Here is a 57,671-nt window from a genome sequence, read left to right as displayed (position 1 = left end):
AACATGAAAATCAGAAGTATTCTGAACTTCTTGATATGCATAAATAGGCCCAAACCCTTTACCTCCAGGATTATACGGAAAACGTTGTGGAATAAACACAGATGGCGGAGTATTGTCTTGTTCTGGGGCGTCTCCAATTTCTGCTTTCGCATGTTCTATTGCAATATTACCCGCTAGCGTCTGCTTAACCTCCATATCAATTGCTTTTCCATAATACATATAACCACTAGTTAAAGATGGTAAGAAAAAATGCCAAGCTTTTTCCGCATTGGAAGCCCCGAAAGAAGGGTCAATAACTTTTGCAAGATCAACACCTCCACTATTGTCCTCTGCAGTTAAAACATAGTTTTCTGCAGCAGTTATTACCGCCCAATTTCTAGCATCCTCAGTCCATCCATCCGGATTAAACGTATAATCTGTGGTATCATACAAAGGCCATAACCAATTAATAAATTGAGGGTGTCCCCAATCATTAGCAGCATTTACCCAAGATCCATCTTCTACTCTCACAATATCACTTTCTGGAACTGGGTAAGAGTTTAAGAATTGTTGTATTGTAGTGGGATCATATCCTTTAGAAGCAGCTTCATTAGCAAATCCAGGAACAGACTCTTGGTAATAACTATCTCCACCACCCCAAGCATTATCTCCATCATGAGCAAGCAATACAATCGATGGCTGACTTGCGTTACTAAAAGGAGCAATATTAGCATCTATTTCCCCTGTTCCCATAGAACTAAATCCGTTCTGATAACTCAATAAATCTGCCATCGGTACAACATCCATTTTATATGCTTGACCAGTTTCTGGATCAATATATTGCGCTTTGTGTGCTTGATAACAATATGGAGCGGCAAAAGTTCCTCCTCTCCCGTCTATTTGACCTTTCCACCAATTCTGTCCATTGGTAGCTACTTTATCCGCAGCATTAGGTGGGTCAATATTAACCCCAGAAGTTCCATAATCCAATGGGTAATCGTTTAAAGTACGTGATAAATGGCTATTAGCTACAACAGACCATTGAAAACCCTCTTCTACCAAAACCTTTATGATCCTTTCGGAAAAAGAACATTCTGCTGGCCAAAAACCTTTAGAATACTCTCCTCCAAAAGTTTCAGTCATTATTAATTTATGCGTTTTCAATTCCATTCTTAAAGCACGTTCACTTATTAATGGTGCTAATGCATGATGAAACGTAAATCCCGTTAGATCCATCCTAGGCTGTCCACCAGATGTTTTCCAGTTTTTAGCTTCTATAAAATTATTTTCCCAGCCCTGGCTATAACCCCAAACTCCAGCATTTCCTAGGCTATTTACATTTTCTATCAAGCAACCAGAATAATTAACCTGCGCACCACCATTTGGTAATCCCAACAATGTTTGAACAGAGTTCTTTGGTCCATACTGATATGCTTTTACACGATCATATTTCCCAAAAATTTCCTCCAAATTATTTAATGGATGACTTATTCCATCATCATAAATATTCCAGGAGTCACCAGAAGTTTTTAGATTATGAGACTCTAGAACAGTCTGATAGCGGTTAGGATTTTCTTTACTTTTCTCAGGCCAATAATTGGGCTGTTGCATATGCCACAAATAAGAAGTGTGGACTTGTTGTGCTACTATCCCCGAATAGACAAATAGCAATACCAAAAATAAGTTAGTGTTTTTCATGAATCTTGTGTGTTAAATATATAATAGTGTTATGTTGTAAAACAACATTTATATATTCCAACGACAACTAACCCCTGCAAAGAAAATTTTCCCAGATCTTTTATTTGCAAACTACTTATAGCTACTTCAGCGTCATTATATGTTCAAAAAAATGAACAACTAAAACTTTCGATTATGTATAACTACATAATACTAAAAAGTGGATAGCTGCTATTTTTACATCACACTCTTAAACTATCAATAAGTCAAAAAATTAACTATTTAATAGTGATATTTTCAAATGTAGGTAATTAAAAAAAATAATTTCTTACTCCATTATTACGCAAACGATATAGTGTTAACAAAAAGACAAAGATCCATAAAACAGTAACCTATCATTAGGGAAAATTCAAACAAAAAAAGAGTTGCATCCAACAAAGGACACAACTCTTTTTTTTCAAAATTTATAGAAAACTTACTCTTCAGTCTTCTTCTTTTCTTTTAAACCTACTTTCTTCACCGTATCATACATTACAGGAGTTGCAATGAATAATGAAGAATACGTACCTACTAATACACCAATAATTAATGAGAACATAAACCCTCTTAATGGTTCAGCAAAAATAAAGATTGCTATCAATACTAATAAAGTAGTTAACGAAGTATTTAATGTACGACTTAATGTACTATTTAATGCTCCATTAATATTCTTGTCTAATGACCAACCTGTGTGTTCCGCAAAATATTCACGGATTCTATCAAACACAACCACCGTATCATTCAGAGAGTATCCTACAACCGTTAATATGGCTGCAATAAAGGCTTGATCAATTTCCATATTAAATGGCATAAATTTCCAAGTAATTGAGAATACACCTAATACAACTAAAACATCATGAAATACTGCTGCTACTGCACCTAAACTAAACTGCCATCTTCTAAATCTAAATAAGATATACAAGAATACTACAATTAAAGATCCGATAACCGAAACAAATGCTGCTTGCTGAATATCATCTGCAATAGTTGGTCCTACCTTTCTAGAAGACATAATACCCACTTGCTTATCTTCATCTCCATTAGAGAATTCCGCATAAGTCATACCATCTGTCAAATAAGGTTTTAAAGCAGTAAATAAAGAATTAGAGATTTCAGAATCTACTTCTTCACCTGTTTCATCTACCTTATATTTTGTTGTAATCTTTAACTGATTATTAGCACCTAAGGTTTTTGCTTGCGCACTACCAAAAACAGCTACCAAATCCTTTTCTACATCTGTAGGCACTACATCCTGAGCAAAACGAACAGTATAGGTTCTTCCTCCAACAAAATCTACACCTTCATCTAATCCTTGTCCTGGAGTAAATAGTGATACAAGACCAGCTACGACGATAATACCCGAAATCAAATATGCAATCTTTCTTTTTGCAAGGAAATTGATATTTATATTCTTAAATAAATTCTTAGTAGCCGCAGTAGAAAATGCTAGTTCTTTACCATTTTTACCATATCCATCAATAAATAATCTTGTAATAAAGATTGCAGTAAATAAAGATGTAAGAATACCAATTAACAAAGTTGTTGCAAATCCCTTAATTGGACCTGTACCAAAGAACAAAAGAATTAAACCTGTTAGACCTGTTGTAATGTTTGCATCTAATATAGATGACAATGCATTATTAAAACCGTCTTTAATTGCATCTACTTGAGATTTCCCTTTTGCAAGTTCTTCTTTAATCCTTTCAAAGATAAGTACGTTCGCATCCACAGACATACCAATCGTTAATACAATACCCGCAATACCAGGTAATGTCAATACAGCTTTTAATCCAGCTAGTACTCCAAAAATAAATAGAATATTTACTACCAAAGCAACATCAGCAAAAGCTCCAGCCTTACCATAGTAAAAAATCATCCAGATTAAAATCAACACCAATGCAATACCAAATGACATCACTCCACTATCAATAGCCTCTTGTCCTAAAGACGGTCCTACTATTGCACTCTCAATAATATCTGCAGAAGCTGGTAATTTACCAGCTCTCAATACATTTGCTAAATCTTGTCCTTCTTCAACAGTAAAGTCTCCAGAAATTTCACTTCTACCTCCAGAAATTGGTCCTTTAGAAACACCCGGTGCAGAATATACTATATTATCTAAAACGATAGCAATCTGACCTCTGGTTTGCGAAGCCCTTCCTGTCATTTCTTCCCATTTCTTAGCTCCTTTACCATCCATCTGCATGGTTACTATTACATTATTAACCTGATCATAAGTTTGTGCAGCATCCGTAATTACTCCTCCACTTAATTCTGGAGTACTATCACGGTTTCCTTTTAATGCATATAAATCTACTCTCTCGCCTTCTTTCTCAGGTTTACTCCAAGCAAATTTTGTGTACCTCAAAGCTTGAGGTAATAAAGCTCTAATGTCTTTTCTATTTAAATACTCATCAAATTGCTCTACATCCTTAATTGCAACTGAGATCAATGCTCCTCCAACTGAAGGAGGACCGATTAAATCGTTTATTGGATTTACCTGTGTTTCTACATCTGTAGAATCTTCTGAATCTGCTAATAATTTTTCTATTTCAGCATCTGCATCCGTTTTAGTTGTATCTGTCTGAACAGTATCTAATACTTTTTCTGATTCCGTAACCTCATCAGTTACTTCTTCTTTAACTTCTACACCATCTTTGGCTTCTAATTCTTTCTTAAGTTTCTCATTCATTCTGCTTAAGAAAATACCAAGCTCTTGAGCATTTTCTACATCCCAAAATTCTAATTGTGCAGTACTCTGTAAAAGCTTTTTTACACGATCTACATCTTTAGCTCCTGGCAACTCTACTAAAATACGCCCTGACTCTCCTAAACGTTGGATATTAGGTTGTGTAACCCCAAACTTATCAATACGCTTACGAAGTACTTCGAATGCTGAAGTTACTGACTCGTCAATTTTTCTTTTTAAAACTGGCTCTACAATGTCGTTAGACATATCAAAAGTGATATCATCACTTAAATTTTTATTCGCAAAAATATCCGGAGAAGCTAACTGAGCATCCGGTATTTTTTCAAACTCTATAAAGAAATCTTCAACATATGTATTCTGACTATTTTTCTGAGTCTGATCGGCAGCATCTAACGCCTGGATAAAAGCAGGATTTTTAGAATTATTAGCCAATCCTTCTAAGATATCTCTAACAGAAATCTGAAGAATTACATTAATTCCTCCTTTAAGGTCAAGACCTTTATTTAGTTCTTTTGACTTAGCATCGTTATAACTAAAATTTGCAAAAATTGGATCCTTACCAATAGAATCTAAATACGTTTTTTCTGCTGTATCTCTTAATGCAGAGGCATCTGCTTCTGGATGTTTAGCTAAGGCATAAGCTTCAGCTTCTTTTTCTTTTGTGTATGTTAAGTACGTAAACGATAATTGGTAAATACATACCAATCCAAATAAAATCGCAAACACTCTAACAAGTCCTTTATTTTGCATTATTATTTATTTTGGTCAAACCCTTTTAAATCAAATAGGATTCAACAATTATTAATTTATTAGAATTTCATTATTGGAAAGCTCTATCAAATCTTAGACATGAGCTATATTAAAAAGTCAAATAGGATTTAGAAAAAAACAACTCAATTACTTTCTTCTTATCTGACTTCCTAAAAATTGGAGATGTAAGGAATATTAAAATTAATATATCCTTAATTAAGAAATTGGTCCTGCTCTTACCTCAGGAATTTTATAAGAAATATTATCTATTGTGATTGCAATAGATTTATTAACTTTTTGAGCTAATTTTGTTAGTCTAGCTAAATGATCAATATCATTTTCGGCTACAAAACTATGTGCATAAAAACCTGAAGCTCTATCCTGTTTTTGTTTAACCTCTAGAACAAAAATTCCATTAAAATCCGTATTGGAGTCTGTACTTTTTTGAATTTTATAAACATCTAGATTATAGTCCGAAGAATTTTTGTTGAACGGAAATTGGTCGTCTGCACTATTCTGATCAAATAAAATATGATTTAATGCAACATTTTGTTCTTTGGCAAGTATCTTTTTTATACTTTCTACATCAGCATCACTGTAGTAAGAAATTTTAAGTTTACCATTATGCAACTCTTTAGAGATTCGAGTGTTTTTCACTCCAATAGACTCCAATTGTTTTTTCACAAGTGCAATTGCGTTTTGCGCTTCTGAAGAAGTAACCTCAACATCAGTAAACTCTAAAACAATTTCTTGGTTAGGCACAACAGTTTGATGCTGCATTACAACCAACAGTGCAAATGCAGTAATTAAAACCTTGAAGTACCATTCTTTCTTCATGTGCGCAAATATAGAAAAAATTAAAACTGCATTTCTAAAGTCTTACAATAAATGTCTTATAAAATAGTAATCAATGTAAAATATCTTTTTTTACAAATAAATCGTTATTTTGATTTTGAAAATTTAAACAACGAAATCTGTGAGATACATTTTTATAATATTGTTATTAGTAAGCGTTCACTGGAGTCAAAAACTTATTGGGCAAGAACAATTCCCGCTTTCAACTTTAATAACTGTAGAGGGAAAGGAAATTAAAATTGAGGATAAATTAACAAAATTAACTGTTATTGATCTTTGGGCTACGTGGTGTAAACCTTGTATTAAAGAAACACCATACCTAGAAGAAATTAAAAAACAATATGGAGATAATATAGATATTATTTACATATCCTTAGACACTAATAAAGATAGATGGTTACAGTACGTTAAAAAGAAAAAGAATACTGAAAATCAATTTTGGGTACCACAAAACAGTCCAATACTAGCATTTATTTCTGAAACTACAGAAATGGGAGGAGTCACTTCAACATCTTGGTCTATTCCAAAATTTTTTCTTGTTGATGCTACTGCTAAAAAAGTGAGTCGCTTTTGTCCATTACCGTCTTCTGGAAGATTACAGGGTTTAATTGACAAAAATTTATAAGAAAGTGATTTTATAATTTATCAAAAAAAGAGCCGCTATTAATATAGCGGCTCTTTTTTTATAGATGAATAAATTATAATTCTAATAATCCATTAGTTTTCTTAACTCCTGCTGCACTCTCTGCAAGTTTAGCTTTTTCAGCATCACTAAGTTTAATTTCTACAATCTTTTCGATTCCGTTTTTACCTAGCACTACAGGCGCTCCTATACAAAGATCATTTAAGCCGTACTCACCTTCCAACAACGTGGAACAAGGGAATATTTTTTTCTGATCGCAAGCAATAGCCTGAACCAATCCGGAAACAGCAGCTCCTGGAGCATACCAAGCAGAAGTTCCTAATAAACCAGTAAGCGTAGCTCCACCAACTTTAGTATCTGCTGCAACCTGCTCTAATCGCTCATCAGAGATATATTCTGAAACTGGCACACTATTTCTAGTTGCTAGTCTTGTTAAAGGAACCATCCCTTTATCACTATGTCCTCCAATCACCATTCCATCAACATCAGAAATTGGAGCTCCTAATGCTTCAGCTAATCTATACTTAAAACGAGCACTATCTAAAGCTCCACCCATACCAATAATTCTATTCTTAGGAAGATCTGTAGTTTTATGTACTAAATATGTCATTGTATCCATTGGATTACTCACTACAATAATAATTGCATTTGGAGAATGTTCAATCAAACTAGAAGAAACTGATTTTACAATCCCTGCGTTAATACCAATCAATTCTTCACGTGTCATTCCAGGTTTACGCGGAATACCAGATGTAATTACAGCAATATCACTTCCTGCAGTTTTAGAATAATCATTTGTAGTTCCTGTTATCTTAGTATCAAACCCGTTTAAAGAAGCTGTTTGCATCAAATCCATTGCTTTACCTTCTGCATATCCTTCTTTAATATCTAACAATACTACCTCTGAAGCAAAATTCTTAATGGCAATATACTCGGCACAACTTGCACCTACTGCACCAGCTCCTACTACTGTAACTTTCATTATCTCTATATAATTTTGATTAATATTATCTTGGTATATTGAATCTCTTCAATATCAGCGCGAAAATACAAATTCTTTAACGATTTTGTTTGTGAATTCTTAGTTAAATTACCAACCAAAATTCAATCCTATAGAGAGATTTTGATAGTTCTGAAGCGTATAATCTAAATTGGCTCTAAAAAAACCTAATTTCACATTAGCTCCAATAGTGGCTTTAAGTCCAGAAGCTTTATTATTTACAGAAATTGGATCCTTAACAGTTTGACTAGCTAGTGGACCTCTTTGAATTTCATAAGTACCCAAAATATCTGCTTTACTATTTCCTGCATAATACCCAAAACCACCGTAAAAATTAAATTTAGGAAGCTTCGTTGAAATAATACCACTAACCAACCATGAATTAGACTTCAATCGTATTTCCTGATCTGCCCCATCAATCTGACTATCCGCGGTAAAATCATAAAACCCTCTAACATTAGTATACCCTATTAATCCAGAAAATCTAAAAGGAAGTCTTTTCCAAGAAAAAATCCAATCCGTCAATTCATGCTGAATTGCCAATCCATAAAGAAAAACTTCTGTGTTCTCTCGCACAGCAATTTTTGGTAAAAATCTTGCTTTAATCTCTGTGCTTCTTGATATCCCCATAGACCCCTGAAGAAATCCTGTGGGTGCAATATTTACTTCTTTTCCACCAATCCCATCTGGAAGTGTAATCTCTACTTGCCCTAATTGTCCTTGATCCAAAACCACCGAAATATCTCCACGATTTCCACCAAAAGCATTAGCCACCAACTGACTCGAAGGACCTTCACTAAATTCTAAACCTTCATATTCTGCTGTATTGAGAATAAATGACTGCTTTTCTTCTCTTACAAAAGAAAGATTTCCGATAAAACCTACCTCAAAACGCCACAACTTTTTTACTTCGGCAGTTTTATACCAACCATTAGACATACTATTTACCAACAATTCTCCTGCCGGAGCAAAATAATCAGTACTAAAACGCTGTGCATTTTCTATACCTAATTCTAATAACTGATCTACATTAGTTTGAGAATATGACACTTTAAACAAAAGCATCGTAAAAAGTAGTATCGTTTTTTTCATCTGTTTCTATCTATGGTTGTTCAATAATCAGATGGAATGCACATAAACTAATATTTGAAAAAGTATTCAAACATTTTAGGTCTGTTCATTTCACAAGATTTGGGTTTAATAGGCGGGACAATATATAAAAAAATCCGCTATACATAGTATAACGGATTTCATTCTAAATTATTTAATAACACTTACATTACGCATCAATGTTTGCGTAAACGGCATTTTTCTCAATAAATTCTCTACGTGGCGGTACCTCATCTCCCATTAACATAGAGAAGATTCTATCCGCCTCTGTTAAATTATCAATTGTTACCTGACGCATCGTTCTAAACTCTGGATTCATAGTAGTATCCCATAATTGTTCAGCATTCATCTCTCCAAGACCTTTATATCGTTGAATTTTAGAATTTTCCCCAAATTCTTTAACAATCATATCTCGTTGATCATCATTCCAAGCATATTGCTTTTTAGCACCTTTCTTAACCAAATATAACGGTGGTGCGGCAATATAAATATGACCTGCCTCGATCAATTCTTTCATATAACGGAAAAAGAATGTAAGAATCAGAGTTGATATATGACTACCATCCACATCGGCATCACACATAATTACAATTTTATGATATCTTAATTTAGAAAGGTTAAGTGCCTTACTATCTTCTTCTGTACCAATAGTAACTCCAAGAGCCGTGAATATATTTTTTATCTCTTCATTCTCAAAGACTTTGTGATGCATTGCTTTTTCTACATTCAAAATCTTACCACGTAGTGGCAAAATAGCTTGAAACATACGATCACGTCCTTGTTTTGCAGTTCCACCTGCAGAATCTCCCTCGACAAGGAACACTTCGCACAAAGCTGGATCTTGTTCTGAACAATCAGATAACTTTCCAGGCAACCCTCCTATACTCATTACCGTTTTACGCTGTACCATTTCACGAGCTTTCTTAGCTGCGTGACGTGCTTGAGCTGCTAAAATTACTTTCTGAACAATCGTTTTAGCATCTGAAGGGTTTTCTTCAAGATAGTTTTCTAACATTTCAGAAACCGCTTGAGAAACTGCAGAAGTAACTTCTCGATTTCCTAGTTTAGTTTTTGTTTGTCCCTCGAATTGCGGCTCAGCCACTTTTACAGAAACGATTGCTGTCAACCCTTCTCTAAAATCATCACCTGCTACTTCGAATTTTAACTTATCAAGCATACCAGAAGCGTCTGCATATTTCTTTAAGGTAGAAGTAAGTCCTCTTCTAAAACCTGAAAGATGCGTACCACCTTCGTGCGTATTAATATTATTAACATATGAATGAAGATTCTCTGCATAAGAGTCATTATAAATCATAGCAACTTCTACTGGAATATCATTCTTCTCTCCTTCCATTGAAATTACATCTCCAATGATCGCATTACGACTGGTATCTAAGAATTTCACAAACTCCTTTAATCCTTCTTCGGAATGGAAAGTTTCAGAAACGTGATTCCCTTCTTCATCAGTATGTCTCTTATCCGTAAGAATAATTGTAATACCTTTATTAAGGTATGCCAACTCACGCATACGACTTGCTAAAGTATCATAATTATACTCTAGAGTTTGCTGAAAAATAGTAGGATCAGGTTTAAAAGTAACAATTGTACCATTAAAATCAGTATCTCCAGTGGATTTTACAGGGTATAAAGGTTTTCCTCTTTCATACTCTTGTTCCCAAACCTTACCATCTTTATGTACAATAGCATGTAAATGATCAGATAGTGCATTTACACAGGAAACTCCTACTCCGTGCAAACCACCAGATACTTTATACGAATCTTTATCGAATTTACCACCAGCTCCAATCTTAGTCATTACAACCTCTAAAGCCGAGACACCTTCTTTTTTATGTATCCCTACAGGAATACCACGACCATTATCTTTAGTAGTAATGGAATTATCTTCATTTATTGTAACATCGATAGCATCACAATGACCAGCCAATGCTTCATCAATTGAGTTATCCACAACTTCATATACCAAATGGTGCAAACCTCTAGTCCCTACATCTCCAATGTACATGGATGGACGCATGCGTACATGCTCCATTCCTTCTAACGCCTGAATACTATCGGCAGAATAATTATTTTTCTTTGCTTCTTCGCTCATAAATCAGCTTTATTTATTACAATTTTTGGTCAACAAACAAAGATAAAAAAACAGCTAAATGTTCAAAGGGTTTTATAAGGTATGATTTAAAGAGTTATCAACAATTAGTTAAGAACAAGACTAGGAAAAGAAAAAAACTCCTTAAAAGTGATTAAAACAGCCTTAAAATCGATTTAAGATTAAATTAATACTTTATATAATTCTCCTAAAACAAATACAATGCTTTGTAAACAAACACTTTAACATCAAAAAGAATCTTTTACAAAAATGCAGATTTATTTTCTTCATCAGAAAATAAATCTAAAAGCGAACAACAATATTAAAATAATGTTCTCCCTTAATATCTTTACGTTTTCTCACCCAACTCTTACGAATAATAAACGCCTCTTAATTAAAGGACGTTATTCACAATAATACAACTTACTTCCGTTAAACCAACCAGACTACAGATGTAGTCGAATTAAAGGAAATACACACAATCAACAAATTTAATTTTTAAAAATGAAGACTAAAAATTTAATGAATTTAGGCAAAATTGCTTTTATCTGTCTAGGACTAACAATAGGTTCTTGTACAAATGAAAATTTTGATGACGAAATTAGCAATGAGGAAAACAATGATATTGAACTTCTAAAAAAGTCCTTTCTAGGAGAAGCTATTTATGTTCAAGACTTAGGCAATGGAGAATATTTATCTGGTGACACTAAGTATTTTGAAAGTCAATTTGATAATGGTAATTTCAATGAAGATCCTGTACCTGGTGAAGAAGTTGAAAGGCTTGGAGTTTTTCCTGGAATCACAAAATGGCCGAATAACACTGTGATTTACGTGTTGGATAACAGCTTAACTTCTAATCAAATTTCAGTCACTATAGCATCTATGGAAGAATGGTCTTCTAAGACCAATATTAGATTTAAAGAAAGAACTAACGAAAATTACTATGTAACTATTCAAAATGATGGTCAAACTTGTAATTGCGGAAGAGCAAATCTTGGTGTAAATGGAAACAGAGGAACAATCACTATAGGCACCAGAACAGGCACCGGAGTCATGATTCATGAAATAGGTCATACCCTTGGGTATATCCACGAACAAAATCGTAGTGATAGAGATCAATTCGTAAACATACTACCTGAAAACATTCAGAACGGAGCTATAAGCCAATTCAGAATAACAAACAATTCTGTTAATCCTGGTGCATTTGATATAAATTCTATCATGATCTATAGCAGTTTTACATTTAGTAAAAATGGGCAACCAGTTATGCTTACGTCTGCAGGAAATCGCATACCTTTTAATGGTCGTTTATCTACTGGGGACATAGAGGGGACTAATATTATTTATCCAGCTGGTGATGGTGACGGAGATGGTGATGGTGATGGTGATGGTGACGGAAATGACATCTGTGATGGAATAGACGAATGGTCTAGAAACATTAGATACAGTGTTGGAGACAAAGTTACTTATCAAGGTTTTTTATATGAAAGAGATTTTAACAGCTGGAATCGTTTAGGAGAATGTGGAGAAACTCAACCAGCGGACATCTGTGATGGTATTGACGCCTATAACGGAAACACAAGTTACTCACCTGGTGATCAAGTTACGTATAACGGATATTTATATTTACTACAAAGCAATAGAAGATGGTCTAATCAAGGTCGTTGCGGAAGTTAATAATCACTTTACTTACCTAACTAAAACAATAGGGCTACATTGCAATGTAGCCCTATTGTTATTCTATAAATTCAATAAATCGTATTTATTAAATTATACAGCAGTAATGAATACTTCTAAAAATTAGGACAAATAGGATCTGTACCATCCAAACAAGTATAATCTCTTTGCACCCTGCACACTTGTCCATTAACAATACACGCACAAGGACCACCGAAAGGTGGTGCTCCAGGAAAAGTACACGCCGATGGAATAAAACCTCCATTAATTGCTTGTTGTTCTTTTTTACTTAATTGTTGAGTCGTATTGAGCTTTAAAATATTTTTTAACATAATAGAAAATTAAAATATGCCGCGAAAATTTCAAAGATGTTCACGACTTACACCCTATTAACAAAATTGATAGTTTGATACTTGACAACTTAAAATGTTTTAGTATTCGATAACTAATACACAAAATAAATTTCTCATAAATCTAATTATAAAAACACGGTATATTCCCCAAAAAATAGTTAAACTTATTATTTTAACAGCCCTAGATAATTAATTCTTTTTATAAGAAAATCACTAACTACAATGCAGTTATCTCTATCTTCAAAAAATATTTATTGATTACAAACATGTAAAAAACCCCAAGAAAATTCTTGGGGTTTTACATCTCAATTAACTCAACTTTCAGCGACTCAAGCTGAAATTTTTAAATTTCTTTTTATTCTATTACTATTGTGCAACTTCATCTAATAAATATGCATCGTCATGAACATTTGCTACTGCTCTTCCGCTAGGATCATTCATGTTTTTAAAAGCTTCATCCCATTCCAATGCTATTTTTGTACTACAGGCGACAGAAGGTTCTTGAGGAACACTCAATGCCGCAACATCACTTGGGAAATGTCCTTCGAAAATTGATCTATAGTAAAATTCTTCTTTATTCTGTGGTGTTTGTATTGGAAACCTAAAATGAGCATTAGCCATTTGTTCATCAGTTACCTCAGCATCTACTACTTCTTTTAAAGTATCTATCCAGCTATACCCAACACCATCAGAAAATTGTTCTTTTTGTCTCCAAGCAACGCTTTCCGGCAAATATGATTCAAAGGCTTTACGAATAACCCACTTCTCCATTCTTTCTCCGTTAATCATTTTATCCTGTGGATTAATACGCATAGCAACATCCATAAATTCTTTATCCAAAAATGGTACTCGTCCTTCAATTCCCCATGCCGCTAAAGATTTATTTGCCCTTAGACAATCATACATATGTAACTTATCCAACTTACGCACTGTCTCTTCATGGAACTCTTTTGAATTTGGTGCTTTGTGAAAATATAAGTATCCTCCAAATATCTCATCCGCACCTTCTCCAGACAACACCATCTTTACTCCCATAGACTTAATAACTCTTGCCATTAAATACATAGGTGTAGACGCTCTGATAGTTGTGATATCATAAGTTTCCAAATTATATATCACATCCTTAATAGCATCCAGTCCTTCTTGAATTGTAAATTTTATTTCGTGATGTATTGTTCCTATATGATCTGCTACTTTTTGTGCAGCCTCCAAGTCTGGCGATCCTTCCAAACCAACTGAAAAAGAATGTAATTGAGGCCACCAAGCTTCTTTAGTATCACCTGACTCAATTCTTTTTTCTGAATATTTTTTAGCTATTGCTGAGGTAACCGAAGAATCCAATCCTCCAGAAAGTAATACTCCATAAGGAACATCTGACATTAATTGCCTATGAACTGCGGCTTCCAAAGCTTCTCTTAACTCATCGATACTAGTTTGGTTATCTTTTACAGCTTCAAAATCAGACCAATCTCTAACATACCATTTAGTTAATTCTCCTTTTTTACTATCTAGATAATGACCAGGTGGAAATAATTCTATTTTAGTACAAACACCTTCTAGTGCTTTTAATTCTGAAGCAACATAAAAAGTACCATTCTGATCCCAACCCATATACAGAGGGATAATCCCCATGTGATCACGAGCTATTAAATATGAGTCTTGCTCAGCATCATAAAGTGCAAAAGCAAAAATACCATTTAGATCATCTAAAAACTGAGAGCCTTTTTCCTTATATAGAGCCAAAATAACTTCACAATCAGATTCTGTCTGAAAATTATAAAAACCATCAAACTTTTTACGAATTTCTCCGTGATTATAAATTTCGCCATTAGCAGCCAAAATCAACTTATTATCTTCACTAAACAAGGGCTGTTTACCAGACACAGGATCAACTATCGCAAGCCTTTCATGAGCCAATATAGCTTTATCATCTGCATAAATACCACTCCAATCCGGACCTCTATGTCTTATCTTTTTTGACATTTCTAATAACTGAGGTCTTAACACATCTGCTTTTTCTTTTAATTCAAAAGCGCAAACTATTCCACACATATTCTTCTTTTTCTATTAATTGAGAAGTCAAAGATGCGTTTTTAGCTACATTATTTAAACATAAAACTTGTTTTTAACTTCAAATTAAAACAAATAAACACTTATTAGTTAAAAAATAAAACTATTACAACGTAAAAAACCTATCAAAACTATCAAGTTGTTATTTAACTCTTTTAACAGAATTTAATGAGAGGATTAACATTTCCCATGTATGTTCCTACATATCTTTACGACAATTAAGAAAATAAAATCACGAATTATGAAAAAATCACTCTTCTTAGCTGTTGTTATGTTTTTAGGAACAATCAGCACCATTAATGCTCAAAAATTCGCAGGACTGCAGAAAAGTCCGACGGATATCTCTTATGCAAAAACAGATAGAAATGCAAAACCAGATATCAAAGTAATTTATAGTAGACCCCAGAAGAAAGGTAGAACTATGCTTGGAGACAAGGTGTCTTTCGGAAAAGTTTGGAGAACAGGAGCTGATGAAGCTACTGAGATAAAACTTTTTAAAGATATGAAATTAGGAGATGGAACAGTAAAAGCTGGCACATATTCTTTATTTACTATTCCTGGAGAAAAAGAATGGACTATCATTCTTAATTCCGATCTAGATGTATGGGGAGCATATTCTTACGATGAAGGTAAGGATGTCGCTAGAATTAAAGTACCTGCGGGAAAAGGTGATGAGTTAGAAGCTTTTTCTATTGCTTTCAAAAAAGTAGACAAAGGATACCATATGGTTATGGGGTGGGAAACTACTAGAGTAGAAGTTCCTTTCTATAATTAGAAATAATACACAAAAACATATTAAATAAAAAAGAGGTTGAAAAATTCAACCTCTTTTTTATTTTTAATAACCTTCTGACTAAAAAGGTTAAATTATTTCACTGAAATAATAACTATCTGTGGATAGCATTACTAGATGCCCCCGGTAATTCTTTAAGAAAGTCCATGACAATCCTAAAAGTTAATCTGAATTTAGTGTAAAATAGCCCCATAATATTTCCAATTTATTTAGTTACAAGATAACATCTAAAAGACTTTAAATCAACCTTTTTAACAAAAAATGTAAGAACTTTTAGATATAAAGTGAAATTTTACCGATTAAAAACATGTTTTTCAATTATACTAGTAAAATTTATTCCTACTTTTTGGTGTTACTATTAAATCTATATCAAATTATATTACCAATAGATTTATAGTTTTATAGAATGATTAGCATTCAATTTTAAATAACCTTGTTTCCCCAACTATATAATACTAACCGATTATCTATGTATAGCATTACTACTAGCAGATGGTAATTCTCTCAAAAAACTCTTCAATGAATTAAAATCTATTTTGAATATAGTGTAAAAGTATCTCATAATTATTTGATTTTTAATTTGTTATGCAAATATAAATCGCAAACTCAAATCAATAAAAAAAATTAACACCTAGAATTCAATATTTTAGACGTACAACTTATTTTACACGACATAACAACAAAAAACCATTTAAAACAACTATTTTAAAAGGAATTAACCTACAACCAAAAGAGTAAAACTAGGGGCTAATCCCCCTAATGTCGATTAGTTATTTTTATTTCTATCTCATCTTTACGTGGACAGGTTAATATTTTTAATTATTTACACCACCATAAACAACTTAAAAACAATTAAATAAATAACTATTAAGATTTTGAAGAGAAAACAAATGTAAACACACATATTGAACATTACATTTACATAAAATGTAGTTCATAAAACTTTTTATAAAAAACAAAAGATTACAAATTGTTGTAATCTTTTACTTATAAATTAATACGGGATGTTGAACTTAAAATTATCTACGCATTGCATAACGGGAAGCACTCGGAAGATCTCTCACAAAATCAATAAACATTCTAAAATCAAGCCCAAAAATAGAGTATAAGTTTTTCATAAAAATCTGTTTTTAAATTACTTACATAAAATTAAAAACATCTTTCTATAAAATCAAAAAAAAAGATAACTATCATTTAACAATTAGTTAAACACTTGTTTATATACGTTAAAAAACGTAAATCAAGGGAGGCTAAAAAATAAAAAAGAAAGTTTTATCTTACAAAATTACATTTCAATAGAAGGGAAAAATCCTACAAAACTACGGTCTAACCATAATCATTAACATACAAAAGAGCACAGACCATCGAAAAACGTCAAAAACCATAAAAAACCTATGTTTTTATATGACCTAATTAAGGAATATTCAAGTACTTATGAGTTTGTAAAGACACCTTCCATTTAGGGTTTTTCATCACATATTCTACAATTAGAGGAATTACCTTGTCCCTAACACTCCATTCCGGCTGTAAATACAATACGCAATCATCCGAAACCTGAGAAGCTTGCTCTTCAGCAAAATCAAAATCACTGTTATTATAAACAATACATTTTAATTCATGAGCTTCACTATATATTTCTTTAGTAGGAAGTTTTACTTTTTTAGGAGAAAGACATATCCAATCCCAATTACCTGTAAGAGGATACGCTCCAGAAGTTTCTATATGGGTTTTAGCACCTTTACTCTTTAAGCCTTTCGTAAGTTCAGACATATCCCAAGTAAGAGGTTCTCCGCCCGTTACTACAATTACATTGCTATATTTTATAGCATTATCTACAATTACAGCAGTAGAAGTTGGTGGATGAAGAGCAGCGTTCCAGCTTTCTTTAACGTCGCACCAATGACATCCAACATCACATCCTCCAATTCTAACAAAATAAGCAGCAGTACCTTTATGATACCCTTCTCCTTGTATGGTATAAAATTCTTCCATAAGAGGAAGCATCTTTCCCTCATTCACCAATGTCTCTGTACTTTCTTGCATAAGGATGCAAAGGTAGATAATGAATTAGTAATCCTAAAGTAAGTTTAGGAATTCTTTCATCCGTATTAAGTATTTCTTTTACTTAGTTTTAGCTGCAACACATTCTATCTCAATCTTTGCTCCCACCGCTAATCCTTTGGCAGCAAACGTAGTTCTTGCTGGTTTATTAGGGAAATACGTTTTATAAACCTTATTAAATGCTGTAAAATCGTTAATATCAGAGAGAATAACTGTACACTTTACTACATCATTCATATTCATATTATGATGTTCTAATACCGCTTTTATATTTTCTAAGGTTTGTTTAGTTTCAGCTTCTATACCGCCGTCTACCAATTTACGTGTTGTATGATTCATCCCTACTTGTCCAGAAAGGAAATACAAATTACCTACTTGAACAGCATCAGAAAATGGAGCATTCACTTTTTTAGGCTCATGTGTGTCATGAAATATAATTTCTGTGTTAGAATTATTTTTTTGATTACAACTATAAAAAATTGAAATTAAAATCGTGAATAAATATATCTTCTTCATTATGTTGAATTATGTGTTTCATCAATAAAAATAAACTATAATTTTCTACACTGACTCTTATTGATTTAAAAATTATAAATTTACCTAAAACAAAATCACAATCATTTCGATAGAATAGACAAGATTGCTATTTTTATCAAAATTTACATTAACTATGAGTAGTAATCAAGAATTCCTTGACCATATAAATAAAGGATATACTACCAAAGGCGATTTCATCACCTTAGGAGCCGCAATGCATAATGGAGAAACTGTGACAGATGCACACGTTAAAATTCCTCTAAAGACATTAAATAGACATGGGTTAATTGCTGGAGCAACAGGAACTGGTAAAACGAAAACATTACAAGTCTTAGCAGAAAACTTGAGCGAACAAGGAATACCTGTGCTTCTTATGGATATCAAAGGAGATCTTAGTGGTTTAGCAGCTGCAAGTCCAGGTCACGCTAAAATTGATGAAAGACATGAAAAAATTGGAATTCCGTTTGAAGCAAAGAATTTTCCAGTAGAAATTCTTTCTTTATCAGAACAAGATGGAGTACGCCTTAAAGCAACTGTAAGCGAATTCGGGCCAGTACTATTTTCAAGAATTTTAGATGTAACAGAAACACAAGCAGGTATCATTTCAATAATTTTTAAATATTGTGATGACAACAAATTGCCATTATTAGATTTAAAAGATTTAAAAAAGGTTTTACAATTTGCGACTCGAGAAGGAAAAGAAGAGCTAGAAAAAGATTATGGAAGAATATCTACTGCATCTACTGGCTCCATATTACGTAAAATTGTTGCTTTAGAACAACAAGGAGCTGATATCTTTTTTGGAGAAAGATCATTTGATGTACAAGATTTATGTAGAGTAGATGACGATGGAAGAGGTTTTATAAATATCTTACGATTAACCGACATACAGGATAGACCAAAACTATTTTCTACATTTATGTTAAGTCTTCTAGCTGAAGTATACAGTACCTTTCCTGAGCAAGGAGATAGCGGAAGACCAGAGTTGATTATTTTTCTTGATGAAGCTCATTTAATATTTAAGCAAGCTTCTAATGCATTAATGGATCAGATCGAAAGTATTGTAAAATTAATAAGATCAAAAGGAGTTGGACTATATTTTGTTACCCAAAACCCTACGGATGTACCAGATGGAGTATTGGGGCAACTGGGGCTAAAAGTGCAGCATGCCCTAAGAGCATTTACCGCTAAAGATCGTAAAGCAATTAAACTTACTGCCGAGAATTATCCTATATCAGAATATTATGACACAAAAGAAGTACTAACAGCTTTAGGAATTGGAGAAGCATTGGTATCAGCTCTTGACGAGAAAGGTCGCCCTACTCCTCTTGCTGCGACGATGTTAAGAGCTCCTATGAGTAGAATGGATATACTATCCAAAAGTGAATTAGATGATTTATTAAAAAAGTCCACGCTTTCTGACAAATACAATGAAGATATAGATCGAGAAAGTGCTTATGAAATTCTTAATGAAAAAATAGAAAAAGCTGAAGCAGAAGAAGCTAAAGCAACAGCAAAAAAAGAAAGAGAGAAACTAAATAAAAGTTCTTCTCGTTCTAAAAGTAGAAAATCTAGTACTACGGAAAAAGCTGTGATTAAAGTTTTAACCAGTGCTACTTTTATAAGAGGAGCATTAGGTGTACTAAATAAATTATTGCGCTAAACTAAACACAAAATCAATCATTGTTTAACCTTGGGAATAATTAACAACCTATTATGATTAAAAAAATCAGCAGTATTTTACTTGTTTGTATAAGTTTACTGAGTTGTCAAAATGACAAAAAACAAGATCCATTCGAAATCTCTTATAACAGAATTGGTCATTTAACTAACACAATCAAAGTGAGTCAATTAGACTCAATCTATGCAAATGATTCTATAGTAAAAATATCCAAAAATGACAATATTATGGATGTTGCAAACACTATTGAAATTTATGAAAAAGGAGGAGCTAAATTATTATTATTGGAACCTAGAGAAGAAAACAATCCTGAATCCTCTATTGAAAGTATACAAGTAATTGATCCAAGATATAAGACTATATCGGGACTATCGGCAAATGGTGTTTTCAAAGATATCAAGGATAACTATTCTATCACTAAGATTACTAATACACTTAGTGCAGCGGTTATATTTGTAGATAGTATCCAAGCATCGATAACTATTGATAAGAAAGAATTATCGAGTGAGTTAAAATTTAATACTGACAAAAAAATTGAAGCTTCTCAAATTCCTGATTCGGCTACAATTAAACACTTTATTATTAATTGGGAGAATAATTAAAATCTGTTATTAGATATTTATGAGTAAAAAATATCAAATTCAAAAATCACCTTTTGTGGTACCAACTACAGATGGAAAATTAATTGAAGAACATTTTGGCAAAGCCACAGATGGGAATTCTCAGGTTAGTATAGCGCATATGGTAGCTCCTCCAGGTTGGAGCGAACCATTTCAAACACCGGAATTTGATGAATACACTTATATTATTCGAGGAAAGAAAAGATTTATTATTGATGATGAAGAAATCACCTTAGAATCTGGACAATCTATTAAGATTAAAAAAAACACCAGAGTACAATATTCTAACCCATTTGAATCAGCATGTGAATATATAGCGATTTGTCTTCCTGCTTTTTCTATAGATTCGGTACATCGAGAAGAATTATGAAAGAAACATTAAAAAAGTACATCCCAATTTTTATTGGCAAACGACTTTTATTGCTCTTCTTTTTTAATAAAAAAAAGGCTTTGCGCAAAGCCTATATCTTATTTAGCACACCGCTTAAAGGAAAGATACTTGCAGATCAAGAATATTTTCTAGAGGAAGCCGAAGATGAAATCATTTCAGTAAAAGATAGGTTTTTACAAACCTATAGATGGCCCAATATGGGAGAAACTGTTTTGATGGTACACGGATGGGATAGTAATAGTCATAGATGGAAAACACTTATCGAAAAACTACATCAACAAAATTATAATGTTATAGCATTTGACGCTCCAGCTCATGGTAACTCTTCTGGTAAAACACTCAGTGTTCCGTTCTATGCAGAATGCCTTCAAAAAATGATAGAATTATACCGACCTAATTACGTTATTGGACATTCTGTTGGCGGTATGACAACTGTGTTTCATCAATTTAAATATCCAAACCTTGAAATAGAAAAACTAATTGTTCTTGCACCTCCTACAGAATTATCTGTAATTATGGAAGGCTATCAAAAAACGCTCAAATTATCTGATAAGTTTATGAAAGCCTTAAGTCATTATTTCAAGGAAAAATTTGGTTTTCATTTCGAAGAATTTTCCATAGCTGAATTTGCAAAGAACTTAACTCACCCAGGCTTACTCATACATGACAAATACGATGAAATTGCCCCGTATACGGGAACTGAAAAAATAAGTAAAAACTGGACTAATGCAAAATTCATTACTACAGAAAACTTTGGGCATTCCTTATTCTTTGATGAAGTGGATGATATGATCATTCATTTTTTGAAAGATTAAATTTTATGAGCACCTTTGCACCGTGGAAAATTCTAAGCTTACAAGACTCAATAAATTCCTTAGTGAAGTTGGTTACTGTTCTCGTCGTGAAGCAGATAAACTAATTGATCAAGGTCGCGTAACCCTAAATAATAAAATTCCAGAAATGGGCACCAAAGTGGCTCCTGGAGACGAAGTAAGGGTCGATGGTGAATTGATAAATAAGCCTAAAGAAAAACACGTATACCTTGCTTTTCATAAACCTGTTGGAATTGTTTGTACAACTGCACAAAACGAAAAAGACAATATTATTGATTATATCAACTATCCAAAACGTATTTTTCCAATCGGCCGACTAGACAAGCCCAGTGAAGGATTAATTCTATTAACCAGTGATGGTGATATCGTAAATAAAATTCTAAGAGCAAGAAACAACCACGAAAAAGAATACATCGTTACGGTAAATAAATTAATTAGCCCACAATTCATTAAAAGAATGGGTAATGGAATTCCTATTCTAGATACTATTACTCGTAAATGTGAGGTAGAACAGATAAATAAATATGATTTTAGAATAGTTCTTACACAAGGCTTAAATAGACAGATACGAAGAATGTGTGAGTATCTTGGATATGAAGTAACAAAACTAAAGCGAATTCGTATTATGAACATTAGTTTAGATACTCCAATAGGCCAATGGCGCTACTTAACAGAAAAAGAACTACAAATTATTAATAAAGATGTAGGAGATTCTAGTAAAACTGAAGAAGCATCTGTAGTCGAAGAAAACAAACCAGTAAGAAGACAAAACAACAATAAACATTTCTCTTCCAAAAATAAAGGTGGGGCAAGTAAAGAAAAACGAAATAGTGCTGCCTCTAAAAAAAGAAAAAGAAGTGATAGAAAACGTTAAAGCATCTATTTTCAAACTCTTAAAATAATCCCTTTCAATCAACGTAAATAACTTATGGAATCATTATCTCCCTTTCATCTTGCAATCCCAGTAGATAATTTAGAAGTTGCGCGCGATTTTTACAACAAAACACTTAATTTAAAAGAAGGGCGAAGCAGTGAACACTGGGTAGATTTTAATTTTTTTGGGCATCAACTGGTTATTCATTACAAACCAAAATCAGAATTAAATAATCATCACAATACCGTAGATGGTAAAGAAGTTCCTGTGCCGCATTTCGGAATAATTTTAGAATGGGATACTTGGCAAAGTTTTGCACAAATGTTATCTGATAAAAAAATAGATTTTGTTATTGAGCCCTATATTAGGTTTCAGGGAGAAGTAGGAGAACAAGCAACCATGTTTTTTTATGATCCTTGCGGAAATGCACTAGAATTCAAGTCTTTTAAAGACCCATCTCAGATTTTCGCGAAATAACATACACCGAATTTCAAAAGAACCGCGTCTTCATTTCAATAAACAATCGTTAAAAACATACTTTTTTTACTTAAAAAAGTAAAATGTTAAACTTTTACTGCAAATTCTTATTATATTCTGCCCCAATTAGAATACAACAAAAAGAAAATGGATTTTATACAGCCCTTAAAATATGGTGTACCTTTATTTCTAGTACTTATTGTAGTAGAATTAACGTATAGCAAAAATCACGACGAACATAAAAACCTTTATAATTGGAAAGATTTATCTGCCAGTTTCACAATGGGACTTGGATCAGCATTTTTAGGTCCTTTTCTTAAAACGGTTTTTTCGGTTGTTTTGTTTACGTATATGTACAATGTATTTAATCCCGAAGTTGATGGTGTACGAACCAATATCATGGGTTGGGAATCTTTTAGCTATGCTTGGTATGTATGGCTATTATGTCAATTAGCTGATGATTTTACATATTACTGGTTTCACAGACAAAATCATATGATAAGAGCTTTATGGGCTGCTCACATAGTTCACCACTCGTCAGATAACTTTAATCTTGGAACAGCAGTTCGTAATGGATGGTTTACTCTTTTATACAAACCACTATTTTACATGTGGATGCCGATTGTAGGATTTCCTCCAGAAATGGTAATTGTTTGTTTGGGAATAGAAGCTTTATGGCAATTCCAACTACACTCCGTTTTCATTCCTAAAATGGGTTTTATAGAAAAAATATTTAACACCCATACAATGCATCAAGTGCATCATGCCAAAAATGTAGAGTATATGGATAAAAACCATGGAGGATTTTTAAATATTTTTGACAAGATATTTGGAACTTGGAAAGAACTTGATGACGAAATTGAAGTACAATATGGAGTTACTCACGCGCCTAATTCTTACAATCCTTGGGTTATTTTAACGCATGAGTATAAAGACATTTGGAACGACACCAAAAAATCTAAAAATTGGTATCATAAGTTCATGTATATTTTTGGTCCTCCTGGATGGAGTCACGATGGAAGTACATTAACCGTAAAACAAATGCAGAAAGAGCTAGAGTTAAAGAAACGTATGAGCACAGGATCATAATTCTTTTATAACCTTGTTATATTTGTCATTATGAACTATCAGGAAATCATAAATACTCAAAAAACTTTTTTTGACACCAATACTACTAAAGATTTATCTTTTAGAGTAAAGGAATTAAAACATCTAAAAAGTGTTTTACAAAAAAATGAAGATCTCTTATACAATGCTATTTATAACGATTTTAAAAAATCAAAATACGAAACTTACACCACAGAACTAGCGATCATTTATCACGAAATTGATCTTGCAATAGTTAATATAAAAAAATGGTCTAAAAGAAAAAAAGTAGGCACTGGATTAGCAAATCTTCCTGGTAAAAGTTACGTCATACCTGAACCTTTAGGAACTGTTTTAGTAATGGGTGCATGGAATTATCCTTTTCAATTATCCTTAGTTCCTGCTATAGCGGCTATCGCTGCGGGATGTACAGTTATTCTTAAGCCTAGTGAAATTCCATCACATTCTTCGTCGATAATGGCTAAAATTATCAATCAAAATTTTAATGAATCATTCTTTAGAGTTATAGAAGGAGGTGTACAAGAAACTACTGAATTATTAAAATTTAAATTTGATAAAATATTTTTTACTGGAAGCATACCGGTGGGCAAAATAGTTTATCAAGCTGCTGCAAAACATTTAACGCCAGTTACCTTAGAACTTGGAGGAAAAAGTCCCGCTATTATCACCAAAGACGTCAATATAGATATGACAGCAAAACGTTTAGTATGGGCTAAATTTCTGAACACTGGTCAAACCTGTATTGCTCCTGATTATATAATGGTAGAATCTACGATACACGATAAGCTTTTATCTGCTATAAAAAAACATATTGAAAAAGCAGATTATAAAGTAGAAAACCAAAATTACACTCAGATAATAAATCAAAAAAACTTCGAGAGATTACAAGCTCTTATCGAAAATGATAAAATATACCTAGGAGGTCAATGCGATGCAGAAAATAGAATTATAGCACCAACCATCCTTACTGAAGTTTCTTTTGCAGATAAAGTAATGCAAGAAGAAATTTTTGGTCCTATACTGCCGGTTTTATCTTTTGACTCTATAGAAAAAGCTATCTCGGATATAAAAACATTATCAAAACCCTTATCCTGCTATATTTTTACAAAAAATAAATCAGTCAAAAACAAAATTCTTAACGAAATTTCTTTTGGTGGAGGAGCGATAAATGATGCTGTTATGCATTTTATGGAACAAAACCTACCTTTTGGTGGTGTTGGTGATAGCGGTATTGGTAATTATCACGGTAAAGCAGGGTTTGTAGCATTTTCTCATTACAAAAGTATTTTACAAAAATCCTTTTTGATTGAGTTAAATCTAAAATATTCTCCCTATACTAGCTCGAAGTTAAAATGGTTGAAAAGACTTATCGGATAACACGACCTTTATTTAATTATCTCATACATATTTAGACCAGCAATTATTCGCTTTTCCACCTCATCACTATCCCAAGTGTTTTCAATATCTTCTATTTGCATGATTTCATCCATAATAGCAGCTTGTTGATCTCCTATTTTCAGTGCTTCTGCATAAGGTCTATGTGTAAAGGTTACTCTCGTATATAGAGGAATCCATTTATCAGGATGTTTTTCAGAAAAATGCTTTTCTATCTTCTTTCTCAAAAGAAAGTTAGCGTCTGCAGTTTTACTACTCATTTCCATAAAATTACGATATGAGAGTTCTGCAATTGCATCAGTACTTGGTTTTCTTGTTTCTTGATATTTCTCAAAAATTTCTTGCCAATCACCACTTCTATCTAATTCAATAATATCATCTAGCACGGAAATATCTTCGAAACCAGCATTTATTCCTTGACCGTAAAACGGCACAATTGCATGAGCAGAATCTCCTACCAACGCTACTTTATCCCAATAGCTCCAAGGATAACATTTCATGGTAACTAATGCACTGGTCGGATTATTCTTAAAATCCTTGAGTAAAGTAGGCATTAAGTCTATAGTATCTGGAAAATTTCGTTCCCAAAATTCTTCTACATCATTCTCATTAGTCAAACTTTCAAAAGAATTTTCACCTTCGTGAGGCATAAATAATGTACAAGTAAAACTTCCATCTAAATTTGGTAATGCAATCAACATAAACTTACCTCTTGGCCAAATATGAAGTGAATTCTTATCTAATTTATGAGTACCATCTTCATTAGCAGGAATACCCAGTTCCTTATATCCAGCATCAAGAAAATCCTGAGAATAATCAAATCTACTTCTCCTTTGCATTTTATGACGCACTCTAGAAAAAGCTCCATCACAACCAAAAATCATATCATACTGATACTCCTTCCACTCACCTTTTTCAGTTTCTCCTGTATATATCTTTGCCTCTGGCAAATTGACATCCCAGACTTTTTCATTAAACCTAAATACAACTCCGGATTCTTCGGCTAGACTAATCATTTTTCGATTCAATACTCCTCTAGAAATAGAATATATAGCTTCTCCTTCTTTTCCATAATATTGATGATATTCTGGTTGACCATTAACGTGCATCGCTCTTTTGTCCATCGGAATAGCTAGCTTCCTAATCTCTTCTCCAATCCCAACTTTATCTAATGCTTTCCAACCTCGAACAGACATCGCAAGATTGATGGAACGACCGCTAAATTCTACTTTTCGAATATCTGGTCTTCTATCGAATACTGTAACCTGATGATTACGTTTCTTTAAATAAATTGCTAACAGTGAACCTGCTAAGCCACTTCCTACGATAGCGATATTTTTTGCTTGCATACTTTTTTAGTAATTCTAGTTTGCCAAAGTATGAAAAGGAACTACATCATTAAGATCCGAGTCCTAATGTCCTTGACAAACTAGCTCCATAAATCCTGAAGCTTATGCAAACATTAAAACCTTCAACAAATGTAAAAAAATTATCAAAGAATTGTTACTTAAAAGCTTTAATCGCAAATAGTAATGGAAATAATTTATCCGAACTCTCAAACATGCCATTTTTATTCTTTATCAAATCCGGAAAAACATTATAAGGAGATTCATCATATTCTCTCAAATATTCTATTGTTAATCCTGCTTCAGATAAGGATGAAATTACTTCGCCCAGCCCATGATTCCAACCATACTCTTTACTTATCATCTTAGAATTATTATCCGCATACGTACCTTCATACTCTTCATAGATAGCTTCTTTTTGATGATATCCATATTTTATTCTTGGTGTTTCTTCTAGATAGTCAAACATCCAAACTATAGGGTGAAACTCTACCATATAAAAAGTACCTCCTAATTTTAGACGTTCTGCTATCATTCTGCCCCAAGGTTTTAAATCCGGTAACCATCCTATAACACCATAACTTGTATAAACAATATCAAACTGTTTCTTTATATAATTAGAAGTATCTAGGACATTACAGCAAACAAAATCAGCATCTAATTTTAATTCACTATTTAATTGTTTTGCTAATTCTATACCTTTTTCTGAAAGATCAACTCCAGTGCACTTAGCTCCTTTCCTACTCCAACTTAATGTATCCTGACCAAAATGACATTGTAAATGCAATAATGATTTTTCGGAAACATCTCCTAAAGCTTCTAATTCATATTTCTTTAAAGAACTCTCTCCTTTTTTAAAAGATTCTAAATCATAAAAATCACTAGATGCATGAACTTCAACTTTTTTATCCCAAGTACTTTTATTTATTTCAAAATACTTTTGCAAATCATTAGACATACCCTTACTATTTAATAATTCCTAAATATAATAAATCTCATTACTACCATTTCTAAACCTAAACTCTTCTTTAAAGAAAATTCAAAGAGACACTTATCTATTAAATGTGATATAAACTTTATAAAAACCTTAAGAGTTGTTCCATCAAAAGGTATTGGAAAGAGGTATTTTATTACCTAAATTTAAACTAATGAAACTTAGTCTAGAAAATCTTCAACAAGTTCAAGAGTTTACCCAAGTTCCAGATAATCAATTACAGTGGTTAATCGATAAATCTTATGTCCAATTTTTAGATAAGGGCTCTTTCTTATTTCAGAGAGGAGATCCAATAGATAAATTATTTATTGTATTAGAGGGGAAAATTGAAATCAAAGTTCAACAAAACGGTAACTATAAACATGTAGCACTATTAAACATAAATCAAATTGGTGGTTTGCTTCCTTTTTCTAGAGCAAGTTCTGCTCTTGGTTTTGGAGAAGTGATTGAAAAAAGTCAGGTCTTAATACTTGAAAAATCTTTTTTTAAAGAAATGATCTCTAATCATTATGAGCTTACAGAATCCTTAGTGCATAAAATGACATCAAGAGTTAGAGAATTTACCAAAGACAATGTCCAAGCAGAAAAAATGATGTCTTTAGGCAAGCTATCCGCAGGATTGGCACACGAGCTTAATAACCCGGCATCTGCAATGGAAAGAAGTGCTAAAGCGCTTAAGGAACATCTTGGTAATGTTCCTGAGAAATTTAAGAGAGTAGTTTCAATCAGAATGGAAGAACAAGAAATTGATAGCATTAACAAAGTGCTTTTTGATAAGTTGCAAAATCGTCCAGAAAATAATATGAAACTAATAGAGCGCAATGAAAAGGAGGATGAATTAGAAGAATGGCTAGAAGATCACGGAGTAGATAACGCATATGAATTGACGGAGACTTTATTAGATTTTTGCATGGATGTAGAAGCTATGGAGGGTATTTATAAAACTACAGGTCAAAAAAACTTTTCTAATGCGATTGAATGGATAGAAAATGTATTAACCACAGAAAAAATGGTCGACGAAATTGATGAAGCTTCTAATAGAATTTCTAGTTTGGTGCATTCTATTAAAAGCTATACACATATGGATCGTGCACCTGAAAAAATAGCTACAAATATTCATATAGGAATTAAAAGTACGCTGGTTATGCTTAATCATAAGCTTAAAAAGAAAAATATATCCTTAGAAAAAGATTTTAACGATGATCTTCCTAAAATCAAAATTTTTGTGAGTGAGATAAATCAAGTATGGACCAATTTAATTGATAATGCTATTGATGCAATGGATCACTCTGGAATATTAAAAATTAAGACGTATAAAGAACAAGATTTCTTAAAAACTGAAATTATTGATAACGGAAAAGGAATTACCGAAGAAAATCTCACAAACATCTTTGACCCATTTTTTACCACAAAAGCTATTGGAGAAGGAACAGGTATGGGATTAGAAGTGGTACAAAGAATTATTAATCAACACCAAGGTGATATTACAGTAAAATCTAAAAAAGGAGAAACAATCTTTACTGTTTGCTTACCTATTACCTAATTACACTTATGAAAAAAATAACAGATATAAAAGGAACATTCAGATTACATAATGGAATTGAAATGCCTTACTTTGGTCTCGGTGTATATTTATCCGACAATGATAAAGAAGTAATTGACGCAGTACAATGGGCATTAGAAGAAGGGTATCGCCATATAGATACAGCAAGTATTTATAAAAATGAAGAAGGAGTTGGAACAGCAATACTTAATAGCAGTGTTCCTAGAGATGAAATTTTTGTAGTAAGTAAGGTATGGAATGCTGATCAAGGCTATGAATCTACTCTTAAAGCATTTGAAAAAAGTTTACAACGACTGCAATTAAACTACTTGGATTTATATCTTATTCACTGGCCTGTAGAAGGAAAATATATCGAAACCTGGAAAGCATTAGAAAAATTATATAAAGACGGAGTCATAAAAGCCATTGGAGTAAGTAATTTTTTAGAACATCATCTAGAAAATCTCATGGAAACATCCGAAATTAAACCAATGGTTAATCAAATGGAGTTTCATCCCTATCTTGTTCAACAAGATTTGATTGATTTTTGCAACAAACATCACATACAATACGAAGCCTGGTCACCAATGATGCAAGGAAAAATTTTTGAATTATCTATATTGGACAGTCTTTCTGAAAAATATAATAAGACAGCCGCACAGATTGTTTTGAGATGGAATTTACAAAAGGGAGTAATTACTATCCCTAAATCCTCTAAAAAACACCGAATTATTGACAACGCTAATCTTTTTGATTTTGAACTTTCTAAAGAAGATATCAATTATATTGACTCTTTAGATAAACATCATCGATTAGGACCGGACCCTGATAATTTCAATTTTTAGTCTGCTTTAACTTATAGAAACGATGAAAAAACCTATCATATTTGCACTCGATGACGATCCACAAGTATTACGTGCAGTAACTAGAGATTTAAAATCTGAATATCGCAAAGAATATCGTATTATGAGCACTGAATCTGCCAACGATGCTCTAGAAGCTTTGGCAGATTTAAAGAAAAAAAATGAAGTTATCGCATTATTTCTAGTAGATCAAAGAATGCCAGAAATGCTGGGAGTAGAATTCTTACAACAAGCAAAAAAACTATTTCCTAATGCTAAAAAAGTACTCTTAACTGCATATTCAGATACGGAAGCAGCTATTAAAGCTATTAACGATGTACAATTAGATTATTATCTGACAAAACCTTGGAGTCCACCAGAAGAAAAATTGTTTCCTACTTTAAATGATTTGTTAGATACTTGGTTAGTTAACTTTCAACCAGAATTTGATGGAATAAAAGTGATTGGTTATCAATACTCTCCAAAGTCTCATGATATAAAAGATTTTTTATCGGGAAACCTATTTCCGTTTCAATGGTTAGACGTGGAAACTAGTGATAGGGCTAAGGAAATTATTGAACTTCATGGTCTTACGGCAAAAGATTTTCCAGTAATTTCGCTACAAGACGGAAGTTGCTATAAGAATCCAGATATTATTGAACTTGCTACTGCGCTTGGTTTGAACCCACATCCTAAAGACAATTTATATGATGTAGCAATTATTGGTGCTGGTCCATCTGGTTTAGCCGCTGCGGTTTATGGAGGTTCAGAAGGTTTAAAAACATTATTAATTGAAAAACATGCACCTGGTGGTCAAGCAGGAACTAGCTCTAGAATCGAAAATTACTTAGGGTTTCCTAATGGATTAAGTGGTCAAGAACTAACTCATAGGGCTATTACACAAGCCAAACGATTTGGGATAGAATTTTTATCTCCTCAAGAAGTTACCTCTATAACTGAAAAAGATGGGTACAAAAGTATATCACTAGCTAATGGAGAATGTATTAGCACCAAGAGTGTAGTTATCACTACAGGTGTCAATTATAGAAAACTAGAGGCTGATGGGATAGAGAATTATACAGGAGCTGGTATTTATTATGGTTCATCTATGACAGAAGCTCAAGCTTGTTCTAATAAAGAAGTATATATTGTAGGAGGTGGTAATTCTGCCGGTCAGTCTGCTGTTTACCTCTCTAAATTTGCTAAAAACGTTTACATTACGGTTCGAAAAAAAGATCTTACAAGTAGCATGTCCAGTTATCTTATTGATCAAATTGATGCTATTGATAATATCACATTGCTAGGCCATACAAATGTCACAAAAGCATTGGGAGAAAATGACAGACTTACTTCTTTAGAAATAAGCAATAGTACTAATGGGGAATCCAAAATTGTCGATGCAGATGCTTTGTTTATTTTTATCGGTGCTAAACCCTATACAGATTGGATTGAATTAGACATAATTAAAAACGAAAGAGGTTTTATTGAAACTGGTCGTGACCTAAGTCGATATGATGACTTTAAAAAGGTTTGGAAAAAAGATCGAGAACCCTTCTTATTAGAAACTTGTAGTCCTGGTATTTTTGCCTCGGGTGATGTCCGAGCTGGCGCTATGAATAGAGTAGCATCTGCTGTAGGAGAAGGTGCTATGGCAATAAAATTTGTTCACGAATATTTAGCTGAGATGTAATATGGGATTTAAAACAAAAATTTGTGACCATTTAAAAAGTTTTGACCTACAAAATATCAAAAAAAATGATACTTATGAATGCGCTATTTGTGTACAGAATGGGGATAACTGGGTACACCTAAGAACCTGTCAGGAATGTGGTATTACTTTATGTTGTGATTCCTCTCCTAATAAACATGCTAGTGAACATTTTAAAAAACATGAACACCCAGTAATAATTTCTGCCGAGCCTAATGAAAATTGGGCTTGGTGTTATGAACACAAATCTTTTATTCAATTCTAAAATTTATAAACCAATTCAGGTATATTTATTTCATCGACATTGCAAAAATACATTCAAAATAATTAGATTTTCTATAACATATTTTATCCTAGGTAATTACTAAATTTGTATAAAATTACAATCAGTTTCTAAATTATTGTTTTTTTTATTATCAATCTAATTTATAGATAGTTGCTTTTTTTAAAAACACTGATTTGTAATTTTACAAAATCAATTACGACTAATTCCATATATATTTAAAAGTTCTTTTATTTCTTTTTAATTTATTCAATATAACAAATGGTAATATTGACAATAATTAAGGAAAAAATTACCTTTTAATCTATATGTTTTTGCCCCAACTTTGTAGTATATTAAATACGGAATTTATTTCGTGTAAAAAACATTTCATTATGAAGACTTTACGCAATCACATATCAATAGTTATAACATTATTTTTCTTCGCTATATCTTTTTCAGGTCACACACAAGAAAAAACATATAAAACTCAATTAGAAACAGTATACCTTAAAAATACTAAAGAAGTAGTTTATAAAAACACTTTTAGCAATTACAACGAAAATTTAATTGCTCTCAATGAAATTAAATTTAAAAAAGAAATAAAAAATTCTAAGGGAGAAAACACCTCTTTATCTTTTTCTTCTAATAAAAACAATGTAGAGTTAATCACTTCTTCTTATCTGAAAATCATACGAAAAGCAGCTAATAGAAGTAAGAGTCCCGAAGCATTTCAGGCTTTCTTGATGAACAATTTACCTCAATTATCCAATCAATTTGCTAATGATAACAACCTTGAGGAATTGTATTTTATTTCTAGAAAGAATACCTTTAATGGAAGAATAGACGCATTACCCAGTGTTCTATAGTAACTAACACAAACTCTAACATATTAAAATGAAAAATGCCTTACCCCTGGTATTAAGAATAATTGTTGCTATTATTCTTATACAAACCCTTAGATTTAAGTTTACTGGACATCCTGATAGTATTTATATTTTCTCTAAAGTTGGCCTAGAGCCATATGGAAGAATAGCTACAGGGATTGTAGAACTTATTGCAGGAGTTTTATTATTAATCCCCAAAACAGTTTGGATAGGTGCTACAATAACCCTTGGAGTTATCGGCGGTGCCATTTTTATGCATATTACAAAACTTGGAGTTGAAATTAATAATGATGGAGGTGTTCTTTTTATCACTGCATTACTAACTTTTGTTCTAAGTGGCATTATTCTATGGATGAAACGAAAAGAAGTAAAGTTTTTTTAGAATAAAACATATCATATTATACTTTCTATAAACCTCCTTAATTGGAGGTTTTTTTATTTCGGGAAAAATTGACAAGTAGTAGGGAAAAACAACCATTCTAAAACCTTCATTAGAGCCTCATCTTTGTACTGTTAATTTAAAACACTATAAAAATGATAACTAATAATAAATCCATATTCAATTTAATAGAGATTTTCCGTCAGGGAAAAAGAAAAATTGTAAACACTCTAAATGCCAAAGCGCACTGTGATCAAAGAAGTCACCACGATTTTTATTGTGATGTAGAAAGACCTTTTATAAGCACTCGAAAATAAGCTAAGGGAAAAATTGACAAGTAGTCGGGAAAAACGGCCATTCTAAAGTCCTTAATCCCATCGCATCTTTGTCCTGTCAAATTAAAAGACAATTAAAATTAAATATAAACTCATTCTGAAAAATAAATTCAGGATACTAAAAACATAAAATCATGGCAACATTTAATGTACCTACAAGAGAAGAAGTAAATGCAACAAATCAAGGGATTTTTGACAATCTTAACAGCGCATTAGGTTTTGTACCTAACTTATATGCAACTTATGCACACAGTGAAACTGCATTAGAAAATTACTTAACTCTATCTAACGCAAAAACATCTTTAAAAGCTAAAGAAAAAGAAGTTGTTAATCTTGCAGTTAGTCAAGTAAACAATTGTATTTATTGTTTATCAGCACATACAGCAATTGGAAAAATGAATGGATTTACTGATGAGCAAATATTAGAGTTAAGAGCAGGGCACGCATCTTTTGACAGTAAATTAGATGCATTGGCAAAACTTGCTAAGAATATTACAGAAAATAGAGGACGTACAGATCAGGATGTAGTAGATAATTTCTTTGCTGCAGGATATGACAAAGGAAATCTAGTAGATACCATTGTATTAGTAGGAGACAAAACTATTTCGAACTATATCCATAGTACTACTCAAGTCCCTGTTGATTTTCCTGTAGCACAACCACTAGAAACTACTACAGTATAAATCACTCAACCACCAATAAATACATTCAAGAGTTCTGAGGAGAAATAACACTATAAAACATGTTTCTCCTCAGAAAAATTAAAAATAATTTTCAACAATAATCATAAATATTAAAAATCATGAAAAAGTTAATCACATTATTTACATTTATTTTCGCAATTACATTAAGTACATCTGCTCAAGAAGTTAAAACGGTTTCTTTAGAACAAACAAAAGGAGAATTTACTCAGAAACAAGTAACATTATCAGAAGGTAGTTACGTTTTCAATATATCTAACAACAATTCTGGAACTGATGTTGGATTCGTATTAGTCCCTGCTGGTAAAGATGCTTCAGATCCTAAAAATCATATTCAATCAGCGTATGTAACTAAGGTTGTAGCTGAAGGGAAAACTGAAAGTTCTAAAACTGTAACATTAAAAAAAGGAGAATATAACTATTTCTGCCCTTTAAATAAGACACCACAATACAAGTTGATTGTAAAGTAATTGTACATACAAGAACAAATAAAAAAAGCTTCCATAACAGGGAGCTTTTTTTATTAATACCTAAAACGATGTTAATTCAATTCATCACGAATTTTGTTTTTTTATTTTAGCGAAAAACTCAGTCAAGATGAAAAATGTAATTAGCGTATTCCTACTTTCTATGTTAGTAATTGCTTGCAAGCAAGAAACTAAAAAAGAATATCAATACGAAGAGGATGTTGAATTAAAGGAAACCGAAACAGTTCTGCATAAAATACCAACTACGGCTGAAGCGATTGCCAATGCGAATGGCTTTAAAAACTGGGAAAAAGTTAAAGAAATAAAATTCACCTTTAACGTTGATAGAGATAGTAGTCATTATGAACGTTCTTGGAATTGGAAACCAAAAAAAGATGAGGTTACAATGATTACTTCCAAAGATACAATTACCTATAACAGAACTAAAATAGATAGTACTACATTAAAAGCTGATCAAAGCTTTATTAATGATAAGTATTGGTTACTAGCTCCGTTTAACTTAGTATGGGATGAAAATAGTTTCTCATCAGCACATGAACTAAAAGCGATTGCTCCTATAAGTTCTAAAGAAATGCAAAAACTTACCATTATTTATAAAAATGAAGGTGGGTATACTCCAGGAGATGCATACGATTTTTATTTTGAAGGTGATTTTAAAGTAAAAGAATGGGCATTTCGTGAAAAGAACAAAAAAGAAGCTTCCTTAATAACATCATGGGAAGATTATGATGATTTTAATGGAATCAAAATTTCAAAAACTCGCAATCGGAACGAAGGTAGTTGGAAACTTCATTTTACTGGCATAAAAGTAATTACAGAATAATACTAGAAGAATATATTATTTAATAGCTCTTTTTGAAATAAAAAATGTAACAATTAATGCAATTAATGTTGCTATCAACAAGGCCGTAAAACTAAGCTTTAGGCTTTCTATTTTGGACAAAAAACCAAGAAATGGAGGACTTATCAAAAAACCGAGATAACCAAATCCTGCAACGAAAGAAATTCCTTTCGCAGAAGAAACGCCTTTGGTCTTACCAGCTAACCTAAATAACTCAGGAATAATCACAGAGAAACCTAAGCCGATTAATCCAAAACCAGTTATTGTTAGAACCAATGAAATACTTAATACAGCTAAAAAACCAAGCGCACTGATCAAAGATCCTCCTATAATTATTGCAAAAGACCCAAAATGTTTACTCACAGCATCACCAAAAAAACGACCTAGGGTCATCATTAAAGAAAAAGCAACAAAACCAAATCCAGAAATCTTCTCCGAAGATATTTTTACCACATCCTGCATATAGAGTTTACTCCAATGCTCTATTGCTCCTTCGCTACCCATAATTAAAAATGCAATAATTGTAAGTCCTAATAAAGGTTTGATAAGTTCTAAATCCAACCGTTTATTAGAAGATTCTTCTTTTTCTCCCTTTATGGTTATATATTGTTTACATACTAAAAAGTTGGTTAAAATCACAAATATTGCGGCATACAACATATGTAATAATGGAACCTCAAAATAAGTAATCAAAAAACCACCAATACCTGCTCCAATAACACCTCCTAAACTAAAAAAACCATGAGAAGCAGACATAATATGTACATCATCTTCCTGTTCTATTTCAGATACCAATGCATTCATTGCAATATCGGTTAAGCAAGCAAATAACCCTACAACGAATAACACAACACACAATACCAAATAACTTGGAGCAACAATTGGCATTAAAAAAAGTAGAGAAAAAATTGAAATCCCAATAATTGTGGTCTTTCCTACACCAAATTTTCCAATAATAAAAGATGATAAAGGTATCATTGCCAGCGTACCTAAAGCGAAACAAAAAAGTGCTATTCCCAGTTGCGCATCATCAATTAGCAACTTAGCTCTAATTTTAGGTATATACAACACCCAAGTACCTGTCATTATATTAAGCGAAGCAAAAACCCAAGCAGGCCCAAAATATCGTAATTTAGTAAGAATAAGATATAAAGAATTCAATTCGTGTAGTTTAAACAATTAATATCATATCAAAATTAACTACAAAAATAAATCTAAGGTAAAACAAAGTATTCTAACAATAAGTCAATTTATTCTATAAATAGTAATTATCTGTTTAATTATGATAATTTTGTTATATGAAGCCATCCTATGAGCAAATTTATCTGGAACAATCCAAGTCTTTAAAAATAGAAAGTTATACTAAGGATTCACTTTGTCACGAAATAAACTGGCATTTACATCCTGAATACGAAATTGTTTTTATTAAAAATGGAAGTGGTATTATTCAGGTAGAATCCCATCTTGAAAACTATCAAGATGGATTACTCATTTTTCTTAGCCCCAATATGCCACATATGCCTTTTGGTAATAAGGATTTTAGAGACAATGTAGAGGTAGTAATTCAATTTAATGAAGATTTTATTGAAGAAAAATTACATCATTTTCCGGAGTTTTCGATAATTTTAGATTTCATAAAGAAATCTCCTAAAGGTTGCATCTTTTCTCAGAAAATTAAAGATGAATTATCTGCGTCTTTTTTAAGACTTTCTAATCAAAACAATATCGAAAAGCTATTAAACTTTATTAATATTCTATATCGACTTTCTATTTCTAAGAATTATAGATCAATTATAAAAACAAATCATCTAGAAATTGACAAAACTTCTTTACCCAGAATATCAAAAGTTTTTGAATATGTAAATAAAAACTACGCTAAAAAAATCAAATCAGAAACTTTGGCTAAAGAATTAGGGTTGACTACAAATTCATTTTGCAGAATTTTTAAATCCTCTACAGGAAAGAATTTTATTAGTTTTTTAAATGAATTTAGAATTAAGAAAGCGCAAGAACTTTTCTATAATAGCAACAATATGTCTATCTCAGAAGTGTTATACCAATGTGGGTTTAATGATCCTTCTTATTTCTGCAAACTCTTTAAAAAACAAACCGGCCTTTCACCTTCCGCATATATTAAGGCATTAAAATAAGGGACTCAATTTATACTTTTTGCAATACCCCTTTCTTAAGAATTTGACCAAACTCGTACATATCCTCATAAGAACAATAAAAAGGTGCTGGAGCTAGTCTAATTACATTTGGTTCTCTCCAATCTGTAATTACTCCATTTTTCATTAAATAATCAAACAACTTTCTTCCTTCTCCATGAAGAAATACAGAGAGTTGTGTCCCTCTTTCTTCTTGACTCGAAGGAGTTATTATTTCGAAAGTACTTTCTACTTCTAAATCAATTGATTTCAACACAAATTCTAAATAAGCAACAATGAGATTTCGCTTTTCAATAAGTGCTTCCATCCCAACTTTTTCAAATAATTCTAGTGAAGCCAAATACGGCGCTAATGATAAAATTGGTGCGTTACTCAATTGCCAAGCATCTGCATTAGGCATGGGTTCGAACTCTGGTTCCATCAAAAATCTAGACTCTTTTTTAGTTCCCCACCAACCTTCGAACCGTGGAATATCTTTTCTGTCATGAAATCGTTCATGTACAAAGCAGCCAGAAGCATTTCCTGGACCACTATTCATATACTTATAACTGCACCAAGATGCAAAATCCACATCCCAGTCATGTAATTTTAATTCAATATTACCCGCGCCATGTGCAAGATCCCACCCAACAAAAGCTCCGATATCATGACCTGCTTTAGTAATAGTTTTCATATCAAAAACCTGACCTGTATAATAATTAACACCACCGATTAAAATCAAAGCACACTCCTCTCCTACTGATTTAATAGTAGATAAAATATCTTCTATCCTAAAATTATGTTCTCCAGGACGTTTCTTAATTTCTACAATAGCATCCTTTGGATCATATCCATGAAATCTAACCTGACTATGTAACATATATTGATCACTAGGAAATGCCTTTTCCTCGCATATAATCTTATATCGTTTCTCTTGAGGTCGGTAAAATGAAACCATTAGTAAATGAAGATTTACTGTTAAGGTATTCATAACTGTAATCTCAGAGGGATTAGCTCCAACTATTCTACTTAGGGGTTTGGCTAAACGTTCGTGATAGTCCCACCAAGGCATATCTGCATAAAAATGTCCTTCAACAGCAAGTTCTGCCCAGTCTTTCATTACTTCATCGACATACTTCTTTGTGTTTTTAGGTTGAAGTCCTAAAGAATTTCCTGTAAAATATATGACCTCTTTCCCATTAACTTTAGGAAAAAGAAATTGATCTCTATAAGAGCTTAAAGGATCTTGTTGATCTAACTTTTGAGCAAATTCTTTACTGTTTTCAAATTGCATTTTTGAATTTTGATTCAAAAATACAGATTAGAAATGAGATTATATAATGTTTTAAAATGCTGTTAAAAATATTGGGGAAATTACCGCGTATAATTACTTTCATAGCTCAAAACAAATTCGTCGTAAAAATTGTATAAAAAAAGACATAAATCCCGAGTATCTTTAAATGTTCGAACATACAATATCTCTTTAACTCATATTTTAATGAAAGAATTAAAAAATTAGACGGTGTACAAGAAATTGGTAAGAAAGTTCAGGAAAATGTAAACGGTGGGCATTGCACTCCTTGCGGTCCTGGATAATGTGGACAGATTATTTTCCCCAGGCTAGATTGATTTTTCGCACCTTATTAATCTACAGGCAACAGAATTTTATATTGTTAGAAATATAGAATAAGTATTGCAGCGGTTTATTCAAAAACTACTGCATTTTTTTCAAAAGAACTTTTGCTTCAGCAAAATTATAATTCCCCTAATCTAAAAGAATATTTATAAAATTATACTCTTTAAATATTTAGTTCCCAAAATTACTAGCTTTGCAAAAAAAATAACACCCTATGCACTTCATACCAGAAGCATTAGATACTTATGTAGTAAATCATACAGAAAAAGAACCTGAGTTATTGGAGCAATTAACTCGTGAGACCTACCAAAAAATATTACAACCTCGTATGCTAAGTGGACCATACCAAGGTCGTGTATTAAGTATCCTCTCTAAACTAATTAATCCGAAAAATATTTTAGAAATTGGCACTTATACTGGCTATTCGGCTTTATGTATTGCCGAAGGAATGCGAAAAGATGGAGAACTCCATACCATAGATATTAATGAAGAATTGGAAGATTTCCAACGAAAGTATTTTGACCTTTCACCTTATGGTAATCAAATACATCAACACATAGGTAATGCTACTGAGATTATTCCAAATCTAGCTATGAAATTTGATTTGGTTTTTATCGATGCAGACAAACCAAACTATCCTACTTATTTTGATTTAATTATTGATAAAATGAATCCTGGAGGTGTTATTTTATCAGATAATGTTCTATGGAGTGGTAAAGTTATTGAGGATATAAAAAAAGATGATCTTTCTACAAAAGCTCTGTTAGCATATAATAAAATGTTAGTAGATGATAATCGTATCGAAACCGTATTATTACCTATTAGAGATGGATTAACAATTAGTAGAGTATTATAAAAAAAGTGGAATCTATAAAGACCCCACTTTTCAGATGTATTAGTAACTACAATTGCTAATTCATTAATTATTGCACTGCTTTTAGTGCGTCGATATTACCGTAACCAAATTTACTATTTCGATTAGGATAAAACTCTCCTGCTCTTTTTAACTTATCCAATACTTGCGCTCTAGACATATTAGGATTACGTGACCAAACTAATGCCGCAATACCAGCAGTCATAGCTGTTGCTACAGAAGATCCGCCAACATAAGATTGTGCTCCATTATTAAACCCTAATACTGGTACAGTTCTACTAGTGTTACTAGCTCTTTGCATAATAATAGTAAAATCAATTTTACTACCATCATGACAGATATCACAACGATTATATCCATTATCTTTTAATCCTGTTACTGCAACAGTTTCACTCATACTTGCTGGAAATATAACACCATACCAATTGGTAAAAGTAGTAGATGTTCCTCCGGCTGCCATGATCATTTTACCTTTTCCGTACGCATACTTAACAGCATCTTTTACATTTCCTATAGACCAAGGATATCCTACTGACATGGAAATTATTTTAACATCACTTCTATTCCCTAATGCTTTTAATGCATTACTCACTCCTTTGCGTTCGTGATAATCGTTTAAAACAACATCTTCTGTTCCTCTATATGCTACCAAATTAGAATTGTATGCAACACCAACTGGCATAAAATCATTATTACGTGGTGAGGCAATAGCAGAAGCCATCTGAGTTCCGTGCCCACACTTATCGTTCGGGCCATCAACATTATTAGACCACCACCAAGGAGAGTCAATAAATGTTCCGAAACGCTGTACAGATCTTCCATTAGAAGCTCCATCATTAAAACCATTTCCTAAAAGATTTTGGTTAGCTGATAAGCCAGTATCTATAAGCCCAACAGTAATTCCTGCTCCAGTACTCAGGCTCCAAGCATCATCAATATTATGATTTTTATAATTCCAAGGTAATCTCGCATTAGGAGAAATCACGCTATAATCAGCACTGTTAATAGATTGTCCACTTTGAGAACAACCTGCAGATTTTTGTTGCACTTCTTCCTGTAAATAAAACCCATAACCATTAGGTTCTAAATAACGAATATTATCCATTGCAAGTAACTCTTCAATTGTTTCCAACTTGGTTACTTTTAAATCTAAAACATTCAATACATCATCTTCTGTAATTTGAAAATTAGAACGTTTTTCTCCTTCACTCTTCTGAACAGTACCATAAATATCTTCTACAATAATATTTAATCTAGACGATCGTTCTGTTCCTTCAATAAAACTTTCTCCTTTTTCTCCGAAACCAATTGTTAATACTTCACCTCCATGCATCACTGCACTATATAACATATGTGCTGATGCATCATTAGCCCAATCCAAATCACCATTTTGCTTAAGCTGTGTCTCAATAAAGGAGTTAATCTCTTCGATGGATAGAATTTTCTGAGAATCCAGACTCTCGTCAATAATTTCTTCAGGATTATTTTTTGAACAAGATACAACAAGGAATAACCCTAAAATTAGAGGAATAATTTTTTTCATTTTAGTATAAGATTAATGAGTTTGTGTGTTAATGATTTCTAAGGTCTTTATTTCCTTAAAAACATCAAATAATTATCATTTAGTTAATTTCTGTACTAATTTATTAAATAAAATCTAAATATTGATACATTATATTGAAAGAATCTTAAAAATAATTGCGTTCCTATGCTTGCATAGGACTAAAAACTGGTTCTAAATACCAATGTTTATAAGGGTTTTACAGAAAAATACTACAGAATGAAGTAAACTTAAAAAACAAAGGATTTTTTTAAAGTTTGTTATAAAAAAGGAAGGTTTTTTATTGAAATACTAAAAAAAGGTGTCGTAAAGTTAGAATTTACGTTTTACTGGACCAGTAACATCTTCGATATCACTTTTAACTTGATTTATTTCTTTCTTGATATCTGAAGTAATAGAAGAAGGAATATCTGTATCTATTCCGTGCTTTTCAGCGCTTTTGGTAATTTCAGATTTGATATCATTGGTAGCATCTTTTACAATTCTCATACCTTTACCTAAACCTCTTGCTATTTCAGGTATTTTATCTGCTCCGAAAACCATAACCAAAATAAATACTATAAAGGCAATTTCTGTTCCGCTTATAAATAAAGGTAATACAATCATATCAGTGCAAATATAGCTACAATAATGTATACAAAAAAGCCGTTCGTGATCACGAACGGCTTTAATCTATAATTTAAAGGTTTTTTAACTATTGCCCTTTTACCTTATTTTTAAACTTATCAAATTTTCCTAATTTTTTATTCTTAGGCCAGCTATTATTAGAAGTATCGATATCAGCAGTCTCTTGATTAGGATCTACAACAATTTTAGAAATTGCTTTTTCTGAAGCGATCGCTCTTTTTACAGCTGCATCATTTTTTCTCCAAATCTCCGCTGGATACGTTATAGTCTCTGTAGTACCATCTTCATAAGTATACTCTACTATTAATGGCATTACTAAACCACCAGGTTTTTCAAAGGTAACTTCATAAAAATATTTTGGCTCCTTAAGAACTTCTCTTTCTTCTACAGAAAAATTATCAATCAAATATTCTTTTAAGGTCTTAGCATTATCAATGATATTACCATTCTTTTTGATTTTTTCATATTCCTCACTACCTTCTTCTACCATAAATACCAATGGCCCAAAATCTTCAATTTTAGCTCCTCGTGCAGCTGCAAAATCCTTTGCTCTTTGATTTGGTTCTTTCGAAACAACATATTTCTTAACATCTTTAACACCGATATCTGTGTAATCTGTAGTATAGAACCATCCTCTCCAGAACCAATCTAAATCCACAGCAGATGCATCTTCCATAGTTCTAAAGAAATCTTCTGGTGTTGGATGCTTAAACATCCATCTTTGAGAATATGTTCTAAAAGAATAATCAAAAAGATCTCTACCCATAACAGTTTCTCTAAGAATATTTAATCCCGTAGCCGGTTTGGAATATGCATTAGAACCAAATTGATAAATATTATTAGACTGAGACATAATAGGAGATATAAAACTCTGGTCTCCACTCATATAAGGAACTATTTTAGCAGCTGGTCCTCTTCGAGAAGGGTATTTTTTAAGCGGTGCAATTGCATCTGGATACCATTCTCCAAAATCTTGCTCGGCAACATATTGAACAAAAGTATTAAGACCTTCATCCATCCAAGTCCATTGACGCTCATCACTATTTACAATCATTGGAAAAAAGTTATGTCCAACTTCGTGAATAATAACACTCATCATACCAAATTTAGTACGATCACTAAATTTTCCTTTTTTATCAGGTCTACCATAATTCCAACAAATCATAGGGTATTCCATACCTTGATTCTTAGCATGTACAGAAATAGCTTTGTGATATGGGTAATCAAAGGTCATTCTACTATACGATTTTAAAGTACTTGCTACGGCTTTAGTTGACCAATCTTCCCATAAAGGATTTCCTTCTTTAGGATACATGGAAACCGCCATTACATCTTTACCTCCAATTTTTACCGCCATCATATCCCAAATAAATCTTCTAGAAGTGGCAAACCCAAAATCTCTTACATTTTTTGCACTAAGTCTCCAAGTTTTTTTGCTTTCGGAAAATGTTTTTTCTTTAGCTTCTGCTTCTTTTTGAGTTACAATAAGAACTGGTTTATCATATGATTTCTTAGCCTTTTCGTAACGACTCATCATTTCTTTAGTAAATACCTCTTTTCTGTTTACCAAAACTCCAGTCGCATCTAAAATATGATCCGCTGGTACTGTAATATTAACATCGAAATCTCCAAAAGGAAGTGCAAACTCTCCTCTTCCCCAGAATTGGTGATTCTGCCATCCTTCTACATCATTATACACTGCCATTCTAGGATAAAACTGTGCAATAACATACGCTCTATTTCCATCTTCGAATTCTTCATAACCCGATCTTCCTCTTCCATTAACGTGATCGTTAATGTTATACCACCAATCTATAGAAAACACAAATTTACTACCAGATGCTAAATTTTTAGGCATCTCTACACGCATCATTGTTCCATTAATAGTATATTCTAAAGGTTTACCCGAAGCATCTTTAACAGCCGTGATATTAAATCCTCCATCAAAAGACTCTCCTAAATATTTACCTACAAATCTATTTGGTGGATCAGTTGCGTCCACTCTAGTTGGTTGAATTAATGGCGTTTTTGATTTTCTAGATCGCATATTCTGATCTAATTGTATCCAAAGAAATTCTAAATTATCAGGAGAATTATTAGTATAGGTAATAGTTTCTTTACCTGTAAGTTTTTTGTTTTTATCATCAAGCTCGATATCCATTTTATAATCTGCTTGCTGTTGATAGTAAGCAGAACCTGGAGCTCCAGAAGCAGTTCGATACATATTAGGTGTAGCAAACTCATCATACATTTGCTTAAACTTATTCTGATTTGTATGCCCCAATTCACGAGCTTCCTCGCTGTTTTTTTCATTTTGAGCGTACAGTCCTAAGCTAGAAATAAAGAACCCTACTGTGAGAATAAAAAGTGTTTTTTTCATTAGAGTGTAATTGTGTTAAGTAATAAATTGCAAAATAGTTGTTTTTTAAAAGTTTAGTGATTTATTTACTAAACTTTAACATGCCTTGATCTTTTTCTTTTTCGAGTATAAGGCTTTTACGTTTTTCTTGTTTTTTGACATGTATGATATTCTGCTGATCATCAAAGAAATCCATCAAAACTTGATTAGAAACAACTATCGTTTTTAAGGATTCTACATTTTCTACCTCTAGATAACACAGGACTAAATCATTATCATATTCTTTCCCTATGAAATTAAAAAAGACTTCCTCTCCATTTACTGTAATAGATAGCTTTTGTTTTAAATATGTAGTTAGATACTGATCTACCTTTTCTTCCTGTTCATTAGAAACTAACTCTATCGTCTCATCATATCTTTTTCTAAGAACTTCTTCTATATCATCGACAAAAATCCTGGAAATAATCTGCAAAGATTTCTCTTCTTCTTTATATTCTATTTGTGTTACACTAACATAGAATTTATGTAAGGCGGTAAACGAACTCAATGAAACCAGAAATACTGATAAAATAATTAATAATTTCTTCAATTTAAAATAATTTATACGATGGTAAATGTACTATTTTGACATAAAATATTATGCCAAAAATGTTTTATTAAATAAAAAGAAAGTTATTTATCAATTTCTTTAAACTCTTTATAGGACTTTGCTTTGGTCTGAAAAAACTCTAATAATGATAATTTTTTAGTGTTTTCTAATAAGTTTTCAAAATAGCTATCTTCCGCGCAATAATACATAAAATCAGATATTAGATCTTCTGACAATCCCAAATCATTTGTAAAAAATGTAACACTAAATGAGGTTTCACCTTTATGAATTAGTTTATCTAAATCCTGAATAGCTTTTATTTTTTTTAATTTTTTTAGCGTTCCATTTAAATAATTAATCGGGCGATCTATAATTCCAGATTTTGCAGTATAGATTCTTCTTTCTACTTGGGTAGGTTGTTTTATATCTCTAAATGGGAGCCCCAAACTCTTATTACTTACAAAAGGTTTTGTCTTAATACCTTTAGTATCTTTATCAATATTTCCTGAAAGATTAATATTACTAACATTTACTTGATCCAGTTTTCTTACAATAGGAGTCAGTTTTATTCGAAAATCTTCGTTATTTATATCAAAATCTCCTACAACAAGAGAGACTATCTCATATTGGACAGAAGAAAAAATAATGGAATCATTAATTGATACAGGAATTTCAAAATAACCTTTGTCATCATTGGTAGTTCCTATCTTCTTAGTATAGTTTACAATATTTATGGCAAATCCATCTAATGAATCAGCAACGATAACTCCCTTTAATCTTTGAGATTGTCCAAAAGTGTTAGTTATAACAACAAAAAATATAAGAATAGGTAAAATTCTGGCCATATGATGAATTAGTTTTATGACCCGATTCGATATGTTTTCTTATGGATAAACCTAGAAACCCTGTCATACTAATTCAAAAGACGAAAGGTCTTTAAAAATGTTGCGCTATTAAAAACGTTATTTACGATCTTTATAAACTTTACTTTGAGACACCAAAAATTCGAGAAGATTCAATTCATTACCTTCTTCTAGGTATGATTTATCTAACCCATTTTCTTCTGCAAAAAAGATAAAATCATTAATTTGATCCATTTCTAACGCTAAGTTTGTTTTAAAAAACTCATCATTATACATTTTTCTGACCTTTACATCAATATCAGCAGGGGTCTTATCATCATTATTGTCTTTATTTTTAAAAACTACTTTAAAAAGGTTTACAAAATTAAGTCCATAAATCATCCTATCCTCTAAAAAGACTTTGTTTTCTAACTCAGATAATTCATCCGCTGTCCAATCATAATCTGTATCATTAATTCTATCGGAAGTAAGTCTAGCAACATCATCTAATCCACTCTCCGAAACATCAATTTTTTTAACATCAATAGAAACGTTACCCAACAGATCGTATGGAGTAACAATAACTTCATCTAGCAGATTAACGGATTCATTCAAAAAAATATTCAATCTCCTATTATTTAATACCCCTTTATCAATTAATACAACAAACTTTTGATATTGCATCGCAATTACCTCTATTTTATCATTGGTGCCAACACTTATCCTAAAATTACCTTTATCATCTGTAATAGTCCCTTTTTTAGTAGTCAAATTATAGACAACAACACCCTCTACATCATCACCAATAGGGGCACTCACGCGACCATCAATCATAACTCTCGAAGTTATTTGGGCAAAAGAAAAACTAATTGTAAAGCATATAAATAGTAGGGATAATTTCATTTTCATAGTTAGCTGGGTTAAATTTGTATGTATTGAAGATACTATATTTTTTCAATATGTTTTGAAGATTTCTCTATAAGAAAACGTTAAACTACCTTTACTAAAAACAATTATATGCAAAACTGTGTCATTGCAAGTACCTCTACCATCCATGGAAGTGGTCCATTAGAATATTTATTTGATACTTTAATTGAGCTTTATAAAGATTCTGAACAAATTTTGTTTATCCCATATGCACGTCCAGGAGGGATCTCCCTAGATGAATATACCATAGGAGTTAACAATATTTTTAAGAAAATAAATAAAAGAATACTTGGGATCCATATGTTTTCTGATATAACGGAAGCATTCGAAAATACACAAGGAGTTTTTACTGGTGGAGGAAATACGTTCCTACTCGTTAATCAATTATATAGAAATAATGTACTAGAACCTCTTAAACAAGCAATTGACACAGGTGTTCCTTATTTAGGCACCAGTGCTGGAAGTAATATTTGTGGGCTTACCATGCAGACCACTAATGATATGCCTATTGTACATCCTCCAAGTCTTAAAACACTAGGGGTTATGCCTTTTAATATAAACGCACATTATTTAGACCCTGATCCAAACTCTACACATAAAGGAGAAACTAGGGAAACACGTATTAAAGAATTTCATAAGTTAAATCCACAACCTGTAGTTGGACTTAGAGAAGCGAGTTGGTTAAGAATTCAGGAGAATGATATTCAGTTAAAGGGAGAATTCTCTGCTAGGATTTTTGAACAAAACAAAATTCCTTATGAAATAGAGCCTGATAGCTCTTTATTAGGTTTAAATTAAACTTTGTATGCAGTACCAAAAAATTCTTGACACCATTCAAGAAGAATTATCGAATAAACAAAATAATGGAAAGGTAGCCTCCTATATTCCTGAATTGGCTAAAGTGGATCCAAATAAATTTGGAATGCATTTATATTGTATTAGCTCAGGTCATTATGGTTTTGGAAATGAACAGGAACAATTTTCCATTCAAAGTATATCTAAAGTATTTTCTTTAACACTAGCGATGTCTTTATTAGATGATGAATTATTTGAACGTGTAGATGTAGAACCTTCTGGAGATCCTTTTAATTCTTTAGTACAATTAGAATACGAAAACGGAATACCAAGAAATCCATTGATAAATTCAGGTGCTCTGGTCATTGCTGATGTCTTAGTTTCGACGCTAGAAAATCCCAAGAAACAACTTTTAGAATTTATTCGTAAAATTTCGGGAAATACAACTATTGATGTGAACTCAAAAGTTTTTAAGTCTGAAATGAAATATAGTCATAGAAATGCTTCTTTACTGCATTTAATGAAATCTTTTGGCAATATCAAAAACGACATAGAAACTGTATTAGACTTGTACATTTACCAATGTTCTATAGCTATGTCTTGTAAAGAATTAGCGACCGCTTTTATGGTTTATGCAAATTCTGGAAGAACTCTATTTGATGAAAAACAAGTGATTTCTGAAAGAAAAACAAAACGTATTAATGCTATTATGCAAACTTGTGGTTTTTATGATGAAGCAGGAGAGTTTAGTTTTAGAGTAGGTTTGCCTGGCAAAAGTGGTGTTGGTGGTGGAATTGCTGCTATTCATCCAGGTCAATATGCCGTTACAACCTGGAGCCCCCCATTAAACCCAAAAGGAAATTCTGAATTAGGAATGTATGCATTAGAAAGATTAACAACCTTAACTGGGTTTTCTATATTTTAAGTGATATCGGCCTTCCGTCTGTAATGGTCATATAATTGAACACAAATAATCACCAATACAAAATAAACGAATAATGAGTTATAAGTAGTACCTTTTCCTGAATGTACTATAATAGAAGTAGCTGATAAAGGAAGAGAAACTATAATAAGCTTGATCCAGTCCCAATCTTTCCGCTTTAACAAAAAATAAAAAACTGGGAATAATAATAAACCTAAGTAAGGTACAGGTATTGTTGTTGTTAATGTCCTAAATATTCTTTTTACTATGATATTAGCATACCAAAAAGGATCATTTTTTATGTCCGTCAACACTTTTTCTTTTACCACTTCTTCATAATGTGATAATTCTTCTGGTTTTTTATAATACAACCTATAATCATCGTAGTAATCATCTGTCTGATATTTACCCGAATAATGGATATTCATACTATACCTATTATTTAGAATAGGAATTGCATAATTGTATGCTTTTATATCATTCCATTCATACCCATATTTAGTATCAAAATCTCCTAATCCGCAAAACATAGGGTGCCAAAAATTATGACCCTTAATTTTAGCTCCATTATACACATGCCCTCCATAAAGACTTACTAAATGACTGGTCTTTTCAAACTTTAGATTAAACTCATTTCTAATATATGACTTACAAGAATTAAAGAAAAATACAACTGTTAAAACTAAAATTATTTTCGGAATTAACTTAATATGTTTAGACAACATATAGATCAATAACAATGAAACTAAAACTACTGAAATTTCATTTCTAAATTCACTAAAAAAACCAATCGTTATCCCAGAAATTATTGCCGTCAAAATTAATTTAAAATAATCAATAGATGCAGAAAACAATACATTTACATTTAGCCCTAATATTATAAAAAAAACAGAAGCCATTAATCCAAAAATATTTTCATGGGAATACACTTCATAAAGAAAAAAAGGAGTGCTATTGATTAAAACACACAAAAGAAAACCAAACATTGGTTTTCTTAGTCTCCAAAACCCAAAGAATAATAGTAACAGCCCAATAGTAAACACGAAAGCATTAAACAATTTAATAGAAGGGTTTTCTGGAGAGCCTTTAAGATAAGCATTCGGTAAATAAGCTAAAATTCGAGCACTTTCACCAAGTCTCGACCAATGCTTATATTCCATAATCAAATCCTTACCTCTATTGGTTATTTCTTTATTTGCACCTTCTTCAGAATATTTTAAATCAGTATTTAATGTAGCTAAAGGGAAATGACCTGTGTAGAAATAAAAATAAGCAAATTTATATGCTTTATCGTGGGAGAAACCTGAAGCATCCCTTCTAGCTTGAATTGAAGAATAATCACTATAACTAGATTTTACATACAATCCAGTATTAAAAAGAATTATTGACAACAAAATTGTGACAAGCCCTTTTTTACTTTTTAAAAACACTTCAAAACGACCAGTTATGTTCATCAATGAATTCATACTAATCATTTTTTTGCTTAATAATATAAATAGGTCTTTTACGCATTTCTTGTATTAATTTTTCGAAATAAAGTGACAAGATAGAAAGTGTAACAAACAGAATTGAAAAAGAAGCTGACATAAAAATTATAATAGTGTTATATCCTGACGGAGCTGAAGTTCCGTTTAAATAAGTATATAATGTATACCCTATCATTCCTAAAGTAAATAAAATAAAAACAGCCGACAACAAAACACTAATTCTCAATGGCTTATTAGAAAAAGAAAATATTGCATTAAAGGCTAACTTAAGCAACATGAGATAAGAATAATTACTCTCTCCATATTCTCTTGCAGGTGCGCTGAATGATAATTTACTTTTAGAAAAACCTAATGATTGTATAAAACCTCGTATAAATCTATTACGGTCTCGAAAATTAGAGGCAAGTATAACTTTAATACGATTAGAAACTAAAAAGAAATCAGTGGAATTTTCTTCAAATTTAATGGCTGACAAGTAATTTATTATTTGATAAAAGAATTTTGAAAATTTCTTTTTAACATAGCTATTATCACCTCTTTCTAAACGCTGCATTAATACAATATCATTTCCTTCATTAAAAGCATTAATCATCTTAGGTATTTCTGCTGGCGGGTGTTGGCCATCAGAATCTATACAAATAATTGCATCTCCGGAAGCATTATCAATCCCTGCTATCATTGCAGATTCATGCCCGAAATTTTTAGAAAACTCAATGCTAATATTTTTAATATTATTCAATGATTTTTCTTTTCTTATTTCATCAATTAACCTTTGCGTTCCATCAGTACTTCCATCATTTACCCATATAAGTTCAAAACTTCTCTCTGGCATGGAAATCAATACGCTCTCCAACGAATTCCAAAAATGAATCACACCCTTCTCTTCATTAAACAATGATATTACAATTGAGATATTTTGCTTATTCATTTTTGGTTATTGAGATTCGACATTATTCAAAACAAGAAATCTAAATTACTTTCTTCACAAAAGGGTGGTAATCTTCTTTTAAAGAAACAATTTCAGCATTTCTAATATCATGGACAATTTGTATTGAGGTTTTAGCATCCATAAGTCCATAACCTTTACCTTCTAATATACTCTTATAACTACGTGTATGTAACTCTGTAAACCCAGTACTAAACTCTATTTCTTCATTATCAATGGTAATTGAGCGATATGTTCTTTTTCCTTGTGCTTTAATAACTTCTGGAATATTTCTCGTAATTAATAGATAAAAACCAACGAACCCTAGCTTTTTCGAATTCTAAAAATCCAGAAGCACTATCATCTGTCAATAAATGAACTTTGTTTCCTTTAACCTTTCCAAAAACCCAAGATAACATATCGTAAAAATGAACCCCAATATTTGTTGCTATTCCACCAGATTTAGAAACATCACCTTTCCAAGAAGCGTGATACCAATTACCGCGAGAAGTTAGGTAAGTCAAGTCGAAATCATAAATCTTATCTTTAGGACCATTATCTACCTTCTCCTTTAATGCTATAATACTTGGATGCAATCTCAATTGCAAAATAGTATTTACTTTCCCTTCAGATTCTTTTTCAATCTCAACCAATGTGTCTATATTCCAAGGATTAAGAACTAGTGGTTTCTCACATATTGCACTTGCTCCTCTTCTTAATGCCATTCTAATATGAGAATCATGTAAATAATTTGGTGTACAAATACTAACATAATCAAGTTGAATATTTCTTCTTCTCTTTAATTTCTCTATATGTCTATCAAAACGTTCAAATTCCACGAAAAAATGTGATTCAGGGAAATAACTATCAATAACGCCAACGCTATCGAATTTATCCAGTGCAGCTATCAGATTATTCTCTGTATCCTTAATTGCTTTTAAGTGTCTTGGAGCTATATAACCTCCAACACCCATAATTGCAAAGTTCTTATTTTTCATCTATTAAATTTTAAAAACGTCTCCTCCGATAAGCTCATATTTCTCTTTACTTTCTGGGCAGACAGCTATATCATCTGCATTAAAATCCAGTCTATGTCCATATTCGCTCATCCACCCTATTTGCTTGGCAGGATTCCCAACAACTAGGGCATATGGTTTCACTTCTTTTGTAACAACCGTACCAGCACCTATAAATGCATACATACCAATATTATTGCCACAAACAATAGTAGCATTAGCTCCAATAGTAGCTCCTTTACCTACATGAGTTTTGGCGTATTCATTTTTCCTACTTATAGCACTTCTAGGATTGGTAACATTAGTAAAAACACAAGAAGGTCCCAAAAAAACATCATCATCACAAACAACTCCCGTGTACAAAGAAACGTTATTTTGAACTTTTACATTATCCCCTAAAATCACTTCCGGTGAAACCACTACATTTTGTCCTATGTTACATTTTCTACCTATTACGGAACTAGGCATAATATGAGAAAAATGCCATATTTTACTACCTTCTCCTATAAAACACCCATCATCTACCACTGACGTTTCATGAGCAAAATAATTCTTATCCATTTGGTTAATTTATTTCTGTAAGAAACTTTGTTAGTCTCACTATACAGAATATGCGTCTCCCAAATATAAAATAATTCATTTTGTTTATTTGTTTTAGAAAAAATACTTTTTTAAAGCTTAATTATTTTCGATTTAAATTCATCAGGGTTATTTATCAAACAAATAAATACTTAACATAAACAAAAATATTTATCTTCAATACAATTAAAAAGACATAAAAACAACTATATTTAAACCCATTAATACTAAAAACAAAGGATACTACAATCCCAGATCTTAATAAACTATAAGCAATCCAATCCCCAAGTACAATTAAAATTTTAAAGCTAGATGTTTAAAAATTTTACTTCCAAAAAATTCGAATTAAAAATCTTAGTAGTAATACTAATTGCTACTTTTTTTATATACATCAACCATTTCGACAATCCCTTTATCTTCGACGACATGCATACAGTCGTAAACAACGATTCTATAAGAACTTTAGATAATTGGCTTGTTTTTTTCAAGGATGCAGATACATTCAGTTCATTACCTGGAAATAGAGCGTACCGACCTATAATCACATTGATGAACGCTATCGATTACAATATTGCTGGAAAATTGGACTCTAACTATTATCATTACCACATCTTTTTATGGTTTTTAGTATTAATTGTATTAGTTTTTCTGTTATCGAAACATATCTATAAAACATCTCTAACAAAAAATAAGTTTGTTGGGCTAACTGCATTGTTCGCAACCGCTTGGTTTGCGTTTCATGCTGCAAATGCGGAAACTATTAATTATATATGCGCTAGGTCAGATTCTTTTTCAACATTATGTATTGTAGCTTCTCTCATTTTATACATAAACACTACAACTAGAAAATGGCACCTTTATCTTATAACTATGGTTATTGGAATATGGACAAAACAAACTGGGGTCATGTTTTTTCCTATTTTAGTATCTTACGTAATACTTTTTGAAGAACATGAAGTTTTATCTCCTTCTAAGAAAAATATTCTTACCAAGCTCCTAAAAATTTTAAAAAAAACTGCTCCTGCTGGAATTATAGCTTCTTCTCTCTTTATTTTAAATCAATATTACCTAACTCCTGAATCTACAGATTCTACTAATTATTTTGTTACAAGATTTGAATACTTCAGCACACAATGGTACATTATCACACACTATTTAAGCAACTTTATTTTACCCATAAACCTTAGTGCAGATCCAGATTTCACTATTATAAAGCCATGGTACAGCTATAAAACACTATTTGGATTAAGTATAATAATTGTAATGTTATTTACAATGGTAAAAACAGCTTTAAAAAAAGAATTAAGACCTATTTCATTTGGTATAGCTTGGTTCTTTATTGCTTTATTGCCGACAACTCTAAATCCTCTTTTCCAAATCGCCAACGACCATAGAATGTTTTTTCCTTTTATTGGACTTTTTATTGCTGTCCCATATGGATTACTAAAAATTATTGAAAAACAAAAGACCATAGAGAAAGAAAAAAAACAAAACATTTACATCATATCTATCATTACTTTAATTCTTTTAGGCCACGGATATGGTACTATTCAAAGAAATAAAGTTTGGAACTCCATTGAGTCTATTTGGCTTGATGTGGTTGTCAAAAGCCCTAAAAATGGAAGAGGACAGATGAATTATGGTTTGACCCAAATGCAAAAAGGAAATTATGATATAGCACTCAATTACTTCAATAAAGCCTATTCATTAAGTCCAAATTATTATGTTTTACATATAAATTTAGCAATTCTTCACGCTGCTAAAAAAGATTATAGTAAAGCTGAAGAATATTTCAATTCTGCAATTAAATTAAGTACGAGCTCTCCTTCTGCCGACTATTATTATGCAAAATTTCTTTTTGATCAAAAAAAATATTTAAAAGCTGAAAAGCACGTAAAAATTGCGCTTCAAAAAAGCCCTAATCATACTCTATCTAAGAACCTTTTAAATAACATTTCAAAAAACTTAACTAAAATACAAGAGGAAATAAGCTCATTAAAAAATCAAACAAAAAACACCAAAGATCCTATAAAGCTTTTAGATCTAAGTTTAAAATATTATCAAATAAAAGAATATAAATTAGTTATAACAACCTGCGAAAAAATATTACAAATTGATCCGAAAAATGCTTTTGCTTATAACAATATATGTTCTGCGTACAATCAATTACAAAAATGGAAACTTGGAGCCGAAGCTTGTCAAAAAGCAATTAAATTAAGTCCAAATTATTCATTAGCAAAAAATAATTTAAAATGGGCCACGAGTAATCTCAAAAAAACAAATAAAGAATAAAACCAAAATATAATGCTTGACAATAAAACAGTTGCAGTAGTAGTACCCTGTTATAACGAATCTCAACAAATAATGATGGTTCTAGATAGCATGCCTTCTTTTGTTGATAGAATTATTGTAGTTGATGATGCTTCGAAAGACGATACTGTCGGAACAGTAATAAAAAACCTAACCGACAACACATCAACTCTTGAACTAACTTCTAACCTAAACAACGAAATTGCTCCTAATATATATAATCGTGCGGATATTGAGGTAAAGCGAAAAAGCATTGATGAAATTCAAAAATTTACTCCTTCAGAAATTCTTAATAAAAATCCCAATACAGAAAAAATAATTGTAATTAAACATCTAGAAAATGGAGGTGTTGGGGCAGCTATTGCGACTGGATATAAGTGGTGTAAAGATCATGATATTGATTGCACAGCAGTTATGGCTGGAGATGGACAAATGGATCCAGATGAATTAGAATCTATATGTAAACCCGTTATAGCAGAAGATATTGATTATGTTAAAGGAAATCGCTTGATTCATAAAAGCGCTTGGGTAATTATCCCAAGAGTACGTTTTTTAGGTAATTCAATTCTTAGCATACTAACCAAAATTGCCTCAGGATACTGGGGTGTGTCAGATACCCAAAGTGGATATACCGCAATATCAAATAATGCCCTAAACTCTGTACCTCTTTATGACATATATAAAAGATATGGAATGCCTAATGATTTATTAGTAAAACTTAATATTGCATTCTGTACTATTAGAGAAGTAAAGATTAAACCAATATATGGTGTAGGTGAAAAATCAAAATTAAATATTATCAAAGTATCTTTACCCATACTCTTTTTATTAGTTCGTTGTTTTTTCAAAAGGCTTCAAACAAAGTATTTATATAGAAGTTTTCATCCGTTATATTTACTTTACTGGGTAGCTTTTATTATTTGCATCATTAATAGTTATTTCTTCTACCAGTTAATAGCTAATTTTTTTGTTCCAAATTCTAAAACGCCAACAGATTACCTAATCATATTTATCTTCCTAACCATATCAGGGTTTCAATCTTTGTTATTCGCAATGTGGATGGATATTCAGGATAACGAAAGGTTATCCAAATAATAAAATTACTATTTCATTTGTCTTAAGTCTTTTAAACGTATCGGTGATAAATAAAACAAAATAGCTCCAGGAATAAATGAAATTAATTGAAGAATAAATATAATTAAAGATAATGCTATAGCATCTTCAGCCGAAAGATCATACAATTGAAAAATAAAAATTAAAGATGTTTCGCGAACTCCAATTCCTAAAACTGTAACAGGAAGTAATGTCAGTATTCCCAAAACAAAAGTCCCTAAAAATAACCCTAAATGATCAATCTCAATATCCATAGCCCAAGCAACATAATTAAAAATTCCATATATCATAATCATACTAAGACAGGTAATTACGAAACTTAGTATACTTTTTGACCACCCAAGATTATGAGAATTAAACGCTCTTCTCCAAGGCTTAATAATTCTGTTAAATTTACCTCTAAACCCGTAAATAAATAAAAAAAAAGATATCACCCCTATAAACAAAAATACCAGCCCTTTATAGTTATTTGGTAGTTTCAGAATATCAAAATTAAACTGATAATAAAACAACGCTAATAAACTAAAAAACAACAAACTAATTAAATCAAAAAGACGATCCATAATCAAGCTAGACCAACCTATTTTCTGAGTAGGTAATTCATCCTTAATATAAAGTAACCTCCCAAAATCTCCCAATCGCCCGGGAGTGATATTAGCTAAAAAAAGACCAATAAAGAAAACTTTAAAGGCTTTATAGTGCACTAAAGGAATTCCGTATGAATTCGAAATAATTTTCCATCTTATACTTTTTAAATAAAAAGCTAACCACAAAATAAATACTGCAATAATGATATGAATAATAGAAATCTTTTTAATTGATTCAAAAGTTTCTTCCCAACCTACTTTATATATCAAATAAAAGAATAGGATTATTCCAATAAATTTTAACCAAAAG

At 31.8% G+C, this 57,671-nt stretch carries 51 protein-coding genes (2 of these 51 running past the window's edge); 26 read left to right on the top strand and 25 right to left on the bottom strand.

The window, feature by feature from the left end; all coding sequences use genetic code 11:
- From D1815_RS22260 to D1815_RS22250, 3 genes are all read right to left on the bottom strand, one after another.
- A protein-coding gene (locus D1815_RS22260) for a starch-binding protein (RefSeq protein ID WP_118389529.1) crosses the window boundary here: on the bottom strand, window positions 1-1,677 show its beginning. 2,010 nt of this gene lie to the left of the window's left edge; the window shows 1,677 of its 3,687 coding nt (coding positions 1-1,677); it begins with the start codon at window positions 1,675-1,677; its stop codon lies beyond the left edge, outside the window.
- Window positions 1,678-2,131: 454 nt separating this feature from the next.
- Entirely contained in the window at window positions 2,132-5,155 is a 3,024-nt protein-coding gene (gene secDF / locus D1815_RS22255) for a protein translocase subunit SecDF (protein WP_118389526.1), read from the bottom strand.
- Between the two features lie 216 nt (window positions 5,156-5,371).
- Complete coding sequence (locus tag D1815_RS22250; protein WP_118389524.1) at window positions 5,372-5,992, bottom strand: hypothetical protein; 621 nt, start codon at window positions 5,990-5,992, stop codon at window positions 5,372-5,374.
- A 139-nt stretch (window positions 5,993-6,131) separates the two neighbouring features.
- Here D1815_RS22250 and D1815_RS22245 point away from each other — a divergent pair, with 139 nt between their 5' ends.
- Window positions 6,132-6,635, top strand: a complete 504-nt coding sequence (locus D1815_RS22245) for a TlpA disulfide reductase family protein (RefSeq protein ID WP_118389522.1) — start codon at window positions 6,132-6,134, stop codon at window positions 6,633-6,635.
- Window positions 6,636-6,708: 73 nt separating this feature from the next.
- On the opposite strand, the gene mdh is transcribed toward D1815_RS22245, so the two are convergent.
- The 3 genes from mdh to gyrB all read right to left on the bottom strand — a co-directional run bounded on the left by mdh (window position 6,709) and on the right by gyrB (window position 10,873).
- Window positions 6,709-7,635, bottom strand: a complete 927-nt coding sequence (gene mdh, locus D1815_RS22240; RefSeq protein ID WP_118389520.1) for a malate dehydrogenase — start codon at window positions 7,633-7,635, stop codon at window positions 6,709-6,711.
- A 108-nt stretch (window positions 7,636-7,743) separates the two neighbouring features.
- Window positions 7,744-8,745 (bottom strand): DUF6588 family protein, encoded by a 1,002-nt coding sequence (locus tag D1815_RS22235; RefSeq protein ID WP_027393728.1) that lies wholly within the window; start codon window positions 8,743-8,745, stop codon window positions 7,744-7,746.
- A gap of 187 nt (window positions 8,746-8,932) precedes the next feature.
- Window positions 8,933-10,873, bottom strand: coding sequence for a DNA topoisomerase (ATP-hydrolyzing) subunit B (gyrB, locus tag D1815_RS22230; RefSeq protein WP_027393727.1), 1,941 nt, complete (start codon window positions 10,871-10,873; stop codon window positions 8,933-8,935).
- A gap of 501 nt (window positions 10,874-11,374) precedes the next feature.
- Between gyrB and D1815_RS22225 the strand changes: the two genes are divergently transcribed.
- Window positions 11,375-12,547, top strand: coding sequence for a M12 family metallopeptidase (locus tag D1815_RS22225; RefSeq protein ID WP_118389518.1), 1,173 nt, complete (start codon window positions 11,375-11,377; stop codon window positions 12,545-12,547).
- Between the two features lie 116 nt (window positions 12,548-12,663).
- Here the strand turns inward: D1815_RS22225 and D1815_RS22220 are convergent, their stop codons facing one another.
- Window positions 12,664-12,879 (bottom strand): hypothetical protein, encoded by a 216-nt coding sequence (locus D1815_RS22220; RefSeq protein ID WP_118389516.1) that lies wholly within the window; start codon window positions 12,877-12,879, stop codon window positions 12,664-12,666.
- Window positions 12,880-13,266: 387 nt separating this feature from the next.
- On the bottom strand, window positions 13,267-14,952 hold the full coding sequence (gene asnB / locus D1815_RS22215; protein WP_027393724.1) for an asparagine synthase B: 1,686 nt from the start codon (window positions 14,950-14,952) through the stop codon (window positions 13,267-13,269).
- Window positions 14,953-15,211: 259 nt separating this feature from the next.
- Between asnB and D1815_RS22210 the strand changes: the two genes are divergently transcribed.
- Window positions 15,212-15,745, top strand: a complete 534-nt coding sequence (locus tag D1815_RS22210; protein WP_118389514.1) for a DUF2911 domain-containing protein — start codon at window positions 15,212-15,214, stop codon at window positions 15,743-15,745.
- A gap of 1,431 nt (window positions 15,746-17,176) precedes the next feature.
- On the opposite strand, the gene D1815_RS22205 is transcribed toward D1815_RS22210, so the two are convergent.
- On the bottom strand, window positions 17,177-17,806 hold the full coding sequence (locus D1815_RS22205) for a 7-carboxy-7-deazaguanine synthase QueE (protein WP_118389512.1): 630 nt from the start codon (window positions 17,804-17,806) through the stop codon (window positions 17,177-17,179).
- 78 nt (window positions 17,807-17,884) lie between these two features.
- The gene (locus tag D1815_RS22200) at window positions 17,885-18,340 is read right to left on the bottom strand and encodes a RidA family protein (protein WP_118389510.1); all 456 of its coding nucleotides are present in this window, start codon (window positions 18,338-18,340) and stop codon (window positions 17,885-17,887) included.
- A 154-nt stretch (window positions 18,341-18,494) separates the two neighbouring features.
- Between D1815_RS22200 and D1815_RS22195 the strand changes: the two genes are divergently transcribed.
- The 8 genes from D1815_RS22195 (at window position 18,495) to D1815_RS22160 (ending at window position 25,721) form a co-directional block, all read left to right on the top strand.
- The gene (locus tag D1815_RS22195; RefSeq protein ID WP_118389508.1) at window positions 18,495-20,024 is read left to right on the top strand and encodes a helicase HerA-like domain-containing protein; all 1,530 of its coding nucleotides are present in this window, start codon (window positions 18,495-18,497) and stop codon (window positions 20,022-20,024) included.
- A 53-nt stretch (window positions 20,025-20,077) separates the two neighbouring features.
- A complete protein-coding gene (locus D1815_RS22190) occupies window positions 20,078-20,644 on the top strand; it encodes a hypothetical protein (RefSeq protein WP_118389506.1) in 567 nt (188 codons plus the stop codon).
- 19 nt (window positions 20,645-20,663) lie between these two features.
- Complete coding sequence (locus tag D1815_RS22185; RefSeq protein ID WP_027393718.1) at window positions 20,664-21,032, top strand: cupin domain-containing protein; 369 nt, start codon at window positions 20,664-20,666, stop codon at window positions 21,030-21,032.
- Entirely contained in the window at window positions 21,029-21,868 is an 840-nt protein-coding gene (locus D1815_RS22180) for an alpha/beta hydrolase (protein WP_027393717.1), read from the top strand. Before D1815_RS22185 ends, D1815_RS22180 begins: the two co-directional genes overlap by 4 nt.
- Window positions 21,869-21,890: 22 nt before the next feature.
- Window positions 21,891-22,760 carry a 23S rRNA pseudouridine(2604) synthase RluF gene (gene rluF, locus D1815_RS22175; RefSeq protein WP_118389504.1) on the top strand — a complete coding sequence of 290 codons (870 nt, stop codon included), beginning with the start codon at window positions 21,891-21,893 and terminating at the stop codon, window positions 22,758-22,760.
- A 54-nt stretch (window positions 22,761-22,814) separates the two neighbouring features.
- Window positions 22,815-23,237, top strand: a complete 423-nt coding sequence (locus D1815_RS22170; RefSeq protein WP_118389502.1) for a VOC family protein — start codon at window positions 22,815-22,817, stop codon at window positions 23,235-23,237.
- A 147-nt stretch (window positions 23,238-23,384) separates the two neighbouring features.
- Entirely contained in the window at window positions 23,385-24,326 is a 942-nt protein-coding gene (locus tag D1815_RS22165; protein WP_027393715.1) for a sterol desaturase family protein, read from the top strand.
- A gap of 30 nt (window positions 24,327-24,356) precedes the next feature.
- Window positions 24,357-25,721 (top strand): aldehyde dehydrogenase, encoded by a 1,365-nt coding sequence (locus tag D1815_RS22160; protein ID WP_118389500.1) that lies wholly within the window; start codon window positions 24,357-24,359, stop codon window positions 25,719-25,721.
- Window positions 25,722-25,729: 8 nt separating this feature from the next.
- Here the strand turns inward: D1815_RS22160 and D1815_RS22155 are convergent, their stop codons facing one another.
- Complete coding sequence (locus D1815_RS22155) at window positions 25,730-27,088, bottom strand: NAD(P)/FAD-dependent oxidoreductase (RefSeq protein ID WP_118389498.1); 1,359 nt, start codon at window positions 27,086-27,088, stop codon at window positions 25,730-25,732.
- Window positions 27,089-27,242: 154 nt separating this feature from the next.
- The gene (locus D1815_RS22150; RefSeq protein ID WP_118389496.1) at window positions 27,243-28,043 is read right to left on the bottom strand and encodes a bifunctional 2-polyprenyl-6-hydroxyphenol methylase/3-demethylubiquinol 3-O-methyltransferase UbiG; all 801 of its coding nucleotides are present in this window, start codon (window positions 28,041-28,043) and stop codon (window positions 27,243-27,245) included.
- A 190-nt stretch (window positions 28,044-28,233) separates the two neighbouring features.
- Between D1815_RS22150 and D1815_RS22145 the strand changes: the two genes are divergently transcribed.
- The 9 genes from D1815_RS22145 (at window position 28,234) to D1815_RS22105 (ending at window position 36,047) form a co-directional block, all read left to right on the top strand.
- Complete coding sequence (locus D1815_RS22145) at window positions 28,234-29,622, top strand: ATP-binding protein (RefSeq protein WP_118390093.1); 1,389 nt, start codon at window positions 28,234-28,236, stop codon at window positions 29,620-29,622.
- A gap of 8 nt (window positions 29,623-29,630) precedes the next feature.
- Window positions 29,631-30,467: an aldo/keto reductase gene (locus tag D1815_RS22140; RefSeq protein WP_118390091.1), complete on the top strand. Its 837-nt coding sequence runs from the start codon at window positions 29,631-29,633 to the stop codon at window positions 30,465-30,467.
- A 22-nt stretch (window positions 30,468-30,489) separates the two neighbouring features.
- Window positions 30,490-32,154, top strand: coding sequence for a response regulator (locus D1815_RS22135; RefSeq protein WP_027393709.1), 1,665 nt, complete (start codon window positions 30,490-30,492; stop codon window positions 32,152-32,154).
- Between the two features lies 1 nt (window position 32,155).
- Window positions 32,156-32,437 (top strand): UBP-type zinc finger domain-containing protein, encoded by a 282-nt coding sequence (locus D1815_RS22130; RefSeq protein ID WP_118389493.1) that lies wholly within the window; start codon window positions 32,156-32,158, stop codon window positions 32,435-32,437.
- Window positions 32,438-32,829: 392 nt separating this feature from the next.
- Window positions 32,830-33,303 carry a hypothetical protein gene (locus D1815_RS22125; protein ID WP_118389491.1) on the top strand — a complete coding sequence of 158 codons (474 nt, stop codon included), beginning with the start codon at window positions 32,830-32,832 and terminating at the stop codon, window positions 33,301-33,303.
- Window positions 33,304-33,331: 28 nt separating this feature from the next.
- Window positions 33,332-33,703, top strand: a complete 372-nt coding sequence (locus D1815_RS22120) for a DoxX family membrane protein (protein WP_118389489.1) — start codon at window positions 33,332-33,334, stop codon at window positions 33,701-33,703.
- A 466-nt stretch (window positions 33,704-34,169) separates the two neighbouring features.
- Entirely contained in the window at window positions 34,170-34,718 is a 549-nt protein-coding gene (locus D1815_RS22115; protein WP_027393705.1) for a carboxymuconolactone decarboxylase family protein, read from the top strand.
- 119 nt (window positions 34,719-34,837) lie between these two features.
- Complete coding sequence (locus D1815_RS22110) at window positions 34,838-35,206, top strand: cupredoxin domain-containing protein (protein ID WP_027393704.1); 369 nt, start codon at window positions 34,838-34,840, stop codon at window positions 35,204-35,206.
- Window positions 35,207-35,333: 127 nt separating this feature from the next.
- A complete protein-coding gene (locus D1815_RS22105) occupies window positions 35,334-36,047 on the top strand; it encodes a hypothetical protein (protein ID WP_118389487.1) in 714 nt (237 codons plus the stop codon).
- A gap of 15 nt (window positions 36,048-36,062) precedes the next feature.
- Here the strand turns inward: D1815_RS22105 and D1815_RS22100 are convergent, their stop codons facing one another.
- Window positions 36,063-37,226: an MFS transporter gene (locus D1815_RS22100; protein ID WP_027393702.1), complete on the bottom strand. Its 1,164-nt coding sequence runs from the start codon at window positions 37,224-37,226 to the stop codon at window positions 36,063-36,065.
- Window positions 37,227-37,363: 137 nt separating this feature from the next.
- Here D1815_RS22100 and D1815_RS22095 point away from each other — a divergent pair, with 137 nt between their 5' ends.
- Window positions 37,364-38,215, top strand: coding sequence for an AraC family transcriptional regulator (locus D1815_RS22095; RefSeq protein WP_118389485.1), 852 nt, complete (start codon window positions 37,364-37,366; stop codon window positions 38,213-38,215).
- Between the two features lie 10 nt (window positions 38,216-38,225).
- On the opposite strand, the gene kynU is transcribed toward D1815_RS22095, so the two are convergent.
- The gene (gene kynU, locus D1815_RS22090; RefSeq protein ID WP_118389483.1) at window positions 38,226-39,506 is read right to left on the bottom strand and encodes a kynureninase; all 1,281 of its coding nucleotides are present in this window, start codon (window positions 39,504-39,506) and stop codon (window positions 38,226-38,228) included.
- A 556-nt stretch (window positions 39,507-40,062) separates the two neighbouring features.
- On the opposite strand from kynU, the gene D1815_RS22085 reads away from it, so the two are divergent.
- Window positions 40,063-40,704 carry an O-methyltransferase gene (locus tag D1815_RS22085; RefSeq protein ID WP_027393699.1) on the top strand — a complete coding sequence of 214 codons (642 nt, stop codon included), beginning with the start codon at window positions 40,063-40,065 and terminating at the stop codon, window positions 40,702-40,704.
- 67 nt (window positions 40,705-40,771) lie between these two features.
- Here the strand turns inward: D1815_RS22085 and D1815_RS22080 are convergent, their stop codons facing one another.
- From D1815_RS22080 to D1815_RS22055, 6 genes are all read right to left on the bottom strand, one after another.
- Complete coding sequence (locus D1815_RS22080; RefSeq protein ID WP_118389481.1) at window positions 40,772-42,265, bottom strand: S8/S53 family peptidase; 1,494 nt, start codon at window positions 42,263-42,265, stop codon at window positions 40,772-40,774.
- Window positions 42,266-42,595: 330 nt separating this feature from the next.
- Window positions 42,596-42,889, bottom strand: coding sequence for a twin-arginine translocase TatA/TatE family subunit (locus D1815_RS22075; protein ID WP_027393697.1), 294 nt, complete (start codon window positions 42,887-42,889; stop codon window positions 42,596-42,598).
- A gap of 88 nt (window positions 42,890-42,977) precedes the next feature.
- Window positions 42,978-45,290, bottom strand: coding sequence for a M1 family metallopeptidase (locus tag D1815_RS22070; RefSeq protein ID WP_118389479.1), 2,313 nt, complete (start codon window positions 45,288-45,290; stop codon window positions 42,978-42,980).
- 61 nt (window positions 45,291-45,351) lie between these two features.
- The gene (locus tag D1815_RS22065) at window positions 45,352-45,858 is read right to left on the bottom strand and encodes a DUF6702 family protein (RefSeq protein ID WP_118389477.1); all 507 of its coding nucleotides are present in this window, start codon (window positions 45,856-45,858) and stop codon (window positions 45,352-45,354) included.
- Between the two features lie 83 nt (window positions 45,859-45,941).
- A complete protein-coding gene (locus tag D1815_RS22060; RefSeq protein ID WP_118389475.1) occupies window positions 45,942-46,703 on the bottom strand; it encodes a hypothetical protein in 762 nt (253 codons plus the stop codon).
- Window positions 46,704-46,820: 117 nt separating this feature from the next.
- The gene (locus tag D1815_RS22055; protein WP_035085682.1) at window positions 46,821-47,609 is read right to left on the bottom strand and encodes a carboxypeptidase-like regulatory domain-containing protein; all 789 of its coding nucleotides are present in this window, start codon (window positions 47,607-47,609) and stop codon (window positions 46,821-46,823) included.
- Window positions 47,610-47,717: 108 nt separating this feature from the next.
- Here D1815_RS22055 and pepE point away from each other — a divergent pair, with 108 nt between their 5' ends.
- Together pepE and D1815_RS22045 are read left to right on the top strand one after the other, a co-directional pair.
- The gene (pepE, locus tag D1815_RS22050) at window positions 47,718-48,425 is read left to right on the top strand and encodes a dipeptidase PepE (protein WP_118389473.1); all 708 of its coding nucleotides are present in this window, start codon (window positions 47,718-47,720) and stop codon (window positions 48,423-48,425) included.
- Window positions 48,426-48,432: 7 nt separating this feature from the next.
- The gene (locus tag D1815_RS22045; protein WP_118389470.1) at window positions 48,433-49,347 is read left to right on the top strand and encodes a glutaminase; all 915 of its coding nucleotides are present in this window, start codon (window positions 48,433-48,435) and stop codon (window positions 49,345-49,347) included.
- On the opposite strand, the gene D1815_RS22040 is transcribed toward D1815_RS22045, so the two are convergent.
- From D1815_RS22040 to D1815_RS22025, 4 genes are all read right to left on the bottom strand, one after another.
- Window positions 49,344-50,810, bottom strand: a complete 1,467-nt coding sequence (locus D1815_RS22040; protein WP_147404125.1) for a hypothetical protein — start codon at window positions 50,808-50,810, stop codon at window positions 49,344-49,346. The two genes, D1815_RS22045 and D1815_RS22040, sit on opposite strands and share 4 nt — an antisense overlap.
- 1 nt (window position 50,811) lies before the next feature.
- On the bottom strand, window positions 50,812-51,759 hold the full coding sequence (locus D1815_RS22035; RefSeq protein WP_027393689.1) for a glycosyltransferase family 2 protein: 948 nt from the start codon (window positions 51,757-51,759) through the stop codon (window positions 50,812-50,814).
- 269 nt (window positions 51,760-52,028) lie between these two features.
- A complete protein-coding gene (locus D1815_RS22030) occupies window positions 52,029-52,754 on the bottom strand; it encodes a Gfo/Idh/MocA family protein (protein WP_369899337.1) in 726 nt (241 codons plus the stop codon).
- A 3-nt stretch (window positions 52,755-52,757) separates the two neighbouring features.
- Window positions 52,758-53,333, bottom strand: a complete 576-nt coding sequence (locus tag D1815_RS22025) for an acyltransferase (RefSeq protein ID WP_118389466.1) — start codon at window positions 53,331-53,333, stop codon at window positions 52,758-52,760.
- A 330-nt stretch (window positions 53,334-53,663) separates the two neighbouring features.
- Here D1815_RS22025 and D1815_RS22020 point away from each other — a divergent pair, with 330 nt between their 5' ends.
- Together D1815_RS22020 and D1815_RS22015 are read left to right on the top strand one after the other, a co-directional pair.
- Complete coding sequence (locus D1815_RS22020) at window positions 53,664-55,643, top strand: lipopolysaccharide assembly protein LapB (protein ID WP_118389464.1); 1,980 nt, start codon at window positions 53,664-53,666, stop codon at window positions 55,641-55,643.
- Window positions 55,644-55,655: 12 nt separating this feature from the next.
- Entirely contained in the window at window positions 55,656-56,756 is a 1,101-nt protein-coding gene (locus D1815_RS22015) for a glycosyltransferase family 2 protein (protein WP_027393685.1), read from the top strand.
- 8 nt (window positions 56,757-56,764) lie between these two features.
- Here D1815_RS22015 and D1815_RS22010 read toward each other — a convergent pair whose 3' ends face one another.
- Window positions 56,765-57,671 carry the 3' portion of a lysylphosphatidylglycerol synthase transmembrane domain-containing protein gene (locus D1815_RS22010; protein WP_118389462.1) on the bottom strand. 29 nt of this gene lie beyond the right edge of the window, so 907 of the gene's 936 nt are visible here — the last part of the coding sequence; its start codon lies beyond the right edge, outside the window; it ends in the stop codon at window positions 56,765-56,767.

This window comes from Aquimarina sp. AD1, assembly GCF_003443695.1.
Lineage (GTDB): Bacteria > Bacteroidota > Bacteroidia > Flavobacteriales > Flavobacteriaceae > Aquimarina > Aquimarina latercula.
Note: the sequence above shows the minus strand (reverse complement) of the source record. Positions and strands in the feature narration are given on the sequence as shown.

Bases quoted from the DNA above. Each gene is read 5' to 3' on its own strand.
- secDF (WP_118389526.1), bottom strand. From the start codon at position 5,155: ATGCAAAATAAAGGACTTGTTAGAGTGTTTGCGATTTTATTTGGATTG.
- D1815_RS22250 (WP_118389524.1), bottom strand. From the start codon at position 5,992: ATGAAGAAAGAATGGTACTTCAAGGTTTTAATTACTGCATTTGCACTG.
- mdh (WP_118389520.1), bottom strand. From the start codon at position 7,635: ATGAAAGTTACAGTAGTAGGAGCTGGTGCAGTAGGTGCAAGTTGTGCC.
- D1815_RS22235 (WP_027393728.1), bottom strand. From the start codon at position 8,745: ATGAAAAAAACGATACTACTTTTTACGATGCTTTTGTTTAAAGTGTCA.
- gyrB (WP_027393727.1), bottom strand. From the start codon at position 10,873: ATGAGCGAAGAAGCAAAGAAAAATAATTATTCTGCCGATAGTATTCAG.
- D1815_RS22225 (WP_118389518.1), top strand. From the start codon at position 11,375: ATGAAGACTAAAAATTTAATGAATTTAGGCAAAATTGCTTTTATCTGT.
- D1815_RS22220 (WP_118389516.1), bottom strand. From the start codon at position 12,879: ATGTTAAAAAATATTTTAAAGCTCAATACGACTCAACAATTAAGTAAA.
- asnB (WP_027393724.1), bottom strand. From the start codon at position 14,952: ATGTGTGGAATAGTTTGCGCTTTTGAATTAAAAGAAAAAGCAGATGTG.
- D1815_RS22210 (WP_118389514.1), top strand. From the start codon at position 15,212: ATGAAAAAATCACTCTTCTTAGCTGTTGTTATGTTTTTAGGAACAATC.
- D1815_RS22205 (WP_118389512.1), bottom strand. From the start codon at position 17,806: ATGCAAGAAAGTACAGAGACATTGGTGAATGAGGGAAAGATGCTTCCT.
- D1815_RS22200 (WP_118389510.1), bottom strand. From the start codon at position 18,340: ATGAAGAAGATATATTTATTCACGATTTTAATTTCAATTTTTTATAGT.
- D1815_RS22195 (WP_118389508.1), top strand. From the start codon at position 18,495: ATGAGTAGTAATCAAGAATTCCTTGACCATATAAATAAAGGATATACT.
- D1815_RS22190 (WP_118389506.1), top strand. From the start codon at position 20,078: ATGATTAAAAAAATCAGCAGTATTTTACTTGTTTGTATAAGTTTACTG.
- D1815_RS22185 (WP_027393718.1), top strand. From the start codon at position 20,664: ATGAGTAAAAAATATCAAATTCAAAAATCACCTTTTGTGGTACCAACT.
- D1815_RS22180 (WP_027393717.1), top strand. From the start codon at position 21,029: ATGAAAGAAACATTAAAAAAGTACATCCCAATTTTTATTGGCAAACGA.
- D1815_RS22170 (WP_118389502.1), top strand. From the start codon at position 22,815: ATGGAATCATTATCTCCCTTTCATCTTGCAATCCCAGTAGATAATTTA.
- D1815_RS22165 (WP_027393715.1), top strand. From the start codon at position 23,385: ATGGATTTTATACAGCCCTTAAAATATGGTGTACCTTTATTTCTAGTA.
- D1815_RS22160 (WP_118389500.1), top strand. From the start codon at position 24,357: ATGAACTATCAGGAAATCATAAATACTCAAAAAACTTTTTTTGACACC.
- D1815_RS22155 (WP_118389498.1), bottom strand. From the start codon at position 27,088: ATGCAAGCAAAAAATATCGCTATCGTAGGAAGTGGCTTAGCAGGTTCA.
- D1815_RS22150 (WP_118389496.1), bottom strand. From the start codon at position 28,043: ATGTCTAATGATTTGCAAAAGTATTTTGAAATAAATAAAAGTACTTGG.
- D1815_RS22145 (WP_118390093.1), top strand. From the start codon at position 28,234: ATGAAACTTAGTCTAGAAAATCTTCAACAAGTTCAAGAGTTTACCCAA.
- D1815_RS22140 (WP_118390091.1), top strand. From the start codon at position 29,631: ATGAAAAAAATAACAGATATAAAAGGAACATTCAGATTACATAATGGA.
- D1815_RS22135 (WP_027393709.1), top strand. From the start codon at position 30,490: ATGAAAAAACCTATCATATTTGCACTCGATGACGATCCACAAGTATTA.
- D1815_RS22130 (WP_118389493.1), top strand. From the start codon at position 32,156: ATGGGATTTAAAACAAAAATTTGTGACCATTTAAAAAGTTTTGACCTA.
- D1815_RS22125 (WP_118389491.1), top strand. From the start codon at position 32,830: ATGAAGACTTTACGCAATCACATATCAATAGTTATAACATTATTTTTC.
- D1815_RS22120 (WP_118389489.1), top strand. From the start codon at position 33,332: ATGAAAAATGCCTTACCCCTGGTATTAAGAATAATTGTTGCTATTATT.
- D1815_RS22115 (WP_027393705.1), top strand. From the start codon at position 34,170: ATGGCAACATTTAATGTACCTACAAGAGAAGAAGTAAATGCAACAAAT.
- D1815_RS22110 (WP_027393704.1), top strand. From the start codon at position 34,838: ATGAAAAAGTTAATCACATTATTTACATTTATTTTCGCAATTACATTA.
- D1815_RS22105 (WP_118389487.1), top strand. From the start codon at position 35,334: ATGAAAAATGTAATTAGCGTATTCCTACTTTCTATGTTAGTAATTGCT.
- D1815_RS22095 (WP_118389485.1), top strand. From the start codon at position 37,364: ATGAAGCCATCCTATGAGCAAATTTATCTGGAACAATCCAAGTCTTTA.
- kynU (WP_118389483.1), bottom strand. From the start codon at position 39,506: ATGCAATTTGAAAACAGTAAAGAATTTGCTCAAAAGTTAGATCAACAA.
- D1815_RS22085 (WP_027393699.1), top strand. From the start codon at position 40,063: ATGCACTTCATACCAGAAGCATTAGATACTTATGTAGTAAATCATACA.
- D1815_RS22080 (WP_118389481.1), bottom strand. From the start codon at position 42,265: ATGAAAAAAATTATTCCTCTAATTTTAGGGTTATTCCTTGTTGTATCT.
- D1815_RS22075 (WP_027393697.1), bottom strand. From the start codon at position 42,889: ATGATTGTATTACCTTTATTTATAAGCGGAACAGAAATTGCCTTTATA.
- D1815_RS22070 (WP_118389479.1), bottom strand. From the start codon at position 45,290: ATGAAAAAAACACTTTTTATTCTCACAGTAGGGTTCTTTATTTCTAGC.
- D1815_RS22060 (WP_118389475.1), bottom strand. From the start codon at position 46,703: ATGGCCAGAATTTTACCTATTCTTATATTTTTTGTTGTTATAACTAAC.
- D1815_RS22055 (WP_035085682.1), bottom strand. From the start codon at position 47,609: ATGAAAATGAAATTATCCCTACTATTTATATGCTTTACAATTAGTTTT.
- pepE (WP_118389473.1), top strand. From the start codon at position 47,718: ATGCAAAACTGTGTCATTGCAAGTACCTCTACCATCCATGGAAGTGGT.
- D1815_RS22045 (WP_118389470.1), top strand. From the start codon at position 48,433: ATGCAGTACCAAAAAATTCTTGACACCATTCAAGAAGAATTATCGAAT.
- D1815_RS22040 (WP_147404125.1), bottom strand. From the start codon at position 50,810: ATGAATTCATTGATGAACATAACTGGTCGTTTTGAAGTGTTTTTAAAA.
- D1815_RS22035 (WP_027393689.1), bottom strand. From the start codon at position 51,759: ATGAATAAGCAAAATATCTCAATTGTAATATCATTGTTTAATGAAGAG.
- D1815_RS22030 (WP_369899337.1), bottom strand. From the start codon at position 52,754: ATGAAAAATAAGAACTTTGCAATTATGGGTGTTGGAGGTTATATAGCT.
- D1815_RS22025 (WP_118389466.1), bottom strand. From the start codon at position 53,333: ATGGATAAGAATTATTTTGCTCATGAAACGTCAGTGGTAGATGATGGG.
- D1815_RS22020 (WP_118389464.1), top strand. From the start codon at position 53,664: ATGTTTAAAAATTTTACTTCCAAAAAATTCGAATTAAAAATCTTAGTA.
- D1815_RS22015 (WP_027393685.1), top strand. From the start codon at position 55,656: ATGCTTGACAATAAAACAGTTGCAGTAGTAGTACCCTGTTATAACGAA.